Annotated in this window: 59 protein-coding genes, 4 tRNA genes and 1 other RNA gene (2 of these 64 only partly in view); 16 read left to right on the top strand and 48 right to left on the bottom strand. The window is 58.8% G+C overall.

What is annotated here, in order from left to right:
- The 13 genes from mltG to B1781_RS10555 all read right to left on the bottom strand — a co-directional run.
- Positions 1 to 407, bottom strand: partial view of an endolytic transglycosylase MltG gene (gene mltG / locus B1781_RS10615; RefSeq protein ID WP_334223961.1) — the 5' portion only. It extends 589 nt beyond the left edge of the window; only the first 407 of its 996 coding nucleotides appear in the window; its start codon is at positions 405 to 407; the stop codon falls past the left edge of the window.
- A gap of 11 nt (positions 408 to 418) precedes the next feature.
- Positions 419 to 1,237, bottom strand: coding sequence for an aminodeoxychorismate lyase (pabC, locus tag B1781_RS10610; protein ID WP_078119643.1), 819 nt, complete (start codon positions 1,235 to 1,237; stop codon positions 419 to 421).
- 34 nt (positions 1,238 to 1,271) lie between these two features.
- Complete coding sequence (gene fabF / locus B1781_RS10605; protein WP_078119642.1) at positions 1,272 to 2,516, bottom strand: beta-ketoacyl-ACP synthase II; 1,245 nt, start codon at positions 2,514 to 2,516, stop codon at positions 1,272 to 1,274.
- 97 nt (positions 2,517 to 2,613) lie between these two features.
- Positions 2,614 to 2,847, bottom strand: coding sequence for an acyl carrier protein (gene acpP, locus B1781_RS10600; RefSeq protein ID WP_078119641.1), 234 nt, complete (start codon positions 2,845 to 2,847; stop codon positions 2,614 to 2,616).
- A gap of 143 nt (positions 2,848 to 2,990) precedes the next feature.
- On the bottom strand, positions 2,991 to 3,731 hold the full coding sequence (gene fabG / locus B1781_RS10595) for a 3-oxoacyl-ACP reductase FabG (protein WP_078119640.1): 741 nt from the start codon (positions 3,729 to 3,731) through the stop codon (positions 2,991 to 2,993).
- Positions 3,724 to 4,665: an ACP S-malonyltransferase gene (gene fabD / locus B1781_RS10590; RefSeq protein WP_078119639.1), complete on the bottom strand. Its 942-nt coding sequence runs from the start codon at positions 4,663 to 4,665 to the stop codon at positions 3,724 to 3,726. Before fabD ends, fabG begins: the two co-directional genes overlap by 8 nt.
- 11 nt (positions 4,666 to 4,676) lie before the next feature.
- Complete coding sequence (locus tag B1781_RS10585) at positions 4,677 to 5,654, bottom strand: beta-ketoacyl-ACP synthase III (protein ID WP_078119638.1); 978 nt, start codon at positions 5,652 to 5,654, stop codon at positions 4,677 to 4,679.
- Positions 5,651 to 6,676: a phosphate acyltransferase PlsX gene (gene plsX, locus B1781_RS10580; RefSeq protein WP_078119637.1), complete on the bottom strand. Its 1,026-nt coding sequence runs from the start codon at positions 6,674 to 6,676 to the stop codon at positions 5,651 to 5,653. The genes B1781_RS10585 and plsX overlap by 4 nt, the downstream gene beginning before the upstream one ends.
- A gap of 57 nt (positions 6,677 to 6,733) precedes the next feature.
- Positions 6,734 to 6,904, bottom strand: coding sequence for a 50S ribosomal protein L32 (gene rpmF / locus B1781_RS10575; protein ID WP_078119636.1), 171 nt, complete (start codon positions 6,902 to 6,904; stop codon positions 6,734 to 6,736).
- Positions 6,905 to 6,925: 21 nt separating this feature from the next.
- Positions 6,926 to 7,498 carry a YceD family protein gene (locus tag B1781_RS10570; RefSeq protein WP_125932020.1) on the bottom strand — a complete coding sequence of 191 codons (573 nt, stop codon included), beginning with the start codon at positions 7,496 to 7,498 and terminating at the stop codon, positions 6,926 to 6,928.
- Between the two features lie 50 nt (positions 7,499 to 7,548).
- Positions 7,549 to 8,844 (bottom strand): sodium ion-translocating decarboxylase subunit beta, encoded by a 1,296-nt coding sequence (locus tag B1781_RS10565; RefSeq protein ID WP_078122009.1) that lies wholly within the window; start codon positions 8,842 to 8,844, stop codon positions 7,549 to 7,551.
- Between the two features lie 8 nt (positions 8,845 to 8,852).
- Entirely contained in the window at positions 8,853 to 10,658 is a 1,806-nt protein-coding gene (oadA, locus tag B1781_RS10560; protein WP_078119634.1) for a sodium-extruding oxaloacetate decarboxylase subunit alpha, read from the bottom strand.
- Positions 10,659 to 10,694: 36 nt separating this feature from the next.
- Positions 10,695 to 10,937, bottom strand: a complete 243-nt coding sequence (locus B1781_RS10555; RefSeq protein WP_125932019.1) for an OadG family protein — start codon at positions 10,935 to 10,937, stop codon at positions 10,695 to 10,697.
- Between the two features lie 249 nt (positions 10,938 to 11,186).
- On the opposite strand from B1781_RS10555, the gene B1781_RS10550 reads away from it, so the two are divergent.
- Positions 11,187 to 11,765, top strand: a complete 579-nt coding sequence (locus tag B1781_RS10550; protein ID WP_078119633.1) for a Maf family protein — start codon at positions 11,187 to 11,189, stop codon at positions 11,763 to 11,765.
- A 141-nt stretch (positions 11,766 to 11,906) separates the two neighbouring features.
- Here the strand turns inward: B1781_RS10550 and B1781_RS10545 are convergent, their stop codons facing one another.
- The 9 genes from B1781_RS10545 to B1781_RS10505 are packed head-to-tail and all read right to left on the bottom strand — an operon-like array spanning position 11,907 to position 23,138.
- On the bottom strand, positions 11,907 to 13,799 hold the full coding sequence (locus B1781_RS10545) for an XrtA/PEP-CTERM system amidotransferase (protein WP_078119632.1): 1,893 nt from the start codon (positions 13,797 to 13,799) through the stop codon (positions 11,907 to 11,909).
- Between the two features lie 10 nt (positions 13,800 to 13,809).
- Positions 13,810 to 15,351, bottom strand: coding sequence for an exosortase A (gene xrtA, locus B1781_RS10540; RefSeq protein WP_125932018.1), 1,542 nt, complete (start codon positions 15,349 to 15,351; stop codon positions 13,810 to 13,812).
- A 48-nt stretch (positions 15,352 to 15,399) separates the two neighbouring features.
- On the bottom strand, positions 15,400 to 16,263 hold the full coding sequence (locus B1781_RS10535) for an XrtA system polysaccharide deacetylase (protein ID WP_078119630.1): 864 nt from the start codon (positions 16,261 to 16,263) through the stop codon (positions 15,400 to 15,402).
- A 14-nt stretch (positions 16,264 to 16,277) separates the two neighbouring features.
- A complete protein-coding gene (gene wecB / locus B1781_RS10530) occupies positions 16,278 to 17,432 on the bottom strand; it encodes a non-hydrolyzing UDP-N-acetylglucosamine 2-epimerase (protein WP_334223960.1) in 1,155 nt (384 codons plus the stop codon).
- On the bottom strand, positions 17,410 to 18,432 hold the full coding sequence (locus B1781_RS10525; protein WP_078119628.1) for an XrtA/PEP-CTERM system-associated ATPase: 1,023 nt from the start codon (positions 18,430 to 18,432) through the stop codon (positions 17,410 to 17,412). The genes wecB and B1781_RS10525 overlap by 23 nt, the downstream gene beginning before the upstream one ends.
- Before the next feature lie 8 nt (positions 18,433 to 18,440).
- A complete protein-coding gene (locus tag B1781_RS10520; protein WP_078119627.1) occupies positions 18,441 to 19,937 on the bottom strand; it encodes a TIGR03016 family PEP-CTERM system-associated outer membrane protein in 1,497 nt (498 codons plus the stop codon).
- Entirely contained in the window at positions 19,894 to 20,931 is a 1,038-nt protein-coding gene (locus B1781_RS10515) for an XrtA-associated tyrosine autokinase (protein WP_334223959.1), read from the bottom strand. Before B1781_RS10515 ends, B1781_RS10520 begins: the two co-directional genes overlap by 44 nt.
- 2 nt (positions 20,932 to 20,933) lie before the next feature.
- Positions 20,934 to 22,538, bottom strand: coding sequence for an XrtA system polysaccharide chain length determinant (locus B1781_RS10510; RefSeq protein WP_078119626.1), 1,605 nt, complete (start codon positions 22,536 to 22,538; stop codon positions 20,934 to 20,936).
- Positions 22,539 to 22,562: 24 nt separating this feature from the next.
- Positions 22,563 to 23,138: an XrtA/PEP-CTERM system exopolysaccharide export protein gene (locus tag B1781_RS10505; protein WP_334223958.1), complete on the bottom strand. Its 576-nt coding sequence runs from the start codon at positions 23,136 to 23,138 to the stop codon at positions 22,563 to 22,565.
- A 294-nt stretch (positions 23,139 to 23,432) separates the two neighbouring features.
- Here B1781_RS10505 and cysZ point away from each other — a divergent pair, with 294 nt between their 5' ends.
- On the top strand, positions 23,433 to 24,161 hold the full coding sequence (gene cysZ / locus B1781_RS10500) for a sulfate transporter CysZ (protein ID WP_078119624.1): 729 nt from the start codon (positions 23,433 to 23,435) through the stop codon (positions 24,159 to 24,161).
- Positions 24,162 to 24,187: 26 nt separating this feature from the next.
- Here cysZ and B1781_RS10495 read toward each other — a convergent pair whose 3' ends face one another.
- Positions 24,188 to 24,949, bottom strand: coding sequence for an HAD family hydrolase (locus B1781_RS10495; RefSeq protein WP_078119623.1), 762 nt, complete (start codon positions 24,947 to 24,949; stop codon positions 24,188 to 24,190).
- Between the two features lie 107 nt (positions 24,950 to 25,056).
- Here B1781_RS10495 and dksA point away from each other — a divergent pair, with 107 nt between their 5' ends.
- The 6 genes from dksA (at position 25,057) to B1781_RS10465 (ending at position 29,254) form a co-directional block, all read left to right on the top strand.
- On the top strand, positions 25,057 to 25,491 hold the full coding sequence (gene dksA, locus B1781_RS10490; protein ID WP_078119622.1) for an RNA polymerase-binding protein DksA: 435 nt from the start codon (positions 25,057 to 25,059) through the stop codon (positions 25,489 to 25,491).
- Between the two features lie 18 nt (positions 25,492 to 25,509).
- A complete protein-coding gene (gene gluQRS, locus B1781_RS10485; RefSeq protein WP_078119621.1) occupies positions 25,510 to 26,406 on the top strand; it encodes a tRNA glutamyl-Q(34) synthetase GluQRS in 897 nt (298 codons plus the stop codon).
- Positions 26,399 to 26,824 (top strand): group II truncated hemoglobin, encoded by a 426-nt coding sequence (locus tag B1781_RS10480; RefSeq protein WP_078119620.1) that lies wholly within the window; start codon positions 26,399 to 26,401, stop codon positions 26,822 to 26,824. Before gluQRS ends, B1781_RS10480 begins: the two co-directional genes overlap by 8 nt.
- 331 nt (positions 26,825 to 27,155) lie before the next feature.
- Entirely contained in the window at positions 27,156 to 28,250 is a 1,095-nt protein-coding gene (locus B1781_RS10475; protein ID WP_078119619.1) for a HAMP domain-containing protein, read from the top strand.
- 39 nt (positions 28,251 to 28,289) lie between these two features.
- A complete protein-coding gene (locus tag B1781_RS10470; protein WP_078119618.1) occupies positions 28,290 to 28,862 on the top strand; it encodes a DUF4388 domain-containing protein in 573 nt (190 codons plus the stop codon).
- A gap of 185 nt (positions 28,863 to 29,047) precedes the next feature.
- A complete protein-coding gene (locus B1781_RS10465) occupies positions 29,048 to 29,254 on the top strand; it encodes a hypothetical protein (protein ID WP_078119617.1) in 207 nt (68 codons plus the stop codon).
- A 30-nt stretch (positions 29,255 to 29,284) separates the two neighbouring features.
- Here the strand turns inward: B1781_RS10465 and B1781_RS10460 are convergent.
- From B1781_RS10460 to B1781_RS22940, 4 genes are all read right to left on the bottom strand, one after another.
- Positions 29,285 to 29,372 (bottom strand) — tRNA-Leu (locus B1781_RS10460).
- Between the two features lie 56 nt (positions 29,373 to 29,428).
- Positions 29,429 to 29,502: transfer RNA gene (locus B1781_RS10455), tRNA-Cys, on the bottom strand.
- Positions 29,503 to 29,782: 280 nt separating this feature from the next.
- Positions 29,783 to 30,037 carry a hypothetical protein gene (locus tag B1781_RS10445; protein ID WP_078119616.1) on the bottom strand — a complete coding sequence of 85 codons (255 nt, stop codon included), beginning with the start codon at positions 30,035 to 30,037 and terminating at the stop codon, positions 29,783 to 29,785.
- A gap of 483 nt (positions 30,038 to 30,520) precedes the next feature.
- Positions 30,521 to 30,727, bottom strand: coding sequence for a hypothetical protein (locus tag B1781_RS22940; RefSeq protein ID WP_125932017.1), 207 nt, complete (start codon positions 30,725 to 30,727; stop codon positions 30,521 to 30,523).
- Positions 30,728 to 30,859: 132 nt separating this feature from the next.
- On the opposite strand from B1781_RS22940, the gene B1781_RS10440 reads away from it, so the two are divergent.
- On the top strand, positions 30,860 to 31,711 hold the full coding sequence (locus tag B1781_RS10440) for a hypothetical protein (protein ID WP_078119615.1): 852 nt from the start codon (positions 30,860 to 30,862) through the stop codon (positions 31,709 to 31,711).
- Between the two features lie 740 nt (positions 31,712 to 32,451).
- On the opposite strand, the gene B1781_RS10435 is transcribed toward B1781_RS10440, so the two are convergent.
- The 14 genes from B1781_RS10435 to B1781_RS10370 all read right to left on the bottom strand — a co-directional run bounded on the left by B1781_RS10435 (position 32,452) and on the right by B1781_RS10370 (position 43,803).
- On the bottom strand, positions 32,452 to 34,311 hold the full coding sequence (locus tag B1781_RS10435) for a phage major capsid protein (RefSeq protein ID WP_078119614.1): 1,860 nt from the start codon (positions 34,309 to 34,311) through the stop codon (positions 32,452 to 32,454).
- Positions 34,312 to 34,315: 4 nt separating this feature from the next.
- Positions 34,316 to 34,903: a hypothetical protein gene (locus tag B1781_RS10430; RefSeq protein WP_125932016.1), complete on the bottom strand. Its 588-nt coding sequence runs from the start codon at positions 34,901 to 34,903 to the stop codon at positions 34,316 to 34,318.
- Positions 34,904 to 35,391: 488 nt separating this feature from the next.
- Positions 35,392 to 35,955, bottom strand: a complete 564-nt coding sequence (locus B1781_RS10425; RefSeq protein ID WP_078119612.1) for a hypothetical protein — start codon at positions 35,953 to 35,955, stop codon at positions 35,392 to 35,394.
- A gap of 119 nt (positions 35,956 to 36,074) precedes the next feature.
- On the bottom strand, positions 36,075 to 36,353 hold the full coding sequence (locus tag B1781_RS10420) for a hypothetical protein (RefSeq protein WP_078119611.1): 279 nt from the start codon (positions 36,351 to 36,353) through the stop codon (positions 36,075 to 36,077).
- Positions 36,350 to 36,604: a hypothetical protein gene (locus tag B1781_RS10415; protein WP_078119610.1), complete on the bottom strand. Its 255-nt coding sequence runs from the start codon at positions 36,602 to 36,604 to the stop codon at positions 36,350 to 36,352. The genes B1781_RS10420 and B1781_RS10415 overlap by 4 nt, the downstream gene beginning before the upstream one ends.
- A gap of 92 nt (positions 36,605 to 36,696) precedes the next feature.
- Positions 36,697 to 37,293, bottom strand: a complete 597-nt coding sequence (locus B1781_RS10410; RefSeq protein ID WP_125932015.1) for a hypothetical protein — start codon at positions 37,291 to 37,293, stop codon at positions 36,697 to 36,699.
- Positions 37,283 to 38,173, bottom strand: a complete 891-nt coding sequence (locus tag B1781_RS10405; protein ID WP_078119608.1) for a tyrosine-type recombinase/integrase — start codon at positions 38,171 to 38,173, stop codon at positions 37,283 to 37,285. Before B1781_RS10405 ends, B1781_RS10410 begins: the two co-directional genes overlap by 11 nt.
- Positions 38,174 to 38,274: 101 nt before the next feature.
- Positions 38,275 to 38,350, bottom strand: a tRNA-Gly gene (locus B1781_RS10400).
- Between the two features lie 51 nt (positions 38,351 to 38,401).
- Entirely contained in the window at positions 38,402 to 38,986 is a 585-nt protein-coding gene (gene pgsA / locus B1781_RS10395) for a CDP-diacylglycerol--glycerol-3-phosphate 3-phosphatidyltransferase (RefSeq protein ID WP_078122006.1), read from the bottom strand.
- 5 nt (positions 38,987 to 38,991) lie between these two features.
- On the bottom strand, positions 38,992 to 40,818 hold the full coding sequence (gene uvrC, locus B1781_RS10390) for an excinuclease ABC subunit UvrC (protein WP_078119607.1): 1,827 nt from the start codon (positions 40,816 to 40,818) through the stop codon (positions 38,992 to 38,994).
- Between the two features lie 64 nt (positions 40,819 to 40,882).
- On the bottom strand, positions 40,883 to 41,518 hold the full coding sequence (locus B1781_RS10385) for a uracil-DNA glycosylase (RefSeq protein WP_334223957.1): 636 nt from the start codon (positions 41,516 to 41,518) through the stop codon (positions 40,883 to 40,885).
- The gene (gene uvrY / locus B1781_RS10380; RefSeq protein WP_078119606.1) at positions 41,515 to 42,162 is read right to left on the bottom strand and encodes a UvrY/SirA/GacA family response regulator transcription factor; all 648 of its coding nucleotides are present in this window, start codon (positions 42,160 to 42,162) and stop codon (positions 41,515 to 41,517) included. The genes B1781_RS10385 and uvrY overlap by 4 nt, the downstream gene beginning before the upstream one ends.
- A 710-nt stretch (positions 42,163 to 42,872) precedes the next feature.
- Positions 42,873 to 43,055 (bottom strand): hypothetical protein, encoded by a 183-nt coding sequence (locus tag B1781_RS10375; RefSeq protein ID WP_078119605.1) that lies wholly within the window; start codon positions 43,053 to 43,055, stop codon positions 42,873 to 42,875.
- A gap of 76 nt (positions 43,056 to 43,131) precedes the next feature.
- The gene (locus tag B1781_RS10370) at positions 43,132 to 43,803 is read right to left on the bottom strand and encodes a Bax inhibitor-1/YccA family protein (RefSeq protein ID WP_078119604.1); all 672 of its coding nucleotides are present in this window, start codon (positions 43,801 to 43,803) and stop codon (positions 43,132 to 43,134) included.
- A 178-nt stretch (positions 43,804 to 43,981) separates the two neighbouring features.
- Between B1781_RS10370 and B1781_RS10365 the strand changes: the two genes are divergently transcribed.
- Both B1781_RS10365 and B1781_RS10360 read left to right on the top strand, forming a co-directional pair.
- Positions 43,982 to 44,071: transfer RNA gene (locus tag B1781_RS10365), tRNA-Ser, on the top strand.
- Between the two features lie 201 nt (positions 44,072 to 44,272).
- Positions 44,273 to 44,408, top strand: a non-coding RNA gene (locus tag B1781_RS10360) — RtT sRNA.
- A 250-nt stretch (positions 44,409 to 44,658) separates the two neighbouring features.
- On the opposite strand, the gene serS is transcribed toward B1781_RS10360, so the two are convergent.
- The 4 genes from serS to B1781_RS10340 form a co-directional block, all read right to left on the bottom strand.
- Positions 44,659 to 45,936, bottom strand: coding sequence for a serine--tRNA ligase (serS, locus tag B1781_RS10355; protein WP_078119603.1), 1,278 nt, complete (start codon positions 45,934 to 45,936; stop codon positions 44,659 to 44,661).
- A gap of 5 nt (positions 45,937 to 45,941) precedes the next feature.
- Complete coding sequence (locus B1781_RS10350; protein WP_078119602.1) at positions 45,942 to 46,250, bottom strand: DUF190 domain-containing protein; 309 nt, start codon at positions 46,248 to 46,250, stop codon at positions 45,942 to 45,944.
- A complete protein-coding gene (gene crcB / locus B1781_RS10345; protein WP_174575405.1) occupies positions 46,247 to 46,621 on the bottom strand; it encodes a fluoride efflux transporter CrcB in 375 nt (124 codons plus the stop codon). The genes B1781_RS10350 and crcB overlap by 4 nt, the downstream gene beginning before the upstream one ends.
- Positions 46,622 to 46,691: 70 nt before the next feature.
- Positions 46,692 to 48,035 (bottom strand): replication-associated recombination protein A, encoded by a 1,344-nt coding sequence (locus B1781_RS10340; RefSeq protein WP_078119601.1) that lies wholly within the window; start codon positions 48,033 to 48,035, stop codon positions 46,692 to 46,694.
- Positions 48,036 to 48,451: 416 nt separating this feature from the next.
- Here B1781_RS10340 and B1781_RS10335 point away from each other — a divergent pair, with 416 nt between their 5' ends.
- The 5 genes from B1781_RS10335 (at position 48,452) to B1781_RS10315 (ending at position 53,344) form a co-directional block, all read left to right on the top strand.
- Complete coding sequence (locus B1781_RS10335) at positions 48,452 to 50,449, top strand: FAD-dependent oxidoreductase (RefSeq protein WP_164513333.1); 1,998 nt, start codon at positions 48,452 to 48,454, stop codon at positions 50,447 to 50,449.
- Positions 50,450 to 50,460: 11 nt separating this feature from the next.
- Complete coding sequence (locus B1781_RS10330) at positions 50,461 to 51,864, top strand: cytochrome c3 family protein (protein ID WP_078119599.1); 1,404 nt, start codon at positions 50,461 to 50,463, stop codon at positions 51,862 to 51,864.
- 64 nt (positions 51,865 to 51,928) lie between these two features.
- On the top strand, positions 51,929 to 52,537 hold the full coding sequence (locus tag B1781_RS10325; protein ID WP_078119598.1) for a Tll0287-like domain-containing protein: 609 nt from the start codon (positions 51,929 to 51,931) through the stop codon (positions 52,535 to 52,537).
- A 40-nt stretch (positions 52,538 to 52,577) separates the two neighbouring features.
- Entirely contained in the window at positions 52,578 to 52,913 is a 336-nt protein-coding gene (locus B1781_RS10320) for a c-type cytochrome (protein WP_164513332.1), read from the top strand.
- Positions 52,914 to 52,918: 5 nt separating this feature from the next.
- The gene (locus tag B1781_RS10315; RefSeq protein ID WP_078119596.1) at positions 52,919 to 53,344 is read left to right on the top strand and encodes a globin family protein; all 426 of its coding nucleotides are present in this window, start codon (positions 52,919 to 52,921) and stop codon (positions 53,342 to 53,344) included.
- 75 nt (positions 53,345 to 53,419) lie between these two features.
- On the opposite strand, the gene B1781_RS10310 is transcribed toward B1781_RS10315, so the two are convergent.
- From B1781_RS10310 to ald, 3 genes are all read right to left on the bottom strand, one after another.
- The gene (locus tag B1781_RS10310; RefSeq protein WP_078119595.1) at positions 53,420 to 54,043 is read right to left on the bottom strand and encodes a LolA family protein; all 624 of its coding nucleotides are present in this window, start codon (positions 54,041 to 54,043) and stop codon (positions 53,420 to 53,422) included.
- Positions 54,043 to 56,313, bottom strand: coding sequence for a DNA translocase FtsK (locus B1781_RS10305; protein ID WP_078122003.1), 2,271 nt, complete (start codon positions 56,311 to 56,313; stop codon positions 54,043 to 54,045). Before B1781_RS10305 ends, B1781_RS10310 begins: the two co-directional genes overlap by 1 nt.
- Positions 56,314 to 56,511: 198 nt before the next feature.
- Positions 56,512 to 56,741, bottom strand: partial view of an alanine dehydrogenase gene (ald, locus tag B1781_RS10300; RefSeq protein WP_334223956.1) — the end only. 829 nt of this gene lie beyond the right edge of the window; only the last 230 of its 1,059 coding nucleotides appear in the window; its start codon lies off the right edge, out of view — the gene reads right to left on this strand; the stop codon is at positions 56,512 to 56,514.

Genomic DNA, 56,741 nt, shown 5'->3' with positions numbered 1-56,741 from the left:
TCAAGGGTATGTTTGAGGGCTTCGTGACCGGCCACCGCGGCACGTACCTGGCGGATGTTCCAACCCTCGAGCAATGTCAGCGTATAGTCGACCGCCGAGCCTGAAACGAACAGCGCCAACAGGGTATCCGGCACCAGGTCGCCGGTCAGGCGGTATTCGCCGGCGCGGATCCGCTTCGCCTGTCCGGTATAGCGCCCGTACCACTGCAGGTACATGCCGTTCTGGATATATCCCGCCTCTTCGAGGTCCTTGGCGATCGTGGCCAGCGATGCACCGCGGCGCACCTCGTAGATCACGCTGCCGTCCGCAATCGCCAATGGTGTCGAACGGAAGCTGTCGTATTCCATCCATGCCCAGCCCCCGCCGATACTGACGACCAGAACCAGCAGTCCCAACAATCTACTCAAACCCAACTCTCCTACGACGCATGGCAGCTGCGCCGGACTTCGCTGAATACAGCATGCGTTTCGACCGTCGACGGATAGACCCAATCACCGACTCGCGCAGCACGAACCGCACCGATCAACGAATTGGTGAAGTACACCGCGTCGGCCCGCTCAACATCGGCCATGGTCACCGATCCGATCCGGATGTCGACACGCAGACGTTTCGCCGTCGCGAGAACCAACTGCCGCACCACGCCGTCGATGCCCGCACCGCCGATCTCCGGCGTCACCAAACGTCCGTCGGTGTGCAGAAACAGATTGGACATGGTGCCACAAACCACGCGCCCATCCTGCCCGAGCATCAATCCCTCTTGGAACAGCGGGTCGTCGCTCTCATTTCTCGCGATGACCTGATCGAGACGGTTCAGGTGCTTGATCCCGGCAAGCACCGGGTTCTCACTTAGCCGATGATCACAAACCCGAACCGCCCAGTCTCCCGGTGCTTGGGCATAAGGCCATGTTGAGAGGCTGACAATACGCTGCGGCACAAGCGGATGCGGCCGCGCGTAACCGCGCTGCGAATGCCCGGCTGTCCAGTAGACTTTCAATACCGCGCGCTGTTGCCCGGCAGCGAGTTGCTGGGCATCGTTGAGCAGGGCGTCAATTTCGGGGCGAGGAAGATTCAGACGGTCGCAACCGAGCAGCAAACGCTGCATATGTGCGTCCCACAGGCAGGGACTACCGTCGACGACAGCGATGGTCTCGAACAGACCATCGCCAAACTGAAAGGCACGTTCGCTGAGCCACTCGGCATCAAGCGGTTGACCGTCTACAAGAACCGCATCAACCATCGAACACCGATCCCGTCAGCACCGGGATGTACGGTCAGTCGCTGAACTTGCGGAACACCAGAGTGCCATTGGTACCGCCGAAACCGAACGAGTTCGAGATCGCGACATCGATCTTCGCTTCGCGTGCCGTATGCGGCACGTAGTCCAGATCACACTGTTCATCGGGATTGTCGAGGTTGATCGTCGGCGGCATCACCTGATCACGCAGTGCGAGCACCGTGAACAGCGCCTCTGCACCACCAGCAGCACCCAGCATATGACCGGTCATCGACTTGGTCGAGCTGACGGCCAGCGTCTTGGCATGATCACCGAACGCCAGTTTGACCGCCATGGTTTCGGCGACGTCGCCGGCCGGGGTCGAGGTGCCGTGGGCGTTGATGTAGTCGACCTGGTCCATGTTCAAACCGGCATCTTCAAGCGCCAGCCGCATGCAATCAGCTGCACCTTCGCCACCCGGCGACGGTGAGGTCATGTGGAAGGCATCAGAGTTCATTGCCGATCCGGCCAACTCGGCATAGATGCGTGCGCCGCGGGCCTTGGCATGTTCTAGTTCCTCGAGCATCAGCACACCGGCGCCGTCACTCAACACGAAGCCGTCACGATCCTTGTCCCACGGGCGACTTGCCGCCTGTGGATCGTCGTTGCGTGTCGACAGCGCACGCGCCGCGGCGAAGCCACCCAACCCGGTCGGTGAAGTCGCCATCTCGGCGCCACCGGCCACCATCATGTCGACCGTGCCGTACTGGATCATACGCATGGCATCGCCGATGTTGTGCGCGCCCGTGCTACAGGCAGACACGATCGAGTAGTTCGGGCCTTTCAGGCCATACATGATCGACAGGTTGCCGGCGACCATGTTGATGATGTTCGACGGCACGAAGAACGGCGAGATCTTGCGCGGTCCACCCTTGAGGTAGGCGCCGTAGCCGGTTTCGATGCCGGTCACGCCACCGATGCCCGAACCGATAGCGACGCCGATGCGCTTCGCATTGTCGTCGCTAATCTCGATTCCGCTGTCTTTAATCGCTTGAACACCGGCAGCAATCCCGTAATGAATGAAGGCGTCCATCTTCTTCGCCTCTTTTTTCGGGATGTACTGCTCGACATCAAAGCCGTATATCGGTCCGCCGAAACGTACGCTGAACGGTTCGATGTCGAAGTGCGTGATTGGTTGAATACCGCTTTTACCGGCGAGAACGCTTTCCCAACCGCTGGCAACATCCAGTCCCACTGGCGCGACCAGGCCAAGACCTGTTACCACAACCCTTCTATCTGACATCTGGGAGAACCCCTATCGGCAGCTACTTATTAAATCAAACGGCCGTGGCTCCGCAGCACGGAACCGACGGCCGGTATTCGAGCGATATAAAACAAAATCAGCTGTGAGCGGTCACGTAGTCGATAGCCTGCTGAACAGTCGTGATCTTTTCGGCTTCTTCGTCGGGAATTTCGGTTTCGAATTCCTCTTCCAAAGCCATCACGAGTTCAACGGTATCGAGCGAGTCGGCGCCGAGATCATCGACGAAAGAGGCAGCCGGTACTACTTCTTCTTCTTTGACGCCCAGCTGCTCAACGACGATCTTCTTTACGCGTTCTTCAATAGTGCTCATTCTGTCAATTCCTCCAGAGATACGTGATCAAGGCGCCACGCGGTGACGCCGTATTGTATTCAGTTTGTTCCCTGCTTCAAAGCCGAAACGGTCAATTTCAGCAAACCATGAAACAGGCAAATTTCTTTTGCCAATTCGGCCACTTACGCCATGTACATGCCGCCATTGACGTGAATCGTCTCACCCGTCACGTAGCCGGCAGCGTCCGAGGCGAGAAACGCCACCACTGACGCGATTTCCTCAGGTTTGCCCAGGCGGCTCAACGGAATCGCGCCGAGCAGCGCGTCGCGCTGCGCCTCGGGCAGTTCACGCGTCATATCGGTATCGATGAAGCCTGGGGCAACAGCGTTGACCGTGATACCGCGTGAGCCCACTTCTTGTGCAAGCGATTTGGTGAAGCCGAACATGCCGGCCTTCGCGGCCGCATAGTTGGTCTGCCCGGCATTGCCGCTGGCACCGACGACCGAAGCGATGTTGATGATCCGGCCTGTCTTGGCCTTCATCATCGCGCGCAGGCAGGCCTTACAAACCCGGTATATCGACGTCAGGTTGGTATTGATAACGCCGTCCCACTCATCGGTCTTCATGCGCATCAACAGGTTGTCGCGGGTAATGCCGGCATTGTTGACCAGGATCGTGACGGCACCGTATTTGTCGCCGATGGCTTTGATGACTGCCTCGACCGATGCATCGTCGCCGACGTTCAGGCACATGCCTTCGCCATTGATGCCGGCGTCGGCAAAGCGCTTGCTGATGGCCTCTGCACCCGCATCGCTCGTCGCCGTACCGACAACGGTGGCGCCTTGTGCACCCAGGGCGTCAGCAATCGCCTTGCCGATACCGCGGCTTGCACCGGTGACCAGCGCGACTTTACCTTCAAGCATTAATAGCCTCCACAGCGGTTTCCAGAGTTGTCGGGTCGAGTACCGGCAGCGCGGTCAGCGATTTGTCGATGCGCTTGATCAAACCCGCGAGCACCTTGCCGGGGCCGGCTTCGATCACGACATCGGCACCGCGCGCGGCGATCGCCTGCACGGTTTCGACCCAGCGCACCGGGCTGAACAGTTGTTCGACCAGCAGACGCTGAATCGATGCCGGATCGTCGGCCGCCTGAACATTGACGTTGTGCAACACCGGTATCTGCGGTGCGTTGAACGACAACGACTGCATCGCTTCGGCCAGACGCTCAGCCGCCGGTTTCATCAAGGCGCAATGCGATGGCACGCTGACATCGAGCAGCAACGCCCGCTTGGCGCCAGCTGCCTTGGCAAGCTCGGCAACCCGCGAAATCGCACCCGCATTGCCGGCAACCACGACCTGTCCGGGCGAATTGAAATTGACCGCCTCGGCAACCTCGCCTTGTGCACCTTCTGCACAGACCTCGCGCACCTTGTCGTCGTCCAATCCAAGGATTGCCGCCATCGCGCCGGTGCCCGCCGGGACGGCCTCTTGCATTAAGCGTCCACGCTGTACGACCAGGCGGGTCGCGTCGGCGAGATCCAGCACGCCGGCAGCCACCAAGGCCGAATATTCGCCGAGGCTATGTCCTGCCATCACGCTGGGCACAGCCGCGGTTTGCGACATCAGCACCCGGTGAACTGCAACACCCGCACACAACAGCGCCGGCTGCGTGTTGTGGGTTTCATTGAGGGTCTCTTTGGGGCCGTTCTGACTGAGCGCCCACAGATCTAGTCCGATCGCATCGGAGCCGGCTTCGAACGTCTCGGTAACCATCGGATAGGCCGCGGCGAGTTCGGCTAGCATGCCGACCGACTGCGATCCCTGGCCGGGAAAAGTGATAGCGTAGTTTTTGCTCATTCTCTGTCTGCTTAGTATTTGAGCAGCACGGAACCCCAGGTGAAGCCGCCACCGAAAGCCTCGAGCAAGACGACTTCATCACGTTGGATGCGACCATCGCGTACGGCCGCATCCAGCGCCAGCGGCACCGACGCCGCCGAGGTGTTGCCGTGCCGATCGACGGTCACGACTACCTTGTCCATCGACATCTGTAGCTTGCGCGCCGTCGCGTTGATGATGCGGATATTGGCCTGGTGCGGCACCAGCCAATCCACATCAGATTTTTTCATATCGTTGGCGTGAAGTGTCTCATCGACGATGCGGCCCAGCGTATTCACCGCCATCTTGAAAACTTCATTGCCCTTCATGTGCGTGAAGTGCGGATCGCCTTCAATATCATCGATATCAAAGCCACGTGAGACGCCACCGGGCACATGCAGTAGGTTTTCATACGCGCCGTCGGCGTGCAGATGGGTTGACAGAATACCCGCCTTGTCTGACGCCTCGATCACGACCGCCCCGGCCCCATCACCGAACAGCACGCAGGTACCGCGATCGGTCCAATCGATCACGCGCGAAAAGGTTTCCGCACCGACCACTAGGGCGCAACGTGCGGCGCCGGTCTTGATGAACTTTTCGGCAACCCCGAGCGCATAGACAAAGCCGGTACAAACGGCCTGCACGTCGAACGCCGCGCAACCGTGAATATCCAACCGCTGTTGCAACAGGCACGCGGTGCTGGGAAAAATCTTGTCCGGCGTGGTCGTGGCCAGCACGATGAGATCGATATCTTCAGCGGATTTGCCGGCCGCCTCGATCGCGTGTCGGGCCGCCTGTTCGGCCAGGTCGCAGGTCGTCTCGCCGTCTGCCGCGATGTGACGTTTGAGAATACCAGTGCGCTCCCGGATCCATTGATCGGTCGTATCAACCATGGACTCGAGATCTTTGTTGGTCAGAACTTTCTGCGGCAGATAACTGCCGGTACCGGCTATGCGGGCATATGTCGTCATGCGCTTGCCGACATGTTCAGTTGGCGATCGACTTTCTGTTCGATGCGGGTGGCGACATCCGCCAGCACCTCTTTCTTGGCGATCGAGATGGCGTTTTCGAACGCCAGTTGATCTGCGCCGCCGTGGCTCTTGACGACGATACCGCGCAGACCGATCAGCGGCGCGCCATTGTACCGACGAGGGTCGATGCGTCGGCGCAGCGAACGCAGCACCGGCAGTGCAACCAGGCCCGACAGCTTGGTAAAAATGTTCTTTTTAAACTGCTCGGCCATGAAATGGCCGATCAGCTTGGCGACACCCTCGGTGTTCTTCAGCGCCACATTGCCGACGAAGCCGTCGGTCACGACGATGTCGAGATTGTCGCGCAGGTAGATGTCGTCGCCCTCGACATAGCCGACATAGTTCAGATCGCTGCCGCTGAGCAGTTCGTGTGCACCTTTTACCTGCTCGTTGCCTTTGATCTCTTCCTGGCCGATGTTCAGCAGCCCGACCGCAGGACGCTCGACGCCGTCGACGGCCGACACCAGCTCAGCGCCCATGACCGCGAACTGGTAGAGGTGTTCGGCTTCACAATCCACGTTGGCACCCAGGTCAAGCACCCAGGTCCGCCCGGTGACACCCGGCAACGCCGTAATGATCGCAGGCCGATCGATGCGCGGCAGCGTCTTGAGCACGAAACGCGCGGTCGCCATCAGGGCGCCGGTGTTACCCGCACTGACGCAGGCGTCCGCTTCGCCTGCCTTGACCAGATCGATCGCCACCCGCATCGATGAGTCTTTCTTGCCGCGCAGCGCGCGCGACGGCAACTCATCCATGGCGACTTCCTGGGTAGCGTGGTGGATGCTGAGTCGATCAGGCAAACGGCCTTGCGGCAGGTACTGCTTGATCACCTCTTCGCGACCCACCAGCACCAGGCGACAATCTTTGTCTTTCTCGAGAAAGCCCAACGCCGCAGGCACGACCACGCGTGCACCGTGGTCGCCACCCATGGCATCGAGCGCGATCGTGATCGTAGAACTCACGCCGACCGATGCCCGTTTACCAAACTCACAAAGCAGCCCGCCAGAATGGCAAGCTGTTTACTTGTCAACGACTTTGCGGCCGCGGTAGAAGCCGTCGGGGCTTACGTGGTGACGCAGGTGGGTCTCACCGGAGGTCGGATCGATCGAGAGGGTTTCAGGTTTCAGCGAGTCGTGCGAACGACGCATGCCGCGCTTTGAAGGGGTTTTCCGGTTTTGCTGGACCGCCATGTTCGTCTCCTAAAAAGACCGTTAGTCTTGGTTGTTGTCGTCGCTTCGCCAGTTGGCCAGCGCGGCGAACGGATTAGGCCGCTCTTCTTGAACGGCATCCTGTTCGGCTTCTTCGGATGCGTTAACCGACGCCAAATCGACAGTGCACTCAGCCGGATCGTGAACCGGTGCCGGCGGTATCGCGAGGATCAGTTCGTCCTCGATCAACGCGCGCAACGCCAGTTTTTCATCTTCCACCAGCAATGGGTCCACGTCGTCCGGCAGGCGGTCGGCCTCATCGGGCCCACTCACCACCACCAGCACGGAGTCTTCGTCTACATGCTGAACGACGGTTCCGAGACAACGTTGACACTGCACCGGCAATTCAGCCCGCACCTTGACCCGCACCACCGGCCGACGTTCGTCATCTTTATCGAACGCCAACACAAACGCCGCTTCGCCTTCCGTGGAAGTCAAAAGCGGCGCGAGGCGAGGCAAGTCTGCCAACGAAATCGCACCCTCATAGGCTTTTCCGAGCGCACACAGTCGCAGCGGATCAGCGTAGTCGGGCAAAAGCGACAACATAAGCGCGGGATTGTAAGAAAAACCGCGCAATCAGGCAACAGAAAATGTTATGGATTACGGGCGCTTAAGCTGGACTGGAATCAGCCTCCCACGACGGCCAACAGCACGCCGGCGGCCACCGCAGAACCGATCACACCGGCCACGTTCGGGCCCATGGCGTGCATCAGCAGGAAATTATGATGGTTCGCCTCGAGCCCCACCTTGTTGACCACGCGGGCGGCCATCGGCACCGCCGAAACACCCGCAGCACCGATCAGCGGGTTGACCTTGCCACCGGAGACCCGGTGCATAACCTTGCCCATCAGCACCCCGGCGGCCGTACCAATGCAGAACGCGACCGCGCCCAGTGCCAGGATACCCAGGGTTTCGACGCTCAGGAACTTGTCCGCCTGCAGTTTCGACCCGACCGACAGACCCAAAATGATGGTCACCGCGTTGATGATCTCATTCTGCGCCGCCTTGCTCAGCCGGTCGACGACACCCGATTCGCGCAGCAGGTTGCCGAACGTCAGCATCCCGATCAGCGGCGCCGCCGACGGTAGGAACAGCAGACACAGCAGCAGTACGGTCATCGGGAACATGATCTTTTCCAGCTTGCTCACAGGTCGCAGCTGCTGCATCTCGACCTGGCGCTCGGATTCGCTGGTCAGCGCCTTCATGATCGGCGGCTGGATGATCGGCACCAACGCCATATAGGAATATGCCGCTACGGCAATGGCTCCGAGCAGATCCGGGGCAAGCTTGGATGCAAGGAAGATCGCGGTCGGACCGTCGGCGCCGCCGATGATGGCGATCGCCGAGGCATCTGCCAGCGTGAAGTCGAAGCCGGGCACGACATTCAGCGCCAGCGCACCGATCAGCGTAGTGAATATGCCGAACTGCGCCGCAGCGCCCAGCAGCAAGGTGCTCGGTTTGGCGATCAGGGCGCTGAAATCGGTCAATGCACCGACACCCATGAAGATCAGCAACGGCGCCACACCCGAGCCGATGGCCACTGCATAAAATTGGTACAACATGCCCGGCTCGTAGCCGAGGTTGTGGGCGAGCATCTTGGCGTCACTCAGTGCCGCGCCGGACAAGTGCTTCGCCTTATCGGCGACTTCGGCCGCAGAGACGCCCAGCATATCCGCAAGCTGCTGCAGATGCCCCGCATCGCCCGCCAAAAGCAACTGACCGATACCGTCTTCAGCGAGCCCCGCTACCGGCACGTTCGCCAGGATGCAGCCGAAACCGATGGGCAACAACAGCAGCGGCTCGAACCCTTTACGGATCGCCAGAAAGATCAACAGGCCGCCGACCATGACCATCAGCAGCTGGCCCCACTCGAGGTTGGCTATCCCCATGGACAGCCACAGGGCTTCGAAACCGTTCTCCATCATGGCGATTAACTCAACGTCAGCAGGACGTCACCGACCTGGACGGCATCGCCTTCTTTGACCAACACCGCCTGAACCACACCGGCCTCGGGCGAGCGGACCTCGGTTTCCATTTTCATGGCCTCGAGGATCATGATCACGTCACCCGACTTCACTGCCTGCCCGGCCGCGACATTCACGCGGAAGATGTTCCCGGCCAACGGTGCCGGCACATTGCGCGCCACTCCTCCGGCAGTGGGTGCCGGGGCGGCAGCCGATGCCGCAGGCGTCGGCGCGTGTTGCACATGGGTCACTTCGCCACCCGGTGCGACAACCACCTGATAGGTGCGACCGTCGACGGTCACGTTGTAAGACTCAGCCACGCCGGCGGCAGCCGGAGCAGCAGCGGTTGGCGCCGCTTGCGCGGCAGGTGCCGGCTCTGTGCCCGGCGCAGGCTCAAATGCATCCGGGTTGTCGCGATTCTCGAGAAATTTAAGACCGATCTGCGGGAACAGCGCATACGTTAGTACATCGTCGATCTCGGCGTCGGCAACCCGTATACCCTTCTCATCCGCCAGCTTGCGAAACTCGTCGGTCAGCTTGTCGACCTCGGCTTCGATCAGATCGGCCGGTCGGCAGGTGATCGGCTCCTGGCCGTCTTCGAGCACGCGCTGCTGCAACTCGGCATCGACCGGCGCCGGCGACGCGCCGTATTCACCGCGCAGCACGCCGGCGGTTTCTTTGGTGATGTTCTTATAGCGTTCGCCTGTGAGTACGTTCAGCACGGCCTGCGTGCCGACGATCTGTGAGGTAGGTGTTACTAGAGGAATGTAGCCTAAGTCTTTGCGTACACGTGGAATTTCCTCAAGCACGTCATCCATCCGGTCGGCCGCGCCCTGCTCACGGAGTTGGTTCTCCATGTTGGTCAGCATGCCGCCGGGCACCTGGGCGACCAGGATGCGTGAATCCACGCCACGCAGTGAACCCTCGAATTTGGCATATTTCTTCCGCACATTGCGGAAATACGCTGCGATCTCTTCGAGCAGGTTGATATCCAGGCCGGTGTCGCGCTCCTGGCCCTGCAGAATGGCGACGATCGACTCGGTCGCCGAATGCGCATAGGTCATCGACATTGAAGAGATCGCGGTATCGACCATGTCGACACCCGCCTCCGCGGCCTTGATGTGCGTGGTGGTGCTCATACCGGTCGTCGCATGGGAGTGCAGTGCGATCGGCACGGCCACCGTTTCTTTCAAGCGGGAGATCAGCTCGAAGCCATCGTAGGGCGTCAACAGACCCGCCATGTCCTTGATGCAGATCGAATTGCAACCCAGGTCTTCGAGCCCTTTGGCCATATCCAGCCAGTACTGCAGATTGTGGACAGGGCTCACGGTGTACGACATCGCACCCTGCGCATGCTTGCCAACCTTGAGGGTTGATTTGACCGCAGTTTCGAAATTGCGCAGGTCGTTCATCGCATCGAAAATGCGGAACACGTCCATACCGTTGTCGGCGGCACGCTCGACGAAGCGTTCGACCACGTCGTCCGCATAGTGACGATAGCCGAGGATATTCTGGGCGCGGAACAGCATCTGCATCGGCGTGTTCGGCATGGCCTTTTTCAACGCGCGCAAACGCTCCCACGGGTCTTCGCCGAGGAAGCGGATACAGGCGTCGAACGTTGCGCCACCCCAGGTTTCGAGCGACCAGAAACCGACTTTGTCGAGTTTCTCGGCGATCGGCAGCATGTCTTCCAGGCGCAATCGCGTGGCAAACAGGGACTGGTGGGCGTCGCGCAGGACGACGTCGGTGATGGCGAGCTTATTCGTGGTCATGGAAACGTCTTATTCCTGATTGAAAATAGAGCCGTCTCAACCGGCGCGGGATGCGCGGTAACGGGAAATTGCGGCAGAAATCACGGCAACCAGTTGGCGATTGTCCGACACATCGATCGGCAACGGGGTAGCTTCCGCTGCTTCCTCAGGTTGCCCCAAGCGATCGGCAAGATACGACATGCCACGGAGCGTGAACACCAGGACGGTGAGAAAGCCGAAAACGATGCCCATGCCGAGCACCATCAGTTCCGTACCCTGAAGCAGCAGATTGGTATCCACTCAGTGACCTCCGGTTGCGATATCCGCGCCTTCGTTTTTATCCCTGTCACACGTAGCCATCATTGAGCGAGGCCACGACCGGGCGCAGTCTGAGCGCCGCATTCTAATGGAAGAACGGCCCGTTCGGGTATTGAGGAAATCAATTGCTATGTATTGAGGTCGCCGACCGACGACGATTTGTTACACTGCGCACGGCGGCCGGCACAGCCGGCCAAGCTCTGCTAACTATCGGAACTTTCGAAAGAAATCATGCAGCCCCTGGTACTGGCTTCGACCTCGCCGTTCCGCCGCGCGTTGTTGGAAAAGCTCACTCTGCCCTTCACCACCGATTCGCCCGAAACTGACGAGACCCGTCGCAACGGCGAATCGCCACCCGCGCTGGTCAGACGACTGGCGGACGCCAAAGCGCGCGCTGTGGCGGATCGCCATCCCGATGCGCTGATCATCGGCTCCGACCAGGTCGCCTGCGTCGACGGCGAGATTCTGGGCAAACCGGGAGATCGCGACAATGCAATCCGCCAGCTGAGCGCGTCGTCGGGCAAGACGGTGACTTTTCACACCGGATTGTGCCTGCTGAATGCCAGCAGTGGCCGGGCGCAGGTCGAGGTAGAGCCCTTCGACGTGCATTTTCGCGATCTGACGACGTCGCAGATTGAACGCTATGTCGACCACGAGCGCCCCTTCAACTGCGCCGGCAGTTTCAAATCCGAAGGCTATGGGATCACCCTGTTCTCAAGACTTGACGGGCGCGACCCCAACAGCCTGATCGGCCTGCCGATGATCTTGCTGATCGAAATGCTGGGCAACGAAGGCGTCGCGCTTCCGTAAAAGCGGCTCGAGTTATTAAGGATTGGGATCAGGAATAAGGCGCGGCGCTTTCAAGATACGAGCCGGGCACACCACATCGCCCGGCATCACCGAACCTTCCGCTGTGCAACCGCGCGATCTTGGCGTCTGTCGCCAGCCGGTCTACGCAGCTTCAGCCTGCAGGAAGGCCTCGAACATCAGGATCGACCACAACGGCGTACTCCAGTCGCGTTGTCCACGGTCATGCTCTTCGAACAGGCGTTGCAATCCTCGGCGGTCAAATACTCCGGCCCCATGCAGCACGTCGCTGTTCAAGGCGTTCTGCAAGCGCTGACGCAACGGCCCCCTGAACCATTGCGCGAGAGGCACCGCAAAACCCTTTTTCGGCCGGTACAGGATGTCGTGCGGCAGGTAGCGCTCCATGGACTTCTTGAGCAGGTACTTGCCTTCACCATTGCGCCGCTTCAGATCGACCGGTAGACCGGAAATCCACTCCACCAGCTTGTGATCGAGTAAGGGCACGCGCACTTCCAATGCGTGCGCCATGCTGGCCCGATCGACCTTGGTCAGGATGTCGCCCGGCAGGTAAGTTTTCAGGTCGAGGTACTGAGCAAGCGACAGCGGGTCATCGGTCGGCGCTGCTTTGGCGTGCTCGCGAAATACCTCGACCGCATCGTAGCCGTGCAGGCGGCGCTTGAAACTATCGCTGAACAAGCGGTGGCGCAGGTCCTGCTTGATGACCGCGTTGATGTCGAAGAAGCTCGCTACCGGGTCTTGCCCCATCGAGATAAGCCCTTGGCGGCGCTGCAAAGCACGGGGCAATGAAGGTGTGTCCGGGTAAAGACTCCCCACGGCGCCCAGCAGGCTGCGCATCGCCGCCGGCATCTTCGCTTTCGTCGCCAGATCATCGAGGTGCTGACCATATCGACGGTAGCCAGCGAGGTTCTCGTCGCCACCGTCGCCCGACAGCACGACGGTAACGTCGCGTTTCGCCAACTCACATACGCGGTAAGTCGGCATCGCCGAACTGTCGGCAAAGGGTTCGTCATACAAGCCCGCCAACAGATCGATCAACGAGTGATCATCCGGATCGACACGACCAACGTGATGATTGCAGCCGAACTTCTCGGCGACCGCCGCCGCATACTCGGCTTCGTTGTATTCCGCTTCGCCGAAGGCTATCGAGCAGGTATTGACCGGGTCGGGGCTGACTTGCGCCATCATGGCGACAACGCTGCTGGAATCGACACCGCCCGACAGAAAGGCACCCAGCGACACTTCGGCAATCAAGCGGATATCGACCGCTTCGCGCATACGTTCGACCAGTTCCGCCTCCGCCTGCTCCAGCGACATCGGCGTGCCCAGCATCGCAAACGGCACGTCCCAGTAGGCTTTCTGCACCAGCTTGGCGTCGCCACGATTGAGCAACAGGGTATGACCGGGGCGCAGTTTGTAAGTATCGCGATAGATGCTGCGCGGCTCTGGAACATAACCGAGCGCAAAATAGTCTTCGACCGCGTGCTCATCGATCGTTCGACTGAGCTGAGGATGTTCCTTCATCGCCTTGAGTTCCGATCCGAACACCAGCTCACCGTTCGGCAACAGACTGTAGTAGAGCGGCTTGATGCCGAGGCGATCGCGCGCAAGAAAAAGCTGTTCACGGTTTCGGTCCCACAACGCGAATGCGAACATGCCGCGGAACCGATTGACGCAATCCTCGCCCCACTCTTCCCAGGCATGGACGATCACCTCGGTGTCGCAATGCGTGCGGAACGTGTGGCCTAGCGCCTTGAGCTCTTCGGCCAACCCGCCGAAGTTGTAGATCTCACCGTTGTACACGACGACCACGGTCTGATCTTCGTTAAACAGCGGCTGCTGCCCACTCGACAAATCAATGATCGACAGGCGCCGATGACCCAGGCCGACGCCCGGCTCCAGATGCAGGCCGCCCTCGTCGGGCCCGCGATGGAACTGGCGTTCATTCATGCGCTCGAGCAGCGCGCGATCGATGTCACGCCGCGAACGCGTATCGAAGATCCCTACAAGACCACACATACCAACCTCGTCAGTCGTCTTGTCCCAGCGTTTCGTCGATCACCCGATCGATCTCGGGCGCCATGGCACTCGCGAACCTCGCCAGCGTTTGCCGCGAGGCCGCGAGGTCTTGCGCATCCGCAGGCGTCGTGATCGCAATCCAGGCACCATCGGAACGACCGGGGTAAATCCGCGCGACCGCTTCCCAGGCTTTGCCTTCGTAGCGGTTGGTCAGGCTGCGCCCCGCTACCCGATACCACTGCCACACCATATGATCGTAGTGCGTAGTGCCATCAGACACGATGGTCTTGGCCTGGTTGACTACAACTTGCTTGCCGCCAAGATCAACGGCCCGCTTGCGCCGCTCCGAGCGTCGCATCACCTCTTCGGCGATATCGTTCGCCTGGTTGATCGCTTCGCTGCCTTGGCGTTGCTGTGGAAACAATGCGACGTACAACTGCACGACGGCTTCGCCATGGTTGTATCTTGCACTGATCGTCTGCTCGGTGGGTTGATGCAAAGATGCCCAGGCGACCGGCTCTTCCGACAAGCTCCAACCATCCACTCCCGCCGGAGGGGACAACGGTTTGGCGATCACGACATCGACGTTGCTCGCCTTCCAGGTTCCCCAGACCACACCGGATGAAACCAGCAACAGTACAACCACCACCACCGTCACGTGATTGCCGACCGAGGCCGTGCTCATCTCACGCCGTGGCGGCACGAATGCCGGTGGCTCTTGATCTTCCTGCCAGAACGAACCGATCCAAAACAGGATAAACATCACGACGCCGAAGAACACCCAACCATAAATCAGATGATCGATGCCGGTTGCGTATTCCATTTCGCTCATATGGCCGATCATCACGATCATAAAGGCACGCAAGCCGTTCGCCAGAATCGGCACGATCGCCGACATCGCAATGAACAACAGGCGTTTCCACAGGGTGTGATAGGTGATGTACGCGTACATGAAGCCGAGCGTGATCGAGGCAATCAGGTAGCGAACGCCGCTGCATGCCTCAACGACCGACCAGTTCCCGCTAGGCAGCGAGAACCAGAGGCCCTCTCTGTAGACGGGGATGCCGGTCAGCTTCAATGCCTCAACGGTGAAAGTCGCGGTGAACTCCATCATCGGAGGCACCAGGTCTTCGCCCATCGGTACCGCGAAGAATAAAAACAACAGAGGAAAAGTCAGGAACTTCGCTACCTGCCAGCCAAGAACACTGGCAAGCGCGATGATCAGCAGCGCAACGAACGCCAGCTGCTCGACGACTAATACACCGATCAACTTGGCCATTGCCCACAACAGCAGGGCGCCCAGCGCGAACACCAGCAGGCCCGGCATGGGTTGGGGTGTAAACGCCGCCAGATGACGCCTTTTCTGCCAAACCAACCAAAGCGAAATCGGTAGGATCAAGAATCCATGGGTGTAGGTTTCGAAGTGGTACCAGGTGTGCACCATGCTGGTGACCGTGGGCCAGAACAGCGCCACCAAGGCCACGAACACCACCGCTGCGCCAACCACCGTGGCACGCCAACGTTGGCCAATCATTGAATCAGATTCGGTCAAGTTACTGCTTCCTTGGCTTTGTTATTGAGATCTTCCGCGGCTCGCAGACTACGAGGCTTTCGCATAGTGCCGCCGATGCGGCTCGAACAACACCTGATCCATACGGCCCCATTCGAAATCGCTCAGCAGGCGGGTCAAGCGTCGCTCCATGCGGTCGAGGTTGAGGTAGTGCCTAAACCGTGTCTTCGCATCAATGCCTTGTTGCCGCGGCTGGTCCGGATCGATCTCCCATGGATGGAAATAAAAGATCACCGATTCGCGATCGACTTCGTTGACGCGACGCATCGCCCACCGCATGCCGGCGTACGGCACCAGTCGGAACCAACCACCACCGCCGCAAGGCAGGTTTTTTCCACCAACGCGCACCGTGGTAACGGGAAATTCAACGAAATCGCCATCCGTCGGACGAAAGGCAAAACGCGGCGCATCGGGCATGCCATAGAGATCATGCTTTATCGGATAGATACTGGAGCTGTACAGGTGGCCGGTCTCGCCGAGCACATCGAGCGCCCACAGATTGCTGGCACCGATCGAGTAACTCGCCGCGCGGTAGCCGATCACCTCTTGTCCGCTGACGTCTTCCAGCAGTGCCTTGGTGCGTACGACGTCTTGCTTGAACTCGTCACGGTTCTGTTGCGTGACACGCACATGCGACATGCCGTGACTCGCCACTTCATGGCCCTGCTCGACCATCCGTCGAATCAAGGCCGGATAGCGTTCGGCAACCCATCCGAGGGTAAAAAACGTGGCTTTGACATCGCGATCCGAGAACAGGCCCAGAATGCGATCCACATTGCGCTCTACGCGGCACTCCTGCCGCTCCCAATCGCTACGATCGATGTAGCGTTCAAACGCCGAAACCTGAAAATAGTCTTCGACATCGACTGTCATTGCGTTGCGGATTTGCGCCATCGATATCTACCTGCCTAAGCTGCTTTTCTTTGTTTACTTGCCCACTCGAGCAATATATCGGCAATACGTCCAGCAGCATTACCGTCCCAAAGTGCCGGCACACGCCCGCGCTTGCCGCCAGTCGTCAGCACACGATCAAACTCCGTGCGAATGGCGGCTTCATCCACGCCAACCACGGTATTCGTTCCCTCGCTGACGGTAATCGGTCGCTCAGTGTTTTCGCGGATGGTCAAACACGGTACACCGAGTGCCGTGGTTTCTTCCTGTAGACCGCCTGAGTCGGTGATCACCAACTCGGCATCCAGCATCAGGCCCAACATTTCCAGATAGCCCAACGGCTCGGCCACTACGATACCTGACGCCAGAAGTTGTTCAAGAAGACCTGCCGCCTGCAGACGCTGATGCGTTCGCGGATGCACCGGAAATACCAACGGCAGCTTCTCGCTCAGCTCAACAAAAAGGCGAACGAGATGCTTCAATGTCTCCGGGTCGTCCACACTGGAAGGGCGATGCAGGGTGAGCACCCCAAACCGGCCAATGGCGCCTCGACCTGCGGCGATCCGCTGCAAGGTGTCCGCCGAAGGAACGGCATCGGTGCGATGACTGATCAACGTGTCGATCATGACATTGCCAACTTCGTGAATCTTGGCTTCGGCAACGCCCTCGCGGAGCAGATTATCGACGGCATCGCGCTCCGTGGTGAACAGCAGATCGGCAATCTGGTCGGTCAGCAGACGATTGATTTCCTCGGGCATGGCGCGATCGAAGCTGCGCAGCCCGGCTTCTACATGAACGACGGCGACCTGCTTCTTTCCAGCCACCAGGGCACACGCCAGGGTCGAATTGACATCGCCGACGACCAGCACGACGTGCGGTGAAAACTCGTCGATGACCGGCTCGAAACGCAACATGATCTGCGCGGTCTGCACAGCATGACTGCCGCCACCGACACCGAGATCGACATCGGGCTCAGGGATGTTCAGTTGCTGAAAGAATGCGGCCTTCATCGCCGCATCGAAATGCTGACCGGTGTGCACCAGGCGTGCATCGAATTCGTCGGCGCGGGCGCGAAACGCCCGCATCAGGGGGGAAATCTTTATGAAATTGGGTCTGGCTCCAACGACACAGAGAATGCGAAGCGGCTCATTAGAGCTCGTCGTCTTCATCATCCATATCCATCTGCAGCATGATGGCCTGCTTCAACATGCGGCGATTCTTGGATAACGCATTCTTCAGCTGCTGAACTTCCTGCTCGAGCAGCGCCACACGACCCTCCATATCGGCTGGGCGGACTACCGGGCTGCGCATCTGGCCGCCATTGCCGCCTACCGATTCGATGGGTGCGTTTTCGCTGGAGCCCATTTCCTGGGCCATCTCTTCTACGACAGTCGCAACGTGCTCTTTGTCGATCTCGTGGACTTCCTCGAGCGATCCGAACAGCAGCAGACGGTCACACAGGCTGTTCACCCGCCGCGGCACCCCGCCGGTGGCCGCAAACACCTCGTCGTAGGCAGCATCCGAGATTGACGGATCGTTGCGCCAGCCAACAAGGGTCAAGCGGTGTTCGATGTAAGCCTGGAGTTCCTGGCGGTCGAGCGGACGAAGGTGATAACCGGCGATAATGCGCTGACGTACCTGCTCCATGCCGGCGCTCTGCAGCGTCTGTTTAAGCTCGAGTTGACCCAGCAGGAAGCTTTGTAGCAACGCCTGACCGTCTTCCTGGTAGTTCGACAGCATACGCAGTTCTTCGATCGAACGCTGCGGCAGGTTTTGCGCCTCGTCGACGACCAACAGTACACGCCGCCCCTCGGCACGCCGGGCGCGGAAGAACGCTTCAAGATTACGCAGCAGCGCGGCCTTGGAAAGGCCCTCGTGAGCCAGCCCGAACGACGCGCTGATCAGACGCAGCACTTCGTCTTCATTGATGTGTGTGGACACCAACTGCGCGGCCACAACATTCTCTTCATCAAGTTCATTGAAAAGGTTGCTGACCAACATCGTCTTGCCGGTACCGATGCCGCCGGTAATGACGATAAACCCCTCACCCTGACGCAATCCGTAGCGCAGGTACGCCATGGCACGGTTGTGGCCGGAGCTGTTGAAAAAGAAACGGGCATCGGGACTGAGCTGAAACGGCTTGCCCGAAAGGCTGTAGAAACTTTCGTACATGACTGCTGTTAGAGAAAGCTGGACTTCAACGAAATGCCAATTCGGCTTTCGTCATAGCTGTTGTCGGCATCCGATGCATCGCGTTCTCGATACAGGACGTCCACCGATGCACTGGTGCGAGGCGTAAGCCGACGACTGACCGACATACCGATGTCAAACGTATCGCTGTCGCTATTGGCACTGCCTTCGGCATGCGTGAAGCCACCGTTCACCGTCGCGGTGTAGTTCGACGAGAGCTGTCTCCTTGCGGAAACCGACAAGCCGTACGCGTCCTCTTCGATCGGCGAAATTTCGTATTCGCGCTTTGACACCGTGCCGGTAACGGTAACCGTCGTGCGCACACCCTTCATGGTCATCGCGCCGCGCAGCTGCGTATTGATGAACTCTTCATCAGTTTCATCGATACCGAAAAGATTTAAACTGAGCTGATTGCCATCTGCGCCGATGATCGGATTGCCTTGGGCATCCTCCAGCCCAAACAACCCAAGATTCACCAGTTCAAACGCCCGGCGACTGGCAACGGTGCGCGACAAATCGACAACGAACTGTGTGCGGCGGGTTTCGTGGCTGATCCGCCCTGAAAACGTGTCACCAAAATAGCGCTGGCCATAGCTCGCCGACATACTGGTGCGCGAATTCGGCGTCCAGGTTGCGCCGACATCCCAGATAACGCCATCGGTATCGCTGCGCCTGGTATCGACGTCGTTCTCTTCATACCCGACACTGCCGTCCACTTCCCAATTGACGTTGAAGCGATAACCGGCGCCGACCGAATAGGTAGTATTTTCGGAGTCCGAATCTTCGTACTCGGTCGTCCGGTGCGAGGCATCGGCACGCCAATTCAGTGGGCCATAAGCGTGCCCGCTACGCACCCCGAGATGCAGCCGGGTCGAATAGCTGTCGTCGGTGTTGCCCTCGCTACCATTGCGATCGTAGGTTACGTAATCGATCTCGTTGTCACTAACGATATCGGCGTACTTGTTCAAGCGATGGCGGAATCGCGGGGTGAGACCCACCGAGTACGACTGGGTGCCGTCGCTACGTGCATTGATCGCATCAACCGGGCCGGACGTCGCATCTCGACCGACCAGCCGAGCACCCGCGTTGGCACCGAGGAAGAAAAAATCCTCGATAGCCTCGACTTCACCCTGGGCCCGCAGTCTGTGCGACATCGTCTCGGGGTCGGTATCGCCCGTTCCGGTGGCCAAGGTCAGCTGATAGTCGATGTCCGCTTTCGATCGGGCACCCTCGCCTTTGAGCTTTATCTGAGGTTTGACTTCGAACACCAGACCGGATGACTCGTTGGCTCCGTTACGGTCGATCGCCGTTGTCTTGGCGGTCACCGAATCCGTCAACTCCCAATCGCCTGCCCATGCCGTCACCGGGAACGCGCAAAACATTGCACACCCGGAAACAGCGGCCACTACCCTGCCGGCGCGAATACCGGCCGTTACGTTGCGGCTATCGTTCATCGTTACCGTAGCCATATCCGTAGCCATATCCATAACCGTAACCGTAGCCGTAACCGTACTTACCGATGAAGAGATCCGGTTTGCACTTATTCAAAATGAGCGACAGGTTATCGACGGAATTGAGTTGCGCTACCGCATCCTGCACCAGGAACTGCGGCGTCACTGCTGATTCGACAACCAAGCAGATCTGACCCATCTGCTGTGCAAGCACACTGGCCTCACTGGTGGCCAACAGCGGCGGCGAATCGAACAGGACAACACGATCGGAATAACGCAACGCCAATTCGTCGAGCAATTGCCGCATCGTGTTGCTGGCAAGCAATTCCGTCGACCGACGGTGACGGCGGCCGGCAGGCAAGATCGAGAATTTAGGGATATCCGTCTTGATCAGCAGATCTTTGAGATCCAAAGACTCGTCGATTAGGCGGTCGGTCAGGCCCGGCAGATTGTTCACCTTCAACAGACGCGACAACCCGGGCTTCGCCAGGTCCGCATCCACGAGCAGCACCGTGCGGTCCATCTCCATCGCAATCGAGATCGCCAGGTTCAGCGACGAGAAGGTTTTGCCTTCACCCTCGACCGAACTGGTAACCATGATCAGGTTGCGGTGCGCTTCGCCGATGGCATTCTGGCCGAACGCCCGCGTCAGCAGCGGACGTTTGATCATCCGGTATTCTTCGGCAGTGCGACTTCGCTCGGAGTCCGGAGACAACACGCCTTCGAGCGCCAGGTTCTTGATGCTGAGCATCTTGGTCTCGCCGTCCTCGGGCACTTGGCTTGGCGGCGTCGGCTCGTACCGGCCCTCCGCGCGTTCAGTGACTGGCGGACGCGGCGATTCAACCGGCGCATGGGGTTTCTCAGCAGGTGTTTCCACCTTGCGCTCGACCACCTCGGCATCGGCGTCGACTTTTGCATCGACGGTAGGTGCTGCCTGTGGCGGCGGCGAATCCTGGCGTGGCGGTTTGGCCGGAACGGGCGGTTCCAGCTTGCCCATCATTTTGTCGACTGCTTTTTCGATGATGCTCATGGTTAAGCCAGATTTAGCGATTGAGCCAGCCGTGGCAACAGCTCGATATTGAATTGATACAGCGCCAGGACAACCCCGAAGGTCAGCAGCAGGCCGCTGAGCGTCAACATGAAACTCACGTTTCTGACTTTTCGCGCCCGAATCTGATCAGATGTCCACACCATGTTGACGCTGCCGAGCACTGGCAGGCCAAGCGTATCGCTGAGCATCTGGCGTTCGTCGAATGTCGGACGGAACTGCGAGATAAGGAAGGCCACACCGAAACCGACGGCCAATCCCGCAAGCAATACGACCGAGCTAAGCAGCACGCGGTTAGGACCCGACGGTGTCGAGGGAGCACGCGGTGGATCCACAACCCGGAAGCGCACGTTGTCAGATGTGCTTTCCGCTTTGCGTCCAAGCTTTGCCGATTCCAGGCGGGTCTCGAGCACCGAGTGGTTCTTTTTGACGATGTCGTAATCCGCCGTCAAATCGCGCCGCTCTGCCTCCAAGGCAAGCACTTTGTCGATCGAAGCCTCAAGTTCGGACACCTGACTCTTGTGTACGTCCAGCAGGCGTTGCTTGGCGGCCACGTCGGCTTCGAGCTGCGCAAGCGACAAACGCATCTGCTGGTACACAGGGTTTCTGTCGATGTTGTAGTCGACAATTTCAGAGGTCGACGAGCCGGTCGCTTCCACTTCAGCCACGACCCGCTTCTTTTCCGCCTTGAGGTTGGCCAGAGCGATACGTGCCTGAATGACGTCGGGATGACGCTCCGTGTACTTGACGGTGAGTTCGTCGAGCTTGCTCTGCATCGCGGCAATCCGGCGATCGATCTCCGGCGTCTTTACGGTGAATTCACCGCCTTGCGTCTTCGGCCCAAGACCGAATGACGGCTCTTCACCTTCAACCTGGCTGCGCGTCGTATCGAGGCGTTCCAGCAACACGTCCAATTCAAGTTGCACGTCCTCGATCTTCTTTTTGCCGGAGCGGATGCGTTCGTAATAACCGCCCGAACCTTCGGGCAGGAACTCCATGTTGCGCTGCTTGAAGCGCGTCAACTCGTTTTCGAGTTCGCGCATCCGGCGTTCATATTCGGCTTTCTGCTGCTCGAGGAACTGGGTCGCGGAGTCTTGATCCTTGCGCACCTCACCCAGGTTGCTTTCCATGAAAATGGTCAACAGCGATTTTACGACCAGCTTCGCGAGATCGGCGGACTCGGCCTCGTACGAGATCGTGTAGAGGTTCTCGCGTGACGTTCCCCGAAAGCGGATGTTCTGTTTCAAATTACCGATGATCTCGTCTTTTTCGCTGTCGGTCGTGGCCTGCAGATCGAGATCGGTCATACGCATGACCTTCTCAAGATTAGGCCGACTGAGCAGCGTACGCGTCATCAGAAAGATCTTTTGCTGCGTGTCGCTGGTGTTGATCGCAATACCCTGCAGCAGCGGCTGCAGGACAGAGGTGGTATCCACGTACACCCTGGCAGAAGCCTGGTATTGATCGGGCAATTTAGCCACGACGGTCCAGCCCACCACACTGATGGCCCACGCGATACCCAACATCCACCAGCGGAAACGCCAGGTCCCCCTGGCGTACCGCAGTATTAGGACGACTATGTCATGCATCCCTATTTCGCCCTAACGCTGAGACTAGAACCAAGCTTCCGGCACGATGATCACATCGCCGGGGCGCATATCGATGTTGGCCGTGATATCACCCTCGCGGATCAGATCATCGAGACGCAAGCGGTATTCGGCCTGCTTACCGTCCTCGACCCGGATCAGGGTGGCCGAATTGCCATCGGCGAATTTCGTCAGGCCGCCCGACTGGATCATCACGTCCAGCAGGGTCATGGAATCGCGGTACAGCATGGCGCGCGGCTTGGTCGCTTCGCCCAGTACGCGGATCTGCTCGCGGTAAGTACCGGTGAAGCCGTTGACGATAACGGTAACCAGCGGATCACGCAGGTAGGTGGAAAGCTCTGCTTCGAGGTCGCGCGCCAGTTCGGCGGGCGTCTTGCCGGCGGCCGGCACTTCCTCGAGCAGCGGTGCAGACAGCAGGCCGTCCGGACGTACCGGCACCGAGGTGCTGACCTCGGGGTTACGCCAGACGAAGATCTGAACATTGTCGCCCGGCGCAATGCGGTAGCGCGTCGAGTACTGCGCGTCGCCGCTGGCTTCCGGCAATTGCGGACGCGCCTCTTGCTTCGACGCACATCCGGTCAAAATCAAAACCCCCGTGAGAGCGCCCAGCATCGAGGCAAAACGCACTGATTTAAGGAGATTCACCATAACTTTCCTCTCTTTCATGGTCGCAGTCGGTCGAAACAAGATCGCGCCGCTCTCGACGGCTCGGCAAGTTTACTCAAACTTCGGTAAAAAAGCTTGCAGTACAACCGGTTGTACGGACATGTTGTAAATAATCCTGACATATTCACAGAATTTCAACAGGCACCCCGCTCGTACGGCCGCAGAGGATATACTGCCTGCCCCCGCGTTGTATGCGATTGATTTCCCAACATGCTTTCGACCATCGATGGTTTTTTTCTGCCCTTCAAAGGACTGCGGCTGATTCTGAGACCGGGCCTGCGGCGCTTCGTTATTGTCCCGTTTTTCGCGAATCTGCTGATTTTTGCCGGACTCGCCTACCTGTCCGCACACTACTTTGGTGCCTACATGGACCAATGGCTGCCAGACGGCGGTTGGCTGGAGTTCCTGCGACCCGTGCTCTGGCTGTTGTTCGCCGTGGCCTATGCGCTGGCCCTGTTTTTCGGTTTCACCTTGATAGCGAACCTGATCGCGGCACCGTTCAATGGAATGCTAGCGGCCAAGGTTGAAGAAATGTTAAGCGGACAGGCCCCCAGCGATGCCGACGAATCGCTGCTCAAAGCGATCGGACCTGCAATCAGCGGCGAGATCGGCAAGATCGTCTATTTCATCACCCGCGCGCTGCCGATTCTGATCCTCATGGTGATTCCAGGCATCAACGTGTTGGCGAGCCTGGCGTGGCTGCTGTTCGGGTTCTGGTTTCTCACCATCGAGTACACCGACTACCCGATGGGTAACCACGCGCTGAAACCCAAACAACAGCGGGCCACGCTGCGCGGCAAACGGCTCAAGTCACTGGCCTTTGGCGCAGGCGTCACCACCCTGATGCTGATCCCTCTGGTGCAGTTTGCCGCCATGCCGGCCGCCGTGGCCGCTGCCACCAAGTTCTGGGTGGACGACCTGCAGCAGAGCGCCGGCTAACGAGCGAACCAGATCCGCCGGCAGTTTCAGAGCAGCAACCGCAGATAGTCCAGGTCGACCACACCATCGGGTGGCACCGCGGTACCGTCGAGCACCGCGGCCGGCGTCGATGCTTCACCCAACTGGTCCAGCACAACCGTAGCCAGTGCAAAATCCTGCTCGCGCGTGTAATCGTTGACGGTCACCACAACCTTATCGATGCCGGCGCCCACCGCAGACGAAACCCCGTGACTCGAGTCTTCGAAGGCAATCACCGATTTGGCGTCGAGATCCATTTCGCTTAGCACCCATTGGTAGATATCCGGCGCCGGTTTCTTGGCCGGTACGATATCGCCGGCACCGATCACGGTGAACCAGTCGAGCGCCCCGCTCGGCAGGGTGCTGGCGACCAGCGCACTGACATTTTCGGGGGTCGTCGTGGTGGCGATGGCGAGCGGCACACCGGCTGACCGCGCCTGTTCGAGCAGGCGCTGCACACCGGGGCGAAGCGGAATGGCGCCTTCCTCCATCAGTGACATGTAGTGTGCCGTCTTGTTGCGGTGCAAATCGGCAATAAAGCCATCCAAGTCGTCCGGACGTTGAAAACCGGTGTTGTACTTGTCCAGGTAAAAACGGATACGTTCTTTGCCGCCGGTAACGGCCAACAGATGGCCATACAACTCGACACTCCAATCCCAGTCCAGCCCGGCTTCGGCGAATGCGCGATTGAACGCCACGCGATGCCCATCGCGTTCGGTATCCGCCAGCGTTCCATCAACGTCAAAAATCAGCGCCTGTAGATCGGCCATATGTACCTCCTGACAACTTATGCGGCGAGCTTACCCAATTACCTGGCGTAATTGCCCTTGTTTTACGTGGATGTTAATTTTGCGGTTTACCTCTCGAGGCGACCGACATGGGCAGCAATGCAAGCGACTTTCCGGTAAATCACGGTATAGCGCCATACGAGCCCAAGGACGGCGAGAGCTACATGAATCCGGAACAAGAGGACCACTTCCGGAAACTACTCAACGCATGGCGCCTCGAATTGATGCAGGGAGTCGATCGGACCGTCGATCACATGAAGGTCGACACCGGCAGTTATCCCGACCCGAACGACCGCGCGACACAGGAATGCGACATGGGCATGGAACTGCGCACACGGGACCGGGAACGCAAACTCCTCAACAAGATTGAAAAGACGCTCAAAAAGATCGATGAGCATGAATACGGCTACTGTGAAAGCTGTGGCGTCGAGATCGGCATTCGACGGCTCGAAGCGCGCCCCACGGCCGACCTATGCATCGACTGCAAGACCCGCCAGGAAGAACTCGAGCGCATCCAGGGCTGACGGTTCTCACAGCTCATCATGAGCAAGCCCTCCTACCGGGGGCGCTTCGCCCCATCGCCAACCGGTCCGCTGCACTTCGGTTCACTCGTCGCCGCAGTAGCCAGCTATGCCGATGCCCGTCACCAGCACGGCGAGTGGCTGGTTCGTATCGAGGATGTCGATCAGACCCGAACCCGATCGGGCGCCGAAGACCGGATTCTTCAGGCGATCGAGGCTTTCGGCATGTCGATCGACGGCACCCTTGTTCGACAAAGTGAACGGACCGCACTGTACGACCAGGCCTTGGACACGCTGCGCAGCAATTCGTTGGCCTACCCCTGCGACTGCAGCCGCAAAACCATCGCCGCAATCGCCCACGTGGGCCGCGAAGGTCCGATATATCCGGGTACCTGCCGACTTCGGCCACCGACGAATGCCATAGACGTAGCCTGGCGTGTCGCGCTGGATGAATCCACGGTGCAATTCACCGATCGCATCATCGGGGATCTGCAACAGCATCTGGCGTCTGATGTGGGTGACTTCGTTGTTCGGCGCATCGATCGATTTACCGCGTATCAGCTAGCGGTTGTCGTCGACGACTTCGAACAAGGCATCACCGATGTGGTCAGAGGCGCCGACCTGTTGTGGTCGACGCCACGCCAGATCTGGTTGCAGCGCCAGCTTGGCTACCCGACGCCGAACTATGCGCATGTTCCCCTGGTCTATGCAGCCAACGGGCAAAAACTCAGCAAGAGCGACGCAGCGCATCCGGTCGACGAAGACAATCCGCTGCCTACGCTGCTCGCCGCATGGCAACACCTGGGGCAGACCAGGCCAACCGCTCGATTGCGCAACGGCAATGACTTTTGGACATGGGCCATTGAGAATTGGCGACTGACTTCCGTGCCAGTAGATAGGAAACACATCGATGACTGAGAAGACGGTATACGAACTGATCGGCGGTGAAACCGGCGTGCGCGACTTGGTCGATCGCTTTTACGACTATATGGACAGCGATGCCGAGGTTGCCGAGATTCGTCAGATGCACGCCAAGAGTCTGCGCGGGTCACGTGAAAAGCTGTTCCTGTTCCTCTCAGGATGGTTCGGCGGGCCGGACCTTTACGTCCAGAAATATGGCCATCCACGTCTGCGCCAGCGCCACCTGCCGTTTGCGATTGCGAGCAAAGAACGCGACCAGTGGATGCGTTGCATGCGCAAAGCCCTGGCCGACATGCCGCTGACCGATGATATGCGCCAAAAGCTCGAGCAGGCGTTCATGAACACCGCCGACCATATGCGCAATCAGCCCGAGCACTCAGGCGATCCTCGATTGCAGGTGTTTCCCGGCCGGTAACTCCAGCGGCCGCGCACCACGACGATCAGCGCTACCCCTCAAACAACTCAATACATAGCTATCGATTGGCCGCGAAAAACCGGCACTAAGCCCGCAAATATGCACTAAACGGCCTTTCCAACGCTTTTCATTCGTTATCGTGTGATCATAATTCACCAACTTCTGTTAAGTCGGTTCAGGCTTGCGTCTCACAGGCCGATAAATCCACAAATTTAACGTAGCGACTCGGTCGCCGGCAGAGCTGGCAGCTGATGTCGCCAATTGCAGATCCGCGTTAATGCGCCTGTAAAAAGGGGCTGCGCGCGGTCCGTTGTATCGATGGAGAACCACAGTGAGTAGTGAAAAGAAGGGCCTTTCATTCGGCATCTTTGGCAAGATCCTGGTAACGATGCTAGTCGTCGCCGCCATACCGTTGAGCATCGTGTGGTATCTCGATTACAGCCTTATCCGCGACGGACTGGAACGCAACATCTCGCAGCAACTGGACAACACCTCGCTGCAGCTGGCCAACGAAGCAGACCAATGGGTCCGCATGAACCAGAAGGTACTGCAGCAGAACGCGACGTTGGCAGACGTGCGCTCGATGGAACGCGAGAAGCAAGACCCGATATTGAAATCGATTCTCAAGGAATACGATTGGTCGTATTTGGTGTTCACCACCGACACCAGCGGCATGAACATCGGCCGCAGCGATGGCAAGGCGCCCAAAGACTACAGCAGTCGAGCTTACGTCAAAGATGTCGTTGCCGGAGCCCCGCTCGGCAAGCAGGTGGTACTGGGCAAGACCAGCGGTAAACCGGCGGTCATCCTGTCTGCGCCTATCCACGATCCGAAGTTCGTCAGAAAAACCGTCGCCGGCGTGATCGCAATTGCGATGAACATCCGCGAGATATCCGAACGCATTACCAACACGGTTATCGGCCGCACCGGCTTTGCTTTCATCCTCGACGAATCCGGCAAGGTCGTTGCTCACCAGCAGGAAGGCACCGCGCCGGCCACGACCGATTTCAGTGGTCATCCGGCATTCGCCAACAAACCCGATAAAGGCAGCGTACTGCTTGAATACAACGACGACGGCAATCACGTCGTCGCTGCAGTCCGCCGCTCAGAGACCGGCTGGTATGTGGTTGCACAGCAAGACTACGACGAAGCCTACGCCCCTCTGAAAGACGCGCAACAACGTGGTATCTTGCTGCTCGTGCTCACGCTGGTCATCGTATCGGTTATCGCCTACCTGTTCTCGCAAGGCCTCTCGCGTCCGATCCGCAATCTGACGACCATTGCAGATCAGTTGAGCCGAGGTGGCTCGGTCGGTGAAATCAAAGAGGCCTCGCGTGGCGACGAGATCGGTTCGCTCGCCTCGGCCATTGATCGCATGGGGGCCAGCATCCGACTGGCTATAGACCGACTGAAGAAGCGCGGATAACGCGTTTAGATAACGAGAACAACACTACAGGAGGGGATTGTGTCGGACGATTATCAGCCGTTTTCCAGCTATGCGGACTTGGTCCGACTGATCTCCGAACTTTGCGCCGGCGGCAGCACAGGCAGCCTGTTTGCTATCAGTGAGATCAACAGTCTGGCCAAGGTCGTCATTGTCGCCGGGAACATCATCTACATCGAGTACCGGCTGAAAAAGGGTGCCGAGGCGATCCCACTGTTCCTTGAAATCGAGAGCGGTTCGTACGATTTCAAGGCCGGCAAAGTTATCTCGCACAAGGCAACGCAACTGCCGCCGACCGCCGAATTACTGGCTCAACTGAGCGGTGATGCAAGCGTGGCGGCAGCCCCGCCGCCGGTGGCCGCTCCGGCCGCTGGTGCGCACGCCAGCCCGGAAGCGTTCAAGGTCATCGAAGAGCAGTTGATCGAGATACTCGGACCCATGGGTTCGTTCGTCTGGGAAGAACACCTCGAACAGGCTGGCGGACCGAATGGCAATGTCGATGTGATCAAGTTGATTGACGACGTGGCCACCGAAATCGACGACCCGAAGAAGGCGGCACAATTCCGCAGCCACCTGTTCAACACGCTCAAGTAGCAGACAGACTTCCGCGGGCGCACGTCCCCAAGCGCCCGCGCTTCCCAGTACCGGACAAAGTTACTCGATCGGCGTGTGGCTACGCGGCCGTAGTGAGCCCGACGCGTGGGCGCTATCAGCTATAGTCGGTAGGTGTAGCGACGCAGCGAGCTACAGCAGGCCCACAAACCAACCCATCGAGCCGCATGAAAACACTGCAGTTCACGATCAGTCACGCTCATCTCGAAGACCTGATGAGTCGTAAATGCCTGGCCCGCATCCACAGCCTCGAGGATCTCGGCCATGAACGCGACCACTACGTGATCGTTGCACTGGTTCGAGAGGAACATCTGGACGAAGTCATCGACAAGGCCGCCGATCGCCCACGCTGGGTCAGGTGGCCCGCGGGCTGATTTCCCGCGATATCGCGTTGGAGCTGATGTTGGTGCCCGGAGCCGGAATCGAACCGGCACGGCCGCAATGGCCGGCGGATTTTAAGTCCGCTGCGTCTACCAATTCCGCCATCCGGGCATATCAGGAGATCGGGGCAAGATAGACAGTCGGCAACATTCTGCCTTGGAAATGAGTGGAGGCCGAGACCGGAATCGAACCGATGTCCACGGATTTGCAATCCGCTGCATAACCACTCTGCCACTCGGCCAAACTGGATGTTTCAACCTCCCATGAGTGGTGGGCTGAAACAAGAAACCCCGCAAGCGCGCGGGGTTTCCTGGAATCTGGAGCGGGAAACGAGACTCGAACTCGCGACCCCAACCTTGGCAAGGACGATCACCCTCAGCACCGCTCAGCGGAACGCGGCGAATCATACTCGAAGTCACACGGAATTGGAAAGAACTATGACAGGGTTCTGCTTATAACCGCCTTTCGATAACACCCAACTTAGCGAGTGCAATGCAATCCAACATCGAATTCACCGATTGCTAGATGTCCGTGTTTTCTTCTCCATCCGTTAGGTAATTCGGATCGAGAAGCTGACACAGAAACTTCGCAGTCTCCACCGCCGTCTGAATGGCCAAATGCATACCAAATACCGCCCTCTGGTCAACCAATTGCTCTGGATCAATGGCGTCAAGGGCCAAGAGGTAGGCGTGGAGATTCTCCGCCACGTCTGCCGGCAGTACGTGCGAAGAGCACAGGTAGTTCTCAGGAACTTTGTAGAGGTTATCTTTGGTCATGATCGCGTCCTAATGCAATTTTTTGTACGTACAATAAATATCACTCAACCATCCGAGTTCGTCAAGGATTTTTGTACGGGCTAAAATCAAAAAATGAGCAAGCCACCTAAGCAACGCGGTCGCCCACGAAAAGAAGAACCTGCGACAAGTCGTTTCGAAATTCGGGTGACGCCGCAACAACGACAGCGCTGGCAAAAGGCAGCCGACCAGGCCGGAGCAACCCTGTCTACGTGGATAAAGCGAGTACTTGATGAGAATTCTCACTGAACCTCCCTGAGTTAGATTCCTCATTTTCGGCTCACTCTGGGTGATACGGATATCTTCTAGCTCAACAATAGGCAACCATCCGTACAGTTCACCCCGTCAGACTAATTATTGTTTGCGCCGCTCGCTCTCTCTGCCACACCAAGATCTGCAATCGCAGAAGAAGAGAGTAACCAAAAGCACCAGAGCGCATCTCCATAACATACTGTTTTTATTTGTTTAATTTACAAACAGCCGCTTATCACCCCCCTCTTCCGCCGTACTCTGCAGACATTGGATCGCTGGTCTCACATCAAGCCAAGCCAAAGAGTTCATCCGAAAAGCCGCCTCGAAAACGTCCTTTTTTACACGACGCAACACAGCAAAAACGCGTAATTTATTACTTGATGGCGAATAATTGGCCGGCAAGGAAAATTCGTTATTCATTGTTTTTCCTATTTTTTATTGTCAACAGATTAGATTTGTACGCCATTGGCGAGGTTTCACGTGGAACACGGTTGACAGCCGCGCATCATCGCGTATATTTCACAACAGGTTTAGAAAAAATGGGTGGCCGTCATGGCAGATGATCCCTCCGAGTCGAACGTAGCTGACGACCTCGAGTCGCACTCTGTAGGTGGAAACGCCGAACAGACTGGCACAGCAGCACAGGACGCCAGCAAGAGCTCGCGTGTGAAGAAACCTCGAAAGGTTCTACCGGCGCAGCGGGTTTCAACGGTCAATCAGTTTGAATTGCTACGCGCTTTCGCGATCGCCAGCGGTGATGACCGAAGCGCCGTGGGCATTCAGGACGTCGCTAGCATTCGGGATTTGCATCCGAACACTGTCTCGATGTGCAACCCGTTCTTCACCGACACCGGCCTGATTGTTAAACACGGCCACAAATTCGTACCTTCTCCAGAAGTTGTCGCGTACTCCGAACGCGCTCAATGGAACTCAGATGACTGCGGCGAGAAACTCGCGCCGATTATCAAAGAAACTTGGTTTGCCAAGGCTCTCATTCCGCGGCTGCAGCTGAGATCTGTGAATGAAGATGAGGCAATTGCGCTGTTCGCTGATATCAGCGGAGCAAGCCCCGCTCACAAAAGCCAGCTAATCATGTTGCTCGATTACCTGCAGCTGTCTGGACTCATTAATCGAGACAACGGGGTGCTGAAGTTAGAGAAAGTTAGCCCTTCTGCGCCGCCAGCGAATACTGGCGAAAACAAAACAAAAGCGGTCAGCCCAAATGAAGGAGGCAACGAAAACACTCAGTCCAGAAATGAAAATATCGAGTCTTTCGTGATCCCTATACCAGGAAAAGACTCGGCGACGATTTCTGTACCCAAAGGGCTGGACGATTCTGATTGGCAAATGATGTCTTCAATGCTTGATCTGTATATCAAGCGCATGCAGGAGCGAAATCGATGAGAAGAGCGCCTGCCCTTGCGAAAGCACAGCGCGAGTGACCGCCTCACCGGTCGCAAGGGCAAAAATAGAAAGGCCCCGGAGATTTCGAGCAATCCACGGGGCCGAGGTGATAAGTCACTCACCTTTTAGCCAGCGTATCCGAATCGAGTAGACACTTGATTCAGGGATCTTCACGAATAAACGGTCTTTGGCGAGGCCGCATGCAGATCCAATTATTGCTGGCTACAGCGTTGGCATGGTGGTGAGGGCGTCCCTCTGCCACTTACCGGCTGCGCACCTAGATATTAGTTTATCTGGACCGGTAAGTCTATATCGCCCTTAGATATCACGAACGTGTTTTTCTTTTGAAAACAGGAGGTAACGATGACAACTTGTACTTGCATCTACCCCAAGTCCGTGACTGTGAGGGCGTATGTTCGCTTCCGGCTGGGCCGGTTCGAAACAGTATGCCAACACTGCCGGAGTTGGCCTAGCCGTTAACGGCTAGGGGATTGGCGGGCCCTGTGCCCGCCTTTCTTACCCACCGGTGCATTGCTGTCTTGCCTTAACCGCTTTCCGACAAATCCAAGCAGTACTCGAAGGCGAATCGAAAGTTATTTGGGGAAGCCCAGTATCACTGCTCGCAACAGCGTCGGGATGGGCGTCCCCGGCTCATAGGCTTGCCCAAGAACCAGGCCCGGCGGTTAGCTTGTCGTTTCAAGGGAGGCTCACACGACAAACTTCACCGCTTTGCAGTCACATCACGACGCAGCCTCGTGAATCTCGACAACGGATTCGGCATGCCGTAAGGCAACATCGACATCCATCAACGCCCGAACTTCGACGGAACCTTTGGCGAAGTTCGTCCCATAGGGATTGACGTCGATCTCAAGCATTCCCCACAAGCCGACCAACACATCCCGCCAATTGGCCAACATCACGTAACCAGCCGGCATGTTGCTGGTGTAGAAAGCAGGTAGCCCATTCATCGAGCCCTGCCCACGCTCACGACCGGACGACCACACGAAGCGACCGGTGTCAGTCCCGACGTCGGTCGTCTTCAAGGCCATTGCCAACTGCGGAGTCGTCAGATAGGCCAGGTTACCCATATCCGCGTTAGATGCGGCCAAGGCGCCCTCAAGACCAACAATATCCACATTGTCTGGCGTTGCGCCATTTGCATATGTGAACGACCCCGGTGTAGCCGGAAGCAGGCCTTTCGGCTTGTTTGCGGTGCCACCGCCTTGTAGCACTTCCAAGTCGACACCGACTGCCACCGTGTCAGCCAGATCCATTCGCACCAGCATCTCGATGTCGGGAGAACTCTGAACAAGCATCTTGTGCGAAAAGCGTGTCAAAGCACCGACCGTATGCGGAGTGAGCGCAATCTGATCGAACGTTGGATCGCTATCGGTCAAGGCATCTGCATCATCGCCAGCAATCCAGTAAGGAGCGGCACTCGACGCCTTTCGCGGAATAGTGACGTCACCCGATAGCCCTTGCAGAACAGTTGACATATTCATCACAAAAGAGCGGGCTCGCAGCACATCGACAAATGCTGACCCCATGTGCTCAGTCGGCACCAGCTCACCACCGGTTCCCAACTTCTGAACCGATCGGACGTGCAAGGCGTCAAGAGGTACAAGTAGACCCTTCGAGCGGCGACCTGTCTGCGAAGCCAACGCTTGGCTGACTTCCATTTCAAACCCAGCTTCTCGCATGTACTTTGGGTCCATTGACGCCCGAATTGCACGCACCAGGCTGTAGCCATCAAGGTCGCGAGAGCTCAAACACAAGGCTGCACTCATTCCCCCCGTGTTGACGTTGAGCGAACCATAGTCGCGGCTTTCCTGCTCGCGCATTGCAGGCGCCTGTGAAGCAATTGTCTTCACTACGTCCATTAGGTCGTCGACCGACCTGCCTTGCTGGATGAATCTTTCGGCCAGGTCGGCCTGCCCGTACTGATTTCCGATCCGTATCATTTCCGTGGCCCGCGCGCGCTCAGCGCGGATCTCACTGCTGTTCGCTTGATCATGTTCGTCGTGTTCAGTGGTCATACTCATTACTCGTGATTTGTTTAGGCGAAGAGTCGACCGCGAGCGCCCGACACCAACAGTAGGGTCGGCGGCTACTGGCGCGATAGAAACTTCATAAGGGGTAAAGCGGGTGACGCGGTAGACGGGATCGCCATCGCGATCGCCATCATTCACCATGTCGTTAATCTCGTAACTAAGGGAAACGCCACGCAGGCCTTCAGACACCATCGTGCTGTACTCACGGCCTTTCGATGTCGAGAAGAAGCGTAGGTTTGCTCGGAGCTTGCCGTTGACCAGGCGTAAATTTTCCGCCATGCCGACAGGCTCATGGTGGTTGTGGTTCGCAAGCAACGGCAGACCATCCGCCGCGCGCGACAGATCGACCGCAGCCGCGTCATGGCTGAGAATCTCCCAGCCCCAATGGCGGAGCACGGGATACTCTGACGAGATCGACGCATGGAAGACGAGGGCTTTTGCCTCCCCTTTCCTCTCTACGGCGAATTTTCTTGTTTCCAGCTTCACAGAGACACCTTCATCAAGTCCCTGCAACGCAAAAGGCGGTGCCAGGGACACGAACCCGCGCATGCCACTACTGGTGGCTTACGCACTTGTTTCGCATTCCTGACACCGCCTTGGTGTCTTCGCTTGTGTTACTCGATGCCCTGACAGGGATCGCGCCAACACAAGCTAGGCTCACATGTTCAAACTGTCGCCGGCCGGGCTTTCTTACCCGGCCATATCTGTTCGAAGGGCAACGACGAACAAACTGCTCACTCGCAAATATAGGGGCGACAGTTACTAAGTCAAGAGGCAATGACATGGCAATCGCCTCGCGTGGTGCCGAAGGCGCGCGGAACATGATCGACAAACCACTGCGTTGCTTGGTATCTGCCACGCCCCAATCAGCAAGCTGTGGAATGTCGGCAACGACTCTCAATGTGCGCATGCCGGCTTTGATACTCGGCTCGCGCGTTTTCGCGCGCGGCGGCGCCAGGCTCTCTCCGCTGTTTTCGCCGAAGGCTTCGGCGCGCAACTTTCCACAGTACGCCAACAACCAAGCGCGCAAAGGTGCGCCATCAACGAGCGTGCCTTGCGCGATGTGTTTCGAAACGGCCGGCTGCGAAATCCCGACGAGCTCAGCGAATGCTGTCCGCGTAACCGGCTGGTCAAGGTTCATAGCGATTCCGATAAAACGACTTAAAGCGGCGAGAGGCATAACCCCCCTAAGAGGGCTCGCGTCTGCAGAAAACATGCGGTGCGAATTACCCGCATGCAACGCTTTGGGGAAGGACCCGCAGCGGCGAACCTGTCCATACACCGGCGCTCGGCCCGAATCGCTGTACCACTGAACCAGCAAACCGTCGACGGATTGTGGCCAGGTCCACCTGCCCAACCTGCCCAACCTGTTTTGGCTACGTTGGGTATGGGTAACTCTATGATCTGGAAGTGAATTACCACCTATGCCTAACGTGCCCAACGTATTCGCGCGCGCGCGTACGCGCGTGTACGTGCGCGCCCGCACATGTGCGCGCCTGCGCGCCCACGCGCGCGAAAGGTTGGGCACGTTAGGCATTCGCCCTAAGCGCCTGTTATATCTAGCGAAAATGGTGCCCAACCCCATTACGGTAGGTTGGGCACGTTGGCCAATGGAGTGCTGATCAAACATCAAGATCGCATCCCATCGTCGTTGGTTTTCGTTTGTGGAGCCTGCGGCCGCAGGTAACCGTGAACGCGCTTGCCGCCGACGGTCTTGCGATCTTTACGCCAGCCTAGCGCACCCATGATCACGCTGACCCTGCTCTGAAAAATCTTCTGATTGGGACGATGCTCGCTATCGAGAACGTGTTGAAGAATATCCCCCGCTGTTACGAACTCATCTTGAGTGTGCTCCAACCATTCGCGAATTCGCCTTTCCAAAGCATCACCCGGGGACTGCCGCTCTTGGATACGCAAACGTAGCTGGCTCTTGCTACCGATGTCCGCCAACTTCTCGGTAAGCGAGTCGAGCTCGCTAGTCATCGAAATTTCCCAGCGATCGACGAGACGTGACCCCAGTTGCGCCAGGCCGGAAATAGCAACGTCGTCATCGGGCACAATGCGCTCGATAGCTCTGAACAGCGACCCCAGTTCGACAATCGATTTTGCTGCTAGCGCCAGCCCGTCCAGAGCTGCGGTTCGCATCTCCTCAAGGTCCGACTCGGCCGATCTTTTCTTGTCTCTTGCCGCCATCACTGCAACTCAGAGAACGCCAAGCACACAGCCTACCGCTTGGTAAGCCTTCGGCCGCGAAGCGTCTTTGATGCCTCGCCGGTAGCCGCTCACGGGACCGTGATGATCCTGAAGCTCGTTCATGTCATACCACCTTCGTCGCGGTTGAGCGTGCTTAGCTTCGTCTTAAGATCGTTCCACTCTTCGAGTAATCGAACTTGAGCTATTCGGAAGTCAAAGAGCACATCTGCGGTCTGCAGTTCGCGCTCATACTTCTCGACGCAGTCAGTGAGCCGAAACAGTTCACGACGCGAACGTTCCAAGCGAACTGAAAGATCCTCGTCCGCTGAAATATCAGCCGGCTGTTTCGTTGTTCGACGCTGAAACTTGAGGACGTCAGGTGGGAGTCCGTCGCTCATACGGCATGAACATCGGCAATTCGGCGTGCCTCTCGCTGAAGGATACCGATCGCGACATCGCCGAACCCGGGGCCAACCAACGACCCACCAGGCCCGCGCCGAATGATCAGTTCGCCAGAATCGACAAGCTCTTGCCTATGCTGTCGTACGAACCAGTCAAACGACCCGACGGTGCCGAATAGCTCGCCGCCGTCTTCGATGACCCATTCGCGACGTTTCTTGAAATCAAGGGGTGTATAGCTTTTGCTCATGGTACGCTCGGTTGCTCGCCGCCACTTGGCGATGCTTAGAGCGTAATGGCGTGTCGACGCTAAGTCGGCACCTTAGAAATCAGCTAATCGAACTAATTCTGTAGTTCTAGGTAGCTTTCGATCCATCCGGTGGGATCGCTAACCGGCACTTGGCTGAATTCACAAACAAGCTGCACAGCGCGATAAAACTGGCCTTTCTTGGCGGGGCTTATCTTGCCTTCGCACGACCAACGATCAGCAAGATGACGGATAAACAGTACGCCTTCCGAACCCGCCTGACGGCCTTTGCGAACGAACGGGCCAACAGCTGCAGCCTCGTCTGCAGCTGCAAACTGCAGATCTTGCAGTAAGACGACAATCTCCAACAGATCAACGCTCAACAGCGGCGCGGCGCTATCGCGCAGAAACGCACGTTCACGAATCCGCGACCAATCTGCCGGCGTAAACTGATTCAGTTGTGATGCCAGGCGCCCAGACGATCCGGCAATGTCGCTCAAAGCAGTTTCGGCTTGCTTCGGCGTTGATAGCGCAGCCTCTCGTCGTTTCTTCGATGTTTCCCGAAGGGCGAAATAAAGATCCACGGCATCTTCAGCCGCAACGATGAACTCTCCAGCACATTCACCGAGAAGGGTTTGGAGTCTTTTCCGTCCTTCCGCACTGATGAGCGGCGAGTTCTCCCTATCCTTCACGGTCGAACACCTTGGCAACAATCTCAGCCTTGTCGCGCGTGTTGTGGTGCATGTAGCGGGCAGACGCCGACAGCGTCTTATGCCCCATCAGCGCCATGATTTGCGCCTGATTGACGCCGGCGGTCGCCAACGCGTGGCCGCAGCCGTGGCGCAGTTGGTGGAAATTACGCCCCGCCAGACCTGCCTCGATAACGACCTTGTTCCAAAGCGCCCGAAAATGCATGGGACGCCCTGTCCTGCCGGCAAAAATGAGTTCGTCAGGCTGCTTGCCCGGCAGTTTCTTCAACTCAGCCACGGACCGCTTCGATAAGGCCGCGACGATCGGCTCGCCGTTCTTGGTGCGCGAGACGGTCGCGGTGCCGGCGATTAGATCCACATCGGCCCACGTGAGATTCAAGAGGTTCGATTTGCGCAGACCGGTGTGATAGGCCAGCACGACCAGCGCCGACAGCTTGCCCCAGCGCCGATCGAGGACCCGAGCGACGGCCAGGATCCGCTGGACCTCTTCAGGACGCAGGTAGCTTTCCGGATCGACCGGCTCAGGCAATTTCTCGATATTGGCGGTCGGAAAAACGTAGGTGCGCGGGATCAGGCGCAGCCGCCGAGCATACTTGTACAGGCTGCCGAGTTGGCTGATATAGCGGTTGATGGTAGAGCCGGCCAGCGGTTTGCCGGTGGCGACAGTTGCACGGCCGCGCAATGGGCGTAATCGGCCCCGGCTAGCTAGGTGCACCACTGCTGCATCAACATCATCGGGTGTGATTTCAGTCAGATCCCGGGGGCCGAGTTCGGCCACCCAGAAATCCAACCGTGAGAGCGTGGAGACGTCGCATTCGCGCGCCGCCACGAAGGCGGCAACCACGTCTTTTAGGGTAGGCATTGTCAGATCTCCCTGTACGAAACGAACACAACCCTGATTAGGGGTTACGGTTCGCCGTGGCGGCGTACAACCGAGAGAAAAATCAATCACCTACAAGAATCTGGAGCGGGAAACGAGACTCGAACTCGCGACCCCAACCTTGGCAAGGTTGTGCTCTACCAACTGAGCTATTCCCGCCGAACGAGCGCCGTATTCTAGGCATTTGGCGCAATGTGTCAAGCATGTTTCTTAAGATTCGTCGCTGGTATCCGCCGGCAATAACGGCCCCCGCAAACTCGGCCAGGCGGCGCGCAAGTACATGGTCATCGACCACAAGGTGAGCACGACCGCGACGAACATCAGTACCAAACCTACCGTGTAGATCGGGATGCTCCACAGGTCGTCGCGATAGATCAGCAAGGTGATCGCCGCCATCTGCGCCGCGGTTTTGAACTTGCCGATCTCAGACACCGCCACCTTGGTTCGGCTGCCGATCTCGGCCATCCACTCGCGCAACGCCGAAATGGCGATCTCGCGGCCGATGATCACCGCCGCCGCAACGGCCAGCGAGATGCGGGGATCGGCCTGCACCAGCAGCACCAGGGCCGTGGCGACCATCAGCTTGTCGGCGACCGGGTCGAGGAACGCACCCAAGGCCGAAACCAACTGCATCCGCCGTGCAAGATAGCCGTCGAGCCAATCGGTGGCAGCGGCCAGGACGAACACCACGGTCGCCGCCTCGCGTGACCAACCAACCGGCAGGTAGAAGAAAACGACGAAGACCGGGATCAGGACGATCCTCAGAACGGTCAGCAGGTTCGGCAGGTTGTAGATCGGATTCATTTATCGCCGTGAAAAGCCGCATAGATTTCCTGTGCGAGCTTGTCACTGATGCCTTCGACGGTACTTATATCTTCAATTCCGGCGCGTGATAGGCCTTGCAGGCCACCGAACTGTTTCAACAGCCGCGCGCGCCTTTTCGGCCCGATGCCTTGAATATCTTCAAGTACCGATCGCGTCTTGGCTTTGCCGCGACGCTGTCGGTGACCGGTTATTGCAAATCGGTGCGCTTCATCGCGGATCTGTTGGACCAGGTGCAGCGCAGGTGAATCAGCAGGCAGTATAAGAGGCTCTTTTCGACCCAACAAGAACAACTGTTCCATACCGGGCCTGCGGTCCGGCCCTTTCGCCACGCCCAGCAGCAGCGGGCCTTCAACACCCAGCTCGCCAAGGATGTCGGCAGCCGCCGACAGCTGCCCCAAACCGCCGTCGATCAACAGCACGTCGGGCAACTTGCCCTCGCCGCTCAGTATGCGCTGGTAACGGCGTTCGAGCGCTTGGCGCATGGCGGCGTAGTCGTCACCCGCTGTAATGCCACGGATATTGAAGCGCCGATAGTCGCTCTTGCTCGACGCACCATCAACGAATACCACACACGAGGCAACGGTCTGATCGCCTTGGGTGTGACTGATGTCGAAACATTCCATGCGTGATGGCGGCTCGTCCAGTTCCAGGGCCTGTTGCAGAGCATCCATGCGCGCACGCGAACCGCCGGCACTGGCCAGGCGGCTGGCCACGGCCAGCGCGGCATTGTCAACAGCCATCTTCAACCATCGCGCGCGCTCGCCACGAGGCTTGGATTGGATACTCACCTTGCGATCGGCCTGCAGGCTAAGCGATTCCTCCAGCACCGCGCGATCTTCCGGCTCGACGTTTACCAGGATCTCGTGCGGGACCGCTTTGCCCAGGTAATGCTGCGCCAGAAACGCCGATGCGATCTCACCCGGATCGGCGCCGTCGCCCGTGCGTGGAAACAAGGCTTTGTTGCCCAGGTTTCGCCCCTGACGAACATAGAACAGCTGGACACAGGCCACGCCGCCATCACTGGCGACCGCCACGATGTCGAGATCGCCGCGTTCGCCACTGACGTACTGCTTTTCCTGCACCTTGCGCAGGTTGCTGATCTGATCGCGCAGGTGGGCAGCCTCCTCGAACTCCAGAGCCTCTGCGGCCCGTTCCATCTTGGACACCCAGCGTTCGATGACATCGGAGGCTTTGCCTTCGAGAAACAGTTCGGTATCGCGGACATCCTGGGCATACGCCTCGGGGGTCACGAAATCGACGCAAGGGGCGGTGCAGCGCTCGATCTGGTATTGCAGACAAGGTCTCGAACGATTGCGGAAATAGCTGTCTTCGCACTGGCGCACGGGGAACAGTTTCTGCAGCATCTTCAGCGTATCCCTGACGGCCCCGGCGCTCGGATAGGGGCCGAAATATCGCCCCTTGGCTTTGCGTGCGCCGCGATGGAAAGCCAACCTTGGGAATGTTTCGTCCGACAGGAACAGGTAGGGATAGCTCTTGTCGTCACGTAGCAGCACGTTATAACGCGGCCGGTGCTCCTTGATCAGATTATTCTCAAGCAGCAGCGCTTCGGCTTCGGTATGGGTAGCCGTGATCTCGATGTGATGGATCTGACTGACCATGCTGGCGATACGCCGATTGCTGGCGCGGGTGAAATAGCTGCCGACCCGTCGGCGCAGGTTCTTGGCCTTGCCGACATACATGATCTCGTCGCCCGCGTTCAGCATACGGTAGACGCCCGGGCTCGTGGTCAGGTTACTCAGGAAGGTCTTGTGGTCGAATTTGATGGCGCTATCGTCAGTCACGCGCCTAGTTTACTGTGCGCCGCAGGGCTGTTCAGCTGAATCGCGCTTTATCGCTTTGGCAGACTTACCCGGCCAACACCTTGGCGCGCGCAAAAACCGATTCGAACATCTCCGTCGTCAATCGGCGGGTCTGTGTGTTGTAGCGGCTGCAGTGATACGAATCGATCAAGGTCAACTCACGCGGCAGCCGATGTTCGGCGCCGTGCGCAAACGGCGCATCCTTCTGCGCGACGCCCAATGCGGCCACGATCGACTTGTGCGCGATCGAACCCAGGGCGATCACTACGCTGCCTTCCTTGAGCGCCTGCAGTTCCTCGGCCAGAAAGGCGCGACAGGTGTTGATCTCTTTGCCGACAGGCTTGTTCTGCGGCGGCAGACACTTGACCGCATTGGTTATTGCGCATTTTTTGAGACGCAGGCCGTCGTCGGCCGACACGGATTGCGCGCGATTGGCGAACCCGAATTTGTGCAGTGTCTGGTACAGCAGTATGCCGGCATGGTCGCCGGTGAACGGGCGGCCGGTGGCGTTGGCACCATGCATCCCGGGCGCCAAGCCGACCACCAACACGCGCGGGTGTTTCGCGCCGAACGGCGCCACGGGTCGACAGTGATAATCGGGATAATCGGCCTTGACGCTATCAAGAAATCCCGCCAGCCGCGGACAGCGCCGGCAGCCCGGATCGAACATCGCCAGGCTCATTGGTTGGAGCTGTCGAGGAGACCGTGCCGGATCGCCAAATGCGTCAACTCGACGTCATTGGCGACGTCCAGTTTTTCGTACAGACGATGTCGATAGGTACTGACGGTTTTAGGGCTGAGAAACAAGGCATCCGATATCTGTTGGGTACCCTGCCCGCGCGTAATCATCATCATGACCTGCATCTCGCGAGCCGACAGGGTGCTGAGCGGCGACGACTCACCGCCGCTGCGGAAGTTCGCCAGCGTGAGTTTCTGCGCAACGTCGCTCGAGATGTAGTGCTGCCCCTTCATCACGACCCGGATCGCCTCCAGCATCTCCTCAGACCCGCTGCCCTTGGAGATGTAGCCGCGCGCACCGGCATCCAGCAGCTGGTTCGGAAAAGGGTCATCGCTTAACACGGTGACCGCAATCACCTTCACCCCGGCGGCAATCTGCAGGATCTTGCGCGTCGCCTCGATACCGCCGATACCGGGCATGTTCACGTCCATCAGGATCAGGTCGGGCGGATCGTCCCTAACCGCCTTGACGGCGTCTTCACCGTTGGAGTATTCGCCGACGACAACCATGCCATCCTGGTTCTGCAGGATGCTGCGCACCCCTGCACGAAACAGGTCGTGATCGTCGACTAGCAATATGCGGATCATGGGCAGAAGATAAACGGAAGTTTTGAGCCGGGCGATTATTACTTTTTTTATATTAGCACGCCAAGGTACTTTGCGGCCGTGTGCAGCCTTTTGCGTACCTCGTCGCAAGCACCCTTGAAGACCCTGGGGTGAGCACTTGGGTGCATACCTCCGCGCCTTCTGAATCGCCAATCGCTGTCCGGCATGCGGCCAACCTAAAACAGCGATTTCGGGATGAGTCGCAACTCGCCTTACCTGCAACTTTGTGGGGCTCGCCATTGGCGCAGCGGCGATCATTCGAACGAAAAGGTGGAAGGCATCGCGCAGAAGAGTCGCCAGACGCCAACCGTTTCGTCTACACGCATCGGTCCGGGAAGAATTGCCGGTGTCGTCGACACCCGAGAACACCCTGCGGTCAAAACGCTTGGATATCGCGTGTTCGACCTATCGACCGTGCCGATATGGGCGCAATACGCTCCACTATGGTGTCCAGGCTTTTGTCCTATGCCTAAGCCGCTCGATCGAGTCGCACCGCCCAACGGCGAATCGTGGTCGCCATACGAATTCCGAGTAGCCCGTTTTCCGCACGTAGGACTGGTAAGTCAAAGAAGCACGCCTTGCCGCATGCGTGAGCATGGCCGGATCTGCGATTCAATCGAACTGGCGGCTCCGACTTACGTGTATCCGAGTTCAGCCGGTTTGCCAGGATCGATCAATCGATGAACGAACGTTCAGCGTACCGACATCACGAGCAGTGCGACCAGCGCCGCTACGGCCGCCAGCGGCAGAATCACAGCCTGCCAATCACCCTTTTCCGCCTTCGGGCTGTTGGCCGACCAATGCTTGTACGCCGGCCACATCACGAAAAGCATCATGACAGCGAAAACAACTGCCAGAATCTGCATCCAATCCATAGGGGGGTTCCTGACTCAAGGGCACAAAAAACCCCGGCGCGCTGGCCGGGGTTTTTCTAGGTATTACCGGCCGACCTTATTCGTCGCCCATGATCCCAAGGATGTTCAACAGATGAATGAAGATGTTGAAGATACTCAGGTACAGGCCGTAGGTCGCCATGATGTAGTTGGTCTCACCGCCGCGGATGATGCGGCTGGTGTCGAACAGGATGAAACCACTCATCAGCATGATCACGGCTGCCGAGATTGCCAGCGACAGGGCCGGCATCTGCAGGAAGATGTTGGCGATGATCGCGAGAAACGCGACGATCATGCCTGCCATCAGGAAGCCGCCCATGAAGCTGAAGTCACGCTTCGAGGTCAGCGCGTAACCCGACAGACCGAGGAAGATGATGCCGGTGCCGGCGAAAGCCGTTGCGATGATCTGCGGGCCATTCGGCAACGAAAGGTAAAGCGTGAGGACCGCACCCAGGCCGAATCCAAGCAGGCCGGTGATCGCAAAGATCACACCGATGCCGGCGCCGGAATTGGCGGTACGCGGCAGAACGAAGATACCCATGAGCATCGCCACAATCACAGCGATCAGGTAGGTGAACGGCGGCACACCGATGTACATTGAGACCATCGCCATCAGCGCGCTGAATCCCAGGGTGGCGGACAGCAGCAGGTAGGTGTTCTTGAGTACCTTGTTGCTGGTGGCTTCCACCTGGCCGCCACTATGTGCGACAACATTCTCGTAACGGTTCATTGCAAATTGCCTCCCAGGCAGTTGATGCGTTGAATTCTGATCTTCAGACCCAACCCTGGATCGAAGGTTCCGGACAGGATACCGGATAGCTTGGGCTAAGCCAAAGGCAATTCAAGTCGCAAAAGACGGTTGTATTATAAGGAAATTACGGTATCCTTCGGCCCCTCGCTCGATCGCCGGAGGGGTGGCAGAGCGGTTGAATGCAACGGTCTTGAAAACCGTCGTGGGTTAACGCCCACCGTGGGTTCGAATCCCACCCCCTCCGCCATATTGAAAAGGGTCCCATTAGGGGCCCTTTTCAATATTGGGGACAACGGGTTGCCCGATGAGAACCCATCGGTTCGAACAAGAAGGCAGGAAGCCTTCTTGACGCCGCTTGCGGCGCCCGCAGGGCGAGGACCAGGGAAGGTCCGAGTCAATCCCACCCCCTCCGCCATATTAAAAAGGGTCTCATCTGAGGCCCTTTTTAATATTGGGGATGGCGGGTGCCCGGTGAGAACCCATCTGGTTCGACGCAGCCGCCAAAGGCGGCAAGAACGTCGCCGCACCGCGGCGGCGGCCCGAAGGGTGAGCGCGCAGCGCGAATAATCCCACCCCCTCCGCCATATTCAAAAGGGTCCCATCAGGGGCCCTTTTCAATATTGGGGACAGCGGGTTGCCCGGCGGGAACCCACCTTCTCCTATCGACGCTACAAGATGGGCCGAGACCAACCCATCGATAAAAGCAAGCGCCGCTCACTGGTAAGACAGGCACGCGCCCTCGCCCATTTCGGCTGCCGCAGAATGCCTTCCCTATCCGACAGCTGGCACACCAACCCGCACAAACTGTTCGCGGATCGCTGAGCAGGCGACCGATCAGGCGACCGCCAGCACCTCAACGCCGCCCATGTAAGGTTTCAGCACATCCGGCACCCGCACACTGCCATCGGCCTGCTGGTAGTTCTCGAGCACCGCGACCAGCGTACGGCCGACGGCCAGACCCGAGCCGTTGAGCGTGTGCACTAGTTCGGGCTTGCCGGTCTCGGGATTGCGCCAACGCGCCTGCATGCGCCGCGCCTGGAAATCGCCCATATTCGAACACGACGAGATCTCGCGGTACTTGTCCTGGCCGGGCAGCCACACCTCGATGTCGTAAGTCTTGGTTGCCGAGAATCCCATATCGCCGGTGCACAACGTAACCACGCGATACGGCAAGCCCAGTTTCTGCAGGATGGCCTCGGCATGGCCGGTCAGCGCTTCGAGCGCTTCGAACGATTCTTCGGGACGCACCACGTGCACCAACTCGACCTTGTCAAACTGGTGCTGACGGATCATGCCGCGGGTGTCCTTGCCGTAGGCGCCGGCTTCCGAGCGGAAACACGGGGTATGCGCCACGTAACGGCGGGGCATATAGCTGTCTTCAACGATCGCGTCACGCACGATGTTGGTCAGCGGCACCTCGGCCGTCGGAATCAGGTAGTAGTCGGTGTTCTCGAGGCGGAACAGGTCTTCGGCAAACTTGGGCAGCTGGCCGGTGCCGAAAAGACTGTCGGCATTGACCATGTAGGGCACATAGGCCTCGGTGTAGCCATGTTCGGTGGTGTGTACATCGAGCATGAACTGGGTCAGCGCGCGATGCAGCCGCGCCAGCGATCCGCTCATCACCGCGAAACGCGAGCCAGTCAGCTTGGCCGCTACGTCGAAGTCCAGCATGTCGAGCCCGGCACCGAGATCGACATGGTCTTTCGGTTCGAAATCGAACGCGGCCGGCTCGCCCCAACGACGCTCCTCGCGGTTATCGTCTTCGTCCTTGCCTTCGGGCACGCTCTCGTGCGGCAGGTTGGGCGTGCTCAAGGCGATGTCGCGCAACTGCTCCTGCACGTCGTTCAACGCATCGTTGGCAGCTTTCAGCCGATCGCCGAGCGTCGCGACCTCATCGAGCAGCGGCTGAATGTCCTCGCCCGCCGCTTTCGCCTTACCGATCGATTTCGACTTGGTGTTGCGCTCGTTTTGCAGGTCCTGGGTGTCGACCTGCAAGGCCTTGCGCTTCGCTTCGAACTCGGCAATCCGTGTGGTGTCCAGTTCGAAACCGCGTCGCGCGAGCTGACGCGCTACGTTGTCGAGTTCGGTTCGCAGTAATTTCGGGTCCAGCATGTCTCTCAGTCCAAATTGGCTCGTGCAGACCAGGAAACCACATGCCCCGGGCCTACCATTTCTTTAACGGCTCTCAATACGTCGACGACCTTTTCCGGCCGGTCGAAAAATTCGACGATCACCGGCAGATCCAGCGACACATCGAGCAGTCCTGCTTCGTGCAACTGGCCGGAGCGGCCGAAACCGGCGATCCCGCGAAATGCGGTCACGCCTGCCACGCGATGCTCTTTGTGCAGCAGGTCGATGATCTTTTGATGCTGGCGATCCTTCTCGCTGCAATACACGCGCACCATGGTGACGTCGATCTGTTTCATAGTTGCCTCGCAAGCATTACGCCCAGAAATGCGGCGCCCACGCAGGCGACCACGCTGATCAGCATATTCAACGCCGCTTTGACATAGTCGGCCTGCTCGATCAGGTTCAGCGTCTCGATCGAAAAGGTCGAGAAGGTGGTGAAAGCCCCCAGGAAACCGACCAGGGCAAATGCCCGCCACTCGGCGCCGAGCGCCGAGCGCTCGATCAGCACGATGTACAGAAACCCCATGACCAGCGAGCCGACCACGTTGACCGCCAACGTGCCGTACGGAAAACCGCGCCCCAGCCACGCATACACGGCGCCGGACATCCAAAAGCGCATTAACGCGCCCATGGCACCGCCGGCAGCAATCGCGAATGTCTGGATCAAATCGGCGCTCGATCATCGAAACCCGGCATTCTACTTGAACCCTTCATCCGGCTACAGGGGGCCTCGGCGGTCAACCGTCGGACGGCGATTTGCCCGCCTTCTCATCCAACGCGCGCAATTGATCGAGTTTTTCGCCGATCTTGATTTCGAGACCGCGGTCGACCGGATGATAGAAGCGACGCGCGGCGAGTTCGTCGGGCAGATAAGTCTCACCGGCGGCATAGGCCCCAGGTTCATCGTGGGCGTAGCGGTAGGCTTTGCCGTAGCCCAGTTCTTTCATCAAACGCGTCGGTGCGTTGCGCAGGTGGATCGGTACTTCCAGCGAACCCGACTGCTTGGCAGCGGCCATCGCCTCGTTGAAGGCGCTGTACACCGCGTTGCTCTTGGCGGCGCAGGCGAGGTAAGCGACTGCCTGGGCGATTGCCAGTTCCCCCTCAGGACTGCCGAGACGCTCCTGAACCTGCCAGGCGTTCAGTGCGAGTTCCAGGCCGCGCGGGTCGGCGTTGCCGATGTCTTCGGATGCCATGCGCACGACCCGGCGTGCGATATATAAAGCATCGCAACCGCCATCGAGCATGCGACACAACCAGTACAACGCACCGTCGGGCGATGAGCCGCGTACGGATTTGTGCAAGGCGGATATCTGGTCATAGAACGCCTCGCCACCTTTATCGAAGCGCCGGACCTGCCCCGCAACCACTTCGCCGACGGCTTCGTCGTCGATTCGGCCGTCCGTTGCCAGATCCGCAGCAATCTCCAGCAGGTTGATTGCACGTCTGGCGTCGCCGTCTGCGGCATCGGCCAGCAGTTGCATCGCAGTGTCGCTGATCTTCAGTTTCAGCTCACCCAGCCCGCGCTCGGTGTCGTTGAGGGCCCGATTCAGCAACGCCTCGATCGCGTCACGCTGCAACGACTTGAGCACGTAGACACGCGCACGTGATAACAGCGCATTGTTCAACTCGAACGATGGGTTCTCGGTGGTCGCGCCGACGAACAACAGCGTGCCGTCTTCGACGTGCGGCAGAAACGCGTCCTGTTGACTCTTGTTGAAGCGGTGCACCTCATCGATGAATAGCACGGTTCCCTTGCCGCTCTGCGCCCGTATCTGGCGCGCCTTATCGACGGCAGCGCGAATGTCTTTCACACCCGCCAGCACAGCCGACAGGGTTTCGAATGCATAGCCGGATCGACCCGCCAACAGACGCGCAAGCGTCGTCTTGCCGGTACCGGGTGGTCCCCAAAAGATCATCGAATGCAAACGCCCGGTCTCGATCGCACGGCGCAATGCCTTGCCCTCACCCAGCAGGTGCTCCTGCCCCATGTATTCCTGCAATGTCGCCGGGCGCATACGGTCGGCCAGCGGGCGCCCCTGCAGTGCACGGTCCGGGTCGTCGAATAAATCGTCTGCGTACATAGCGCGCTATTGTATCCGTGCCCATGTATTCGATGCGCCACAATTGCGCCTGCCACCACGCGATCGCGCCGCACAGGCGCACTGTTTGAGGGCCCAAGGCGAAATCACGTGCACTGACTTAGCTCAATTTGCAATGTAGTTCGCATCTGGGCGAACCGTCTCGCCAAAGCTAAACCGTTGAACAACAGACGATTTAATCCGTATCTTAAGTTCTGGCACCGCATTTGCTATTTCGTTAGACAGCAAGCAGCAACGTTGCTGCGGCGAACACAATCTGGTTGACCAACGTTGGTCATTAGGCAAAGGCGCCCTTGCATCTGCGTAACCGCAGATTGCATCGGTGCCTTTTTTGTTGTTCGCCGTTTCCGTTGCTTGCCCCATTGATGTTTGCCAGTAGTGGAAGTTTGAGCAGTCACATGAGCCAGGTCGCAGAAGCGCTGAGCCCCTCGCAGGCAGCCGAAGCATCGGCACCGGTCGCCCCCATCGTGGTCGTCGGCAACGGCCCGGTCGGTATGCGCGTGGCTCGCGAGTTGCTGCAGCGGCTGCCCGGGCAGTCCGTCATCATCTACGGCGACGAACAACACGAACCCTACAACCGCGTCCGTTTGTCATCCTGGCTCGCCGGCGAGGTCGACTGGCAAGGTCTGGCACAACCGCTTGATCCGCCGCTCGGCGCATGCTTCGAAGAACGCATCGGCTACCGGGTCGAATCGATCGATCGCGACCACAAGCGGATCACCGACAACAGCGGCCAGGTACAACCGTATTCCAGATTGATCCTGGCGACGGGGTCGTCACCATTTGTGCCGAATATCCCAGGCATCGACAAGAGCGGCGTGTTCACCTTCCGCGATCTCGACGACACCAACAAGCTGCTGGCTCGCCGGGTCCGCAGCCACCACACCGTGGTTCTCGGCGGCGGTTTGCTCGGTCTGGAAGCGGCGCGCGGTATGCAACGCGCCAACACGCAGGTAACGGTCGTCGAACATGCAGACCGCCTGCTCGGTCACCAGCTCGACGAAGACGGCGCTGCCGAACTGCAACACGACGTGGAATCGCTGGGCGTTCGGGTCGTCATCGGCGACGGCGTCGCCGAGGTGCTGGGTGGCGAACGTGTCACCGGTGTTCAACTGCGCTCCGGCCTGACGATCAAGTGCGACACGATCGTCGTCGCGACCGGCATCCGCCCCAATATCGGCTTGGCGAAGGAGTTCCATCTCAAGTTCGGTCGCGGCATCCAGGTCGATGACCGTATGCGCACCTCCGACGACGATATCTATGCCGTCGGTGAATGCGCCGAACACCGCGGCGAGGTCTACGGCCTGGTCGCACCGGGCCTGGAACAGGCCGCCGTTGCCGCCGCCGATATCGCCGGCATCGAAAGTCACTACGCCGGTTCGGTCGCTGCTTCGCGCCTCAAGGTGGTCGGTACCCAGGTGTTCAGCATGGGACCGATGGGCGCCGGCGAGAACCGGCACAACGGCAAGGCCTATGTGTACCGTGATGACGACAAAGGCATCTACCGCAAGATTCTGGTCAAGCAACATCGACTGATCGGCGCGATCGGCATCGGCGACTGGAACGAAACCGTCCGGCTGCAGACCTTCATCGGTCGAACCGCTGTCATCTGGCCCTGGCAGATCATGCGTTTTCTGCGCACCGGTTTCATCTGGCCGGCCGAAGACAGCCAGAGCGTCGCTGCCTGGCCGGCAACAACCATCGTGTGCCAATGCACCAACGTCACGCGCGGCACCTTGAGCGACGCCATCGCCAAGGGGGCCTGCACCACAGAAGCGGTCTGCAAGGCCACTGGCGCCAGCTCGGTCTGCGGCTCATGCAAGCCGCTGGTCAACGATCTCATCGGCGGCGGCGCACTCAAGCCCGTCGCGTTATCGCGCACCCTGCTCGTCTCCGGCACCATCGCGTTGATCGGTGCACTGCTGATGCTGTTCGCGCCAGCCATCCCCTATGCCGATTCAGTGCAGCACGCGTGGCACTGGGACGTGCTGTGGCGCGACGGCCTGCTCAAACAGATCACCGGCTTTACGATTCTCGGCCTGTTCGTCATCGGCTTGCTGGTTTCGCTGCGCAAACGCACCCCCGTGCTCAACCGCCTCGGCAAGTTCGATGGCTGGCGCCTCGCCCATATCGTGCTGGGTCTGCTGGTGGTGGTCACGCTGCTCGCACACACCGGCCTGCGTTTGGGTAACGGCCTGAACTTTCTGCTGATGGCGAGCTTCAGCCTGATGCTGCTGCTGGGGGGCTTCTCCAGCGGCGTCATCGCACTTGAACACCGTATCGGCGGCGCGATCGCGACCCGTCTGCGCCGACAGAGTGTGTGGTTTCACATCCTGTTGTTCTGGCCCGTACCGGCATTGCTCGGCTGGCACATCTTCAAGACGTACTGGTACTGAGCGGCGCAGACATGGCGAAGAAGTCAACGATGAAGCTGTGGTTGCTATGGATTGTCGCCAGTCTCGGTGCGGCCGGCGCGTTCGGTTACGTGATGTTCGAGGCAGGTGACAAAACCGTGTTCATGCCGGGACCGCTGAGCAACGGCCATCACCAACTCGCCGACGCCTGCGACAGCTGCCATACCGATCCGCTCGGTGGTGGCGAGGTGCTGCAGCAGGCTTGTATCGATTGTCACGGTGAGGAACGCGTCAAACCGCACGATTCACATCCCCGCACCAAGTTTAAAGACCCGCGCAATGCTGACCGCCTGGAAAAGATCAATGCCCTGCAATGCGTGAGCTGTCACGTCGAACACCGGCCGGAGATCACGCGCAAGAATGGCGTTACGCAGCCTGTCGATGTCTGCTACCACTGCCACGTGGATGTCGGCGAAAACCGACCATCGCATGTCGGCATGGCATTCGATACCTGTGCCAATTCAGGCTGCCACAACTTTCACAACAATCGCGCCCTGTATACCGACTTTCTCGTCAAGCATATGGACGACGCCGACTTGAGCGACAAGCCCAAGGTACCGCTGCGTGAGTTCGGCTCGGTCATCGACGAGATCATGGAGTACCCACGCGACCACTATCCGGTCGAACCGCTCACCCTGGCCGACAAAGACGCGCCGCCCGAGTTCGCAGCCGACGAAGAGATCGATCGCGACTGGTTGGAGACGGCGCATGCCAAGGCCGGCGTCAATTGCAGTGCCTGCCATCAGCCGCGCGATGCGCAGGGCGAGCTGACCGCCTGGGTCGACAAACCGGGTGTCGAGGGCTGCAACAGCTGCCACAACCACGAAGTCGCGCGCTTCAAGCTCGGCAAGCACGGTATGCGCCTGGCCGCCGACCTTTCACCGATGCGTCCCGACATGGCACGCCTGCCGATGAACGACAAGGCAGCACATGCCGAACTGACCTGCAACAGCTGCCATGGCGGCCACCGCTTCGACGCCGCCTACGCGGCGGTGGATGCCTGCCTCGCCTGTCACAACGATGAGCACTCCGTGGCCTACGAGGCATCGCCACATGCCGAACTGTGGCAGGCCGAAGTCGGCGGCAAGGCGGATGCCGGCACCGGCGTGTCATGTGCAACGTGCCACATGCCGCGCATCGATTTCGACGTCAACGACTGGATGAGTCGCAAGCTCGTCGATCACAACCAGAGCGCGACGCTGTCACCCAACAGCAAGATGATCCGCCCAGCCTGCCTGCATTGTCATGGCCTGGGCTTTTCGATCGATGCGCTGGCCGATCAATCGCTGATCGACAACAACTTCACGGGCCGACCGAGCAGACATGTCGAATCGCTCGATCTCGCACGCGCCGACCAGGAACGCTATCTGCGCGAAAAAGCCGAGGCCGCGCAATGAATCCCAACGCCGGCGAAGACCGGCATTTCGTTCTCCGGAACATTCGTAGTCAGAAGGTAAAGTAATGAAACAACACAGCCGCAAAAACATGATCGCTCTCACCTTGCTCGGCGCAGTCGCCACCGCGACCGGCGTTAGCGTTGCCGAGGACGTTGCCGACAAGCCGATGATCTCTCCGAAGACCATGGCCGATGCCCTGCACCTGGTTATGGACTCTGACCGCACCGTATACACGCAGAAGATCGTCAACCGACTCGCCAAGAAAGAGAAAGTGATCACCGCCAGTGAACACTTCGAAGATGAGAAGGCACTGGTGCTGCCCGCCCAGATGTTCCGCTTCGGTTCAGAGCTGGTTGCCAAGCGCGCCGAGAAGCTGCCGGATGTGAAATTCAGCTACTCGCTGCAGTCCATGTGGCCGGTGAACAAGCAGAACGCACCCAAGACCGAGGCCGAAAAAGCCGGTCTGAAATTCGTTGCCGATAACAAGGGCCAGAACTACTACACCGTGGAAGAGCTCGGCGGCACCAAGTACTTCACCGCTGTCTACGCCGACACGGCAGTCGCACCGGTCTGCGTCTCTTGCCACAACGACCACAAAGATACGCCGCGCCGTGATTTCAAACTCGGTGACGTGATGGGTGGTGTCGTTATCCGCATCCCGGTTGAAGGCTGATCCCGTGCAAGGTCGCCTGATCTTGTTGTTATCGATGCTGATGTCTTCAGCTATCGCGGGCGACAACCCGGCGTACCGGCAGTTCGAGGACAAAGCCTTGGTGCAGGGACGCACCATCTGGTTGGGAACGTGTGAAGGCTGCCACGGCTATGGCATCGCCGGCGCGCCGATCCCGATGGAACCGGACGCATGGCGTCCTCGCCTCGCCCAAGACCGGGCCACGCTGTACCAACACGCTATAGAAGGTTTTTACGGTCCCGACTATACGTACATGCCGCCACGCGGCGGCAACGACAAACTGACCGATGAAGAAGTCCGCCTGGCCGTCGACTACATGGCGACCCTGGCCGAATATTACGTGAAGCACCAGGAGTAAAATTCATGACCCCGCAACAGAAACAACTCGTCAAAGATTCGTGGATCAAGGTTCTGCCGATCAAAGAACAGGCCGCAGAATTGTTCTACGGCCGACTGTTCGAGAAATATCCGGAAGTGAAGCCGTATTTCAAAGGCGACATGAAAGAACAGGGCCGCAAGCTGATGGCCATGCTCAACACCGCCGTCAACGGCCTCGATAATCTCGAATCATTGATCGAGCCGTTGAAGCAATCCGGCAAGGCACACGTCGACTACGGCGTGAAAGCCGAAGACTACGACAAGGTGGGCGATGCCTTCCTGTGGACGCTCGAGCAGGGTCTCGGCGATGCGTTCACGCCGGAAGTCAAAGAGGCATGGACCGTCACCTACACGACGGTCGCCAAAGTGATGATCGATGGTGCCGAGTACAAAGACGCATCGGCCGCTTGATGACACGACCGGTCTGCGCGGCATGAGCTGGCCGCGCAGACGCCGGCTAATCAGATCCCGGGCGCCTTGGCCCGACTACCGATCGCCCTGCAACACATCCCAGTCGTCGTGACCCTGGTATACAAACAGTTGGGGATCGATCGGGACATTGCGCTGCACATCGAAGAAGCGGAAGCGTGAGATCTGGCCGTAGTTGTCGTACAGCTCGAGCAGGCGCAACTCATTACCCTCGAACGCCAGCAACACACGCACGAAATCGCTTTCCTTGTCGCGCGGAATCAGTTCCAACCACTGAAGGCCACGCCGTTCGCCGATATCGACGACCTCGAAGTCATCGTCCACTGAACGCTCGTTGGCGAGAAACGCCGCCGGCGTACCTTTTAGTGCCCAGTCCTGATAATGGCGGGTGACCTGCTTGAGCTCTTCTTCGATAACCCAGACGTCACGCCCATCGGCGAGGATCACCTGCTTGTTCGGTGAGACATAGTCCCAGCGAAAATGACCGGGACGTTCGAGCAGAAACAGGCCGTGCATCTGGCCGGTCGTCGCCTGCTCGGTATCGAGCACCGATTGTTCGAACTTGGCCTGCAGCGTCGACAGGCCCTGCATGAAGTTGTCCAGCGCATCGCGCGCCGGGCCCGCTATCGCGAGCGAATGCAACAGGTACAAGCCTGCCGCCACGAGTATCTTGAATTTCATCAGTCCGTTACCGGTGGTGGCGCCAGCACTTCGCGGTTACCGCGCTCATCGGCGGTGCTGACGATACCGATCCGTTCCATTTCTTCGACCAAGCGCGCCGCGCGGTTGTATCCGATCTTCAACCGACGCTGCACGCCCGAAACGGACGCACGTCGCGTTTCGGTAACTACCTTCACGGCATCGTCGAACAACGGATCCTGATCCTCTGTATCGACACCGGAAGCCTCGGCAGATAGACCCGGTATCGCCTCGGTAGGTTCCTGCAGAATTTCGTCGACATAGTTAGGCTGCCCGCTCTGCTTCAGGTGACTGACCACGCGGTGCACCTCGTGATCGTCGACGAAAGCACCGTGCGTACGCTGCGGGAAACTGGTGCCCGGCGGCAGGTACAGCATGTCGCCGTGCCCCAACAATGCCTCGGCGCCCATCTGATCGAGAATAGTGCGCGAATCGACACGCGACGAGACCTGGAAAGCGATACGCGTCGGGATGTTCGCCTTGATCAGACCGGTGATGACGTCGACCGACGGACGCTGCGTTGCCAGCAACAGGTGAACACCGGCGGCGCGCGCCTTCTGCGCGAGGCGTGCGATCAGTTCTTCGACCTTCTTGCCAACGACCATCATCATGTCGGCGAACTCATCGACGACAACGACGATGTACGGCATCGGATGCAGATCGGGTATCTCCGGCAGATCGCCGGTGATCGGATCGGGCTCGGGTTTGAACAAAGGGTCTTTGATCGGTTCGCCGGCCTTGGCCGCCTCTTTGACCTTCTTGTTGTAGCCGGCGATGTTGCGCACGCCGAGCGAGGCCATCAGGCGATAGCGCCGTTCCATCTCGGCGACACACCAGCGCAGCGCGTTCGCCGCCTCTTTCATGTCGGTCACGACCGGCGTCAACAGGTGCGGGATACCTTCGTAGACCGACAGCTCCAGCATCTTGGGATCGATCATGATCATGCGGATGTCTTCTGCGGTCGCCTTGTACAACAGGCTGAGAATCATCGCGTTGACCGCGACCGATTTACCCGAACCCGTGGTACCGGCGATCAACGCGTGCGGCATCTTGGCCAGATCGGCAACCACCGGCTCGCCGACAATGTCCTTGCCCAGCGCCAGCGTCAGTGGCGACTTGGAACGGTCATAGGCCTCCGAGCGCAGGGTTTCACTGAGGTAGACCATCTCGCGGTGTTCGTTCGGAATCTCCAGGCCGATCACCGACTTGCCCGGAATCACCTCGACCACGCGCACCGAGACGGTCGACAGTGCACGTGCCAGGTCTTTCGACAGGTTGGTAACCTTGCTGACCTTAGTGCCGGCTGCGAGCAACAGCTCGAACAAGGTAACGACCGGGCCGGGATGCACCGCGGTAACTTCGGCGGTAATACCGAAGTCGGCCAGCTTGCGCTCGACCTGACCCGACAAAGCCTGCAACGCCTCGGTCGACAGACCCTTGCCGCTGTGCTGCGGCGGATCGAGCAGGCTCAACGGCGGTAGTTCGGTATTCGGTTCGGGTTCGAGCAAGGTCATCTGGCGTTCCTTCTCGACCCGCACGCTCGACTTGATGGTCGGCTCTTTCTTCTCGATGATCGGCGGCGGTTTGTCGCGGGTGCGTTCCTGCTCTTTCTTGAACACCTCCTGGCGTTCCTGCTTCATCTTGTTGGCTTCGCGCCGCTCGGCAGCACTGCCGATCAACATGGTCGCCTGTCGCCACGCATTGAGAATGAAGCCGCCCAAACCATCCATGACGCCCAACCACGACACGCCGGTGAACAACGTGAAACCGGTCAGCAACAAGGCCAGCAACAGCAGACTGGCGCCGGCCTGGTTCAACACGGCCTGACCCGACGAACCGATCAGGTCGCCGGTGATGCCACCCGGCCCGCGAGGCAGCTCATCGCTGAATCCAAAGTGCATTGATGCCAACGCGGTCGCGCTCAGCACGGTCAGTACGAAGCCGACCCAACGCGCGACCCGTAGATAGACGCTGTGCTCTTCCTCGTCGCGCTCACGGAACATGACCCAGCCGCCCCAGGCGATCATCACCGGGAACAGGTAGGCGACCTTGCCGAACAACAGGAACAACACGCTGGCCACCCAGGCGCCGGCGACACCGCCCGCATTGTCGGCGTGTTGCTTGCCGCTCTCGAACAGCCAACTGGGATCGTCCTTGGAGTACGAGAACAACGCCATCAGGAAGTAGACACCGATCGCCAACAGCAGCAGAAAGGCCCCTTCCTTGAGTCGCTTGTTCAGCGTTGCATGCATCTCACGAACACCAAATTCATAAAACAAACAATAATTTATAAAGTCTTCTAAAGGTAATTTGCGAATTATTGCACAGACCGGCGGGCGGCGACAGCGGGCGTCGCGGCAGCGCATACTAGCAAAATCTGCCGCGACCCATCGGGCATCTGTCGCTAAATGCGCGCAAATCCGGCCGAAGTGGCGCGAAACAAGCGTTTCCTACAAGAGTGCCGGGTGAACGACCTTGCCGTCGTGAACGTTCACCCCGCCGGCTAGTCGCGGGTCAGCCTGCCAGTCGGGTGTCAGCAGAACCTTCAAATAAGGCACCATCGCCGCGGACAACGCCTGGGTGGCGCTGCGCGGGACGGCGCCGGGCATGTTGGTAACGCAGAAATGGCGGACACCTTCTTCAAGGTAGGTCGGATCATCGTAGGTGGTCGGTCGCGTGG

Origin of the sequence: Thiosocius teredinicola, assembly GCF_002009425.1 — a bacterium.
Classification (GTDB): Bacteria; Pseudomonadota; Gammaproteobacteria; order Chromatiales; family Chromatiaceae; genus Thiosocius; species Thiosocius teredinicola.
The sequence above is the reverse complement of the archived record's forward strand: the minus strand, read 5'-3'. Positions and strand labels throughout refer to the sequence as shown.

Coding starts and splice junctions, on each gene's coding strand:
- pabC (WP_078119643.1), bottom strand. CDS start 1,237: ATGGTTGATGCGGTTCTTGTAGACGGTCAACCGCTTGATGCCGAGTGG.
- fabF (WP_078119642.1), bottom strand. CDS start 2,516: ATGTCAGATAGAAGGGTTGTGGTAACAGGTCTTGGCCTGGTCGCGCCA.
- acpP (WP_078119641.1), bottom strand. CDS start 2,847: ATGAGCACTATTGAAGAACGCGTAAAGAAGATCGTCGTTGAGCAGCTG.
- fabG (WP_078119640.1), bottom strand. CDS start 3,731: ATGCTTGAAGGTAAAGTCGCGCTGGTCACCGGTGCAAGCCGCGGTATC.
- fabD (WP_078119639.1), bottom strand. CDS start 4,665: ATGAGCAAAAACTACGCTATCACTTTTCCCGGCCAGGGATCGCAGTCG.
- B1781_RS10585 (WP_078119638.1), bottom strand. CDS start 5,654: ATGACGACATATGCCCGCATAGCCGGTACCGGCAGTTATCTGCCGCAG.
- rpmF (WP_078119636.1), bottom strand. CDS start 6,904: ATGGCGGTCCAGCAAAACCGGAAAACCCCTTCAAAGCGCGGCATGCGT.
- B1781_RS10565 (WP_078122009.1), bottom strand. CDS start 8,844: ATGGAGAACGGTTTCGAAGCCCTGTGGCTGTCCATGGGGATAGCCAAC.
- oadA (WP_078119634.1), bottom strand. CDS start 10,658: ATGACCACGAATAAGCTCGCCATCACCGACGTCGTCCTGCGCGACGCC.
- B1781_RS10550 (WP_078119633.1), top strand. CDS start 11,187: ATGCAGCCCCTGGTACTGGCTTCGACCTCGCCGTTCCGCCGCGCGTTG.
- B1781_RS10545 (WP_078119632.1), bottom strand. CDS start 13,799: ATGTGTGGTCTTGTAGGGATCTTCGATACGCGTTCGCGGCGTGACATC.
- B1781_RS10535 (WP_078119630.1), bottom strand. CDS start 16,263: ATGGCGCAAATCCGCAACGCAATGACAGTCGATGTCGAAGACTATTTT.
- wecB (WP_334223960.1), bottom strand. CDS start 17,432: ATGATGAAGACGACGAGCTCTAATGAGCCGCTTCGCATTCTCTGTGTC.
- B1781_RS10525 (WP_078119628.1), bottom strand. CDS start 18,432: ATGTACGAAAGTTTCTACAGCCTTTCGGGCAAGCCGTTTCAGCTCAGT.
- B1781_RS10520 (WP_078119627.1), bottom strand. CDS start 19,937: ATGGATATGGCTACGGATATGGCTACGGTAACGATGAACGATAGCCGC.
- B1781_RS10515 (WP_334223959.1), bottom strand. CDS start 20,931: ATGAGCATCATCGAAAAAGCAGTCGACAAAATGATGGGCAAGCTGGAA.
- B1781_RS10510 (WP_078119626.1), bottom strand. CDS start 22,538: ATGCATGACATAGTCGTCCTAATACTGCGGTACGCCAGGGGGACCTGG.
- cysZ (WP_078119624.1), top strand. CDS start 23,433: ATGCTTTCGACCATCGATGGTTTTTTTCTGCCCTTCAAAGGACTGCGG.
- B1781_RS10495 (WP_078119623.1), bottom strand. CDS start 24,949: ATGGCCGATCTACAGGCGCTGATTTTTGACGTTGATGGAACGCTGGCG.
- dksA (WP_078119622.1), top strand. CDS start 25,057: ATGGGCAGCAATGCAAGCGACTTTCCGGTAAATCACGGTATAGCGCCA.
- gluQRS (WP_078119621.1), top strand. CDS start 25,510: ATGAGCAAGCCCTCCTACCGGGGGCGCTTCGCCCCATCGCCAACCGGT.
- B1781_RS10480 (WP_078119620.1), top strand. CDS start 26,399: ATGACTGAGAAGACGGTATACGAACTGATCGGCGGTGAAACCGGCGTG.
- B1781_RS10465 (WP_078119617.1), top strand. CDS start 29,048: ATGAAAACACTGCAGTTCACGATCAGTCACGCTCATCTCGAAGACCTG.
- B1781_RS10445 (WP_078119616.1), bottom strand. CDS start 30,037: ATGACCAAAGATAACCTCTACAAAGTTCCTGAGAACTACCTGTGCTCT.
- B1781_RS22940 (WP_125932017.1), bottom strand. CDS start 30,727: ATGAATAACGAATTTTCCTTGCCGGCCAATTATTCGCCATCAAGTAAT.
- B1781_RS10440 (WP_078119615.1), top strand. CDS start 30,860: ATGGCAGATGATCCCTCCGAGTCGAACGTAGCTGACGACCTCGAGTCG.
- B1781_RS10435 (WP_078119614.1), bottom strand. CDS start 34,311: ATGCGCGGGTTCGTGTCCCTGGCACCGCCTTTTGCGTTGCAGGGACTT.
- B1781_RS10430 (WP_125932016.1), bottom strand. CDS start 34,903: ATGAACCTTGACCAGCCGGTTACGCGGACAGCATTCGCTGAGCTCGTC.
- B1781_RS10425 (WP_078119612.1), bottom strand. CDS start 35,955: ATGGCGGCAAGAGACAAGAAAAGATCGGCCGAGTCGGACCTTGAGGAG.
- B1781_RS10420 (WP_078119611.1), bottom strand. CDS start 36,353: ATGAGCGACGGACTCCCACCTGACGTCCTCAAGTTTCAGCGTCGAACA.
- B1781_RS10415 (WP_078119610.1), bottom strand. CDS start 36,604: ATGAGCAAAAGCTATACACCCCTTGATTTCAAGAAACGTCGCGAATGG.
- B1781_RS10405 (WP_078119608.1), bottom strand. CDS start 38,173: ATGCCTACCCTAAAAGACGTGGTTGCCGCCTTCGTGGCGGCGCGCGAA.
- B1781_RS10385 (WP_334223957.1), bottom strand. CDS start 41,518: ATGAGCCTGGCGATGTTCGATCCGGGCTGCCGGCGCTGTCCGCGGCTG.
- uvrY (WP_078119606.1), bottom strand. CDS start 42,162: ATGATCCGCATATTGCTAGTCGACGATCACGACCTGTTTCGTGCAGGG.
- B1781_RS10375 (WP_078119605.1), bottom strand. CDS start 43,055: ATGGATTGGATGCAGATTCTGGCAGTTGTTTTCGCTGTCATGATGCTT.
- B1781_RS10370 (WP_078119604.1), bottom strand. CDS start 43,803: ATGAACCGTTACGAGAATGTTGTCGCACATAGTGGCGGCCAGGTGGAA.
- serS (WP_078119603.1), bottom strand. CDS start 45,936: ATGCTGGACCCGAAATTACTGCGAACCGAACTCGACAACGTAGCGCGT.
- B1781_RS10350 (WP_078119602.1), bottom strand. CDS start 46,250: ATGAAACAGATCGACGTCACCATGGTGCGCGTGTATTGCAGCGAGAAG.
- B1781_RS10340 (WP_078119601.1), bottom strand. CDS start 48,035: ATGTACGCAGACGATTTATTCGACGACCCGGACCGTGCACTGCAGGGG.
- B1781_RS10335 (WP_164513333.1), top strand. CDS start 48,452: ATGAGCCAGGTCGCAGAAGCGCTGAGCCCCTCGCAGGCAGCCGAAGCA.
- B1781_RS10330 (WP_078119599.1), top strand. CDS start 50,461: ATGGCGAAGAAGTCAACGATGAAGCTGTGGTTGCTATGGATTGTCGCC.
- B1781_RS10325 (WP_078119598.1), top strand. CDS start 51,929: ATGAAACAACACAGCCGCAAAAACATGATCGCTCTCACCTTGCTCGGC.
- B1781_RS10320 (WP_164513332.1), top strand. CDS start 52,578: ATGTCTTCAGCTATCGCGGGCGACAACCCGGCGTACCGGCAGTTCGAG.
- B1781_RS10315 (WP_078119596.1), top strand. CDS start 52,919: ATGACCCCGCAACAGAAACAACTCGTCAAAGATTCGTGGATCAAGGTT.
- B1781_RS10310 (WP_078119595.1), bottom strand. CDS start 54,043: ATGAAATTCAAGATACTCGTGGCGGCAGGCTTGTACCTGTTGCATTCG.
- B1781_RS10305 (WP_078122003.1), bottom strand. CDS start 56,313: ATGCATGCAACGCTGAACAAGCGACTCAAGGAAGGGGCCTTTCTGCTG.